Genomic DNA, 50084 nt, shown 5'->3' with positions numbered 1-50084 from the left:
GCGCTCGACTTGCATGTATTAGGCACGCCGCCAGCGTTCGTCCTGAGCCAGGATCAAACTCTCCAAAGAATTTGATATAGCTCTTAAATTGACGAAGCTTGCGCTTCATTCAAAAATTGTAAAACTTTTTTTGCCTCATCGTTCAGTTTTCAAAGTTCGTCTGCCGCTCTTGGCGACTAAATGATAATAACATTTAATTCTTTTTGATGTCAACAACTTTTTTGTTTGTTCAACGTTTGTCGCTGGCAACAGAGATAACTATATCATCTGCTTTTTAATCTTGCAAGCATTATTCTAAAAAAACTTTTGATTATTTTTCGTATCTTCATAAAGTTTGAATCTCAACTTCTAAAAGGAAGAACAGATCACTTTAAAGAATACACTTATATCTAATAACGACTATCAACCGATAAGGAGACACATTCATGATCCAAACCGATTTACAAAAACCAAAAAAGCGTTCACCGCTTAGAATCTGGTCCGGTACACAAGTATACACAATGAAACGACGATTGGAATGGATGACAGACAAACGACAATACGTCTCGAAACAAAACATTGAACCAATGCCTTATCTTATTTTTACACACCGAACTCCCCTTTATCGACAACTACGAGATGTAGACATGGAAGTTCAACATAATAAAGTCACAAATCTAAAGATCGCAATCACAAACCTAAACGGAGCCATCCTAACACCTAACGACGTCTTTTCTTATTGGAAGATGATTGGCAAGCCCACTAAACGAAAAGGGTATGTCGATGGCATGATTCTGCATTACGGAAAGGTCTCCTCAGGAATCGGCGGTGGCTTATGCCAACTATCTAACCTCATTTATTGGATTACACTTCATAGTCCATTAACTGTAACTGAGCGTTATCGTCATAGCTACGACGTGTTTCCTGACTATCGAAGAGACCAACCATTCGGAAGTGGCGCTACATGCTCTTACAATTATCTCGATCTACAAATTACAAATCAAACCGCACAAACATATCAACTCCTTCTATATATAGAGGGAGATCATCTCGTCGGCGAATGGCGCTCTACCATCCCGAATAAAGAGCAGTACCGTATATATGAAGAAAACCACCATTTCACACGTGAGTGGTGGGGAGGGACAATACGACATAATCAGATTTTTAGAGAAGTAACCTCAATGAATGGCACTCATCTCCGAAATGAATTCATTACAGAAAATCATGCCATCACGATGTATGACCCTTTCCTACCCGAAAATACTGCATACAAAAAAGCCGACTCTTAATAGAAGAGCCGGCTTTTCAAATGAACTTATGCGTGTGGTAAGAACATGAAGTATGCCAAGAAGATGATTAACATCCCATACATGATTGGATGAATTTCTTTTGTCTTTCCTTTCGCAATCATCATGAGTGGGTAAAGGATGAACCCAAGCCCAATTCCTGTTGCGATTGAAGATGTCAAAGGCATCATAATGATCGTCAAGAAAGCTGGTACGGCGATTTCGATTTTCTTCCAATCAATATCAAGAAGAGCCGAAGCCATGAGCACACCGACAATGATTAATGCAGGAGCCGTAACCGGCGCTGTTACAACCGCCAAGAGAGGTGAGAAGAACAATGCCAAACCGAAGAACAATCCTGCGAACACCGCCGTCAAACCTGTACGTCCACCTGCAGCAACACCAGCTGACGATTCAACATATGAAGTCGCTGTAGATGTTCCAAAAATCGCACCCGCTACCGTTGCTGTCGAATCAGCCATTAACGCCTTACTTGCGCGCGGTACTTTGTTTTCTTTCATGATTCCCGCTTGACGTGCTACGGCAACGAGCGTTCCAGCCGTATCAAAGAAATCGATGAAGAAGAACGTTAAGATGACAATCAGCATTTGGAGAGTGAACACGTCACTGAAGTTGATGAACGCTTGACCGAACGTTGATGACATGCTCGGTGGCATTGACACAACATCAGAGATTGCTGTAGGAGTCGGAACGAGACCGAAGATCATACCAACGATTGCCGTCAACAACATCCCGATGAAGATTCCACCTTTTACATCACGCGCCATGAGCAAGGCACTGACAACAAGTCCGAATACAGCAAGAAGTGTCGTTCCCGTTCCAAGTGAACCGAGACTTACGAGTGTCGCTTCGTTCGCTACGACAATTCCTGCGTTTTTCAATCCGATGAAAGCGATAAAGAAACCAATCCCTGCTGCCACTGCCATTTTAAGCGGAGCTGGAATCGCGTTAACAATTGTTTCGCGAATACCTGAAAGCGTCAATACGATGAAGAAGAGACCCGATACGAGTACACCCGACAAAGCCGTTTGCCATGGTACACCCATTCCGATGACAACGCTATATGCGAAGAACGCGTTGAGGCCCATGCCCGGCGCAATCGCAATCGGATAATTCGCTAAAAGTCCCATTGTCAATGAACCGACTACTGCAACAAGTCCTGTTGCGACAAAGACAGCCCCTGTATCCATACCCGCTGCCCCAAGAACGTTTGGGTTAACGAAAAGGATGTACGCCATTGCGAGGAACGTTGTGAATCCTGCAATCAATTCAGTGCGGACACTCGTTCCAAGTGCCGTGAGTTGGAAGTAACGATCAATCCGACTCGTTGTAGGTTGTTGCTGTTCTTGCTTGAGCTGTGTGCTCATTTGTTTTCCTCCTTGTACTCGCCGTAAAACGAGAAAAGGTCCCCGGCAAATGACCGAGGACCCTACGCGAAACATACGAGGGTATACACCCTCATCTATGTCTCGCCGTAGTGAAATCATTTAAGGTGATTTCGTAGAGACTCTCGGGCCATATCCCCGACATTATACGGCAAAATATTTTATGATTGTTCGGTTATAATAAGAACGTTCTTATCGTATCAGCGTGAAAATAGAATGTCAACTAAATTCACGGATTTTACATCTTAAAAAAACGTTAATGTTCGGTTTTAAGACAAAACAGAGGGTGTGACCCCTCTGTTCGGCTTATTCCCATTCGATTGTTGCAGGCGGCTTAGACGTAATGTCATACAGCACACGGTTAACGTGGCTGACTTCATTGACGATACGGACAGAGATTTTCTCAAGTACATCCCATGGAATGCGCGCCCAATCAGACGTCATCCCATCAATTGATGTAACGGCACGGACGCCGACTGCATAGTCGTACGTACGCTCGTCACCCATAACTCCAACTGAGCGAATCGGTGTGAGTACCGTGAAGTATTGCCAGATATCTCGTTCAAGACCTGCTTTCTTCACTTCTTCACGCAAAATTGCATCGGATTCACGGACAATTTCAAGTTTCTCTTCCGTGATTTCACCAAGTACACGAATTCCTAGACCCGGGCCTGGGAATGGCTGGCGCCAAACGATATAGTCAGGAAGACCGAGCTCAGTACCGAGCGCACGGACTTCATCTTTAAAGAGCGTGTTGAGTGGCTCGATCAACGTGAAGTTCATGTCTTCTGGCAATCCACCGACATTATGGTGTGATTTGATCGTTTGTGCTGTATCTGTCCCACTCTCGATAATGTCTGTGTAGAGCGTTCCTTGTGCGAGGAAGTCCATATCGACAAGTTTCGATGCTTCTTCATCAAATACATAAATGAACTCGTTTCCGATAATCTTTCGCTTCTGTTCAGGGTCGGACACACCAGCCAACTTCGTCAAGAAACGTTCTTGCGCATCGATTTTAATGACCTTCATGTTAAATCCGTCAGCGAACGTCTTCATGACGCTATCCGCTTCTCCTTTACGAAGGAGACCGTGGTCGACGAACATACATGTCAATTGATCACCGATTGCGCGATGCACGAGTGCCGCAACGACAGATGAATCGACTCCACCTGAAAGGGCACAGAGCACTTGCTTGTCACCGACGATTTCACGAATCTTTTCGACTTCAAGGTCAATAAAGTTCTCCATCGACCATTCACCTTTAGCACCACACACTTCATAGATGAAGTTTTTCAAGATGTCGTTCCCATACTCCGAGTGACGAACCTCTGGGTGATATTGAACGCCATACATTTTCAACTCATCGTTTTTAATCGAAGCGACCGGACAAGATGGGTTCGTTCCGTCGACGATGAATCCTTCCGGTGCTTCAATGACGAGGTCGCCGTGGCTCATCCACACTGTATGCTCGACTGGAAGACCATTGTAGATAGCTGATGCTTCCGGTGTTGAGAACAATGTCGCTTTCCCATACTCACGGTGTGCGGCACGTTCGACACGACCACCGAAATGATGCGTCATGAGCTGCATGCCGTAGCAGATCCCGAAGATCGGAATACCTAATTCGAAAATTTCTGGGTCACAACGATATGCGCCTTCCGCGTATACGCTGTTCGGTCCACCAGAGAAGATGATGCCGACTGGGTTCAATTCGCGAATCTCCGCTGCAGTCATTTTATGTGAATGCAACTCACTGTATACGCCAAGGTCACGGACACGACGCGTGATCAACTGGTTATACTGTCCACCAAAATCGAGCACCAAAATCATTTCTTGTTCTACTTTCACGAAATCTCCACCTTTCTGCCTTCTCCTCAAAAAAAGGACGAGCCTCTCCCCAGATTATCCAAACCGAAGAAGAAGCACGCCCTTTTCTTTGTATGCGAAACGTGCTCCTTCATAGTCGGTCCATTTACGGTGGTCCGGTAGAGACTCTCGCGCCAATTCACGAGTATATACGAAGGAATGCCATGTTCAATTATCTAACTAATGCGTCTATCTTACTTGATGCATCCCGTCACTTCAACTCATAATTCTGCGAATCATGATTTTCCAATATTCTTTATATTTTGAATTCGGCCCTTGTTCGGCATAAACCGCTTGCTCGAACAAAGCCGTCAAACGCGTCATGTCGTTCGTTTCGTAATAGGCATCGACTTCTTTGGCAAGCTCCGACGGCGTACGCCCCTCAACTTTAAATCCGTTCGCGCGAAGTCGCTTCACCAAATAGCGATGCATCGATACGATACTACCGTCTGTGAGCGGACGACTCATCCACCAGACGTACATAATTTGTCGCTCAATGATTTTCCGGTTCCAAATGACGACGGTCACGAGAAAAAGAAGGACAATCCATCCCCATACCGGGATACTACGAGACTCTTCTTGTGCATCACCTGTTGTGACATCATCGATCAACAAATCTTCTTGTGGACGATTTTGCGCATTATTGTCTTGCGTTGCCTGCGGATCATTCGTTGCCGGTGTCGTATCATCTGTATTCGTTTCCCGTTCCATCTGTAGTAAGTTCGCATCTGAGAAGCTGATCGTCGCCTCTAACGGGACCCAACCTGCTCCTTCGATAAAATACTCGACCCATGAATGGGCGTGACGGTTACGAATCGTATGCTCTTCCTCACCTTGAACAACTCCTCGCGTGTCACCCATCGTAAACCCTTTTACCCAACGTGTCGGGATTCCATTCGCTCGTAATAAGACGGCTGCTGACGTAGAGAAGTTATCACAATACCCAATCTGTGTGTCGAACAAGAATTGGTCTACATAATCGGTTTCCCCTTCTGGTTGCGCGACATCTTCGGTATCATACTGAAATTCCCCGTTTCGGAAATACGCTTCTACCGCTTCTGCTTTCTCATTTGGAGTCTCACTTTCAGCGGTAATCTCCGTAGCCAAGTCACGTACACGATCCGGTAAAGAATCAGGTAGTTGCAAATAGACTTGTTCTTCCTCCTCTGTCAGCGAGCTCACTTCTTCATTTAAGGCAAGCTGTTCTTCCGAGAAAGCTGGTACACTGTAGCGAAGTTGAATCGTTCGCGGTGTGGCTTGGTTTTCGTTTTCAAACACAATTTTTCCGGACGGTTGGATTGTGATTGTCTCGTTCGGAAAAGCTTGTTCGATATCTCCGACCCGAAATTCAGTGCCTGACTCTGTTTCCGTCGCTTGAGGATACTCTCCCCCATACGGAACGAATGTTTGACGACGATCAAAACGCAAAAGCGCCTGTTCCGGGGTTGTATCTACTTCAGAGTCGACCAATTGCCCGCGATTATAGTTAGAATCTAAAACAGGTGCCTCAATCCAACCTTTTCCTGTGTAGATGGCTTTTGATTCGATTCGCCAGTAACGAGCCGGTACGCCTCGCGCGATAAAGACAATGCTATCATCCTGTTCAAACGGACCACCTAGCGCCTCATCGTTCACACCATATCCGACCCGACCAGGTCCGTTCCCATCACCTTCTGTTGTCGCATTTCGGAAACTCGTTGTGATTCGGTCGGACCAATCTCCTTCTAATGTCGGAGAGGCACTCGCAAGCGCAACGACGACACTGAGAAGCAAACCGATACTGACGAATCGTACGAGCGATTGACTTGGACGCTTCGCTAAATCCGTGACAAATAGTAAGAGAAGTGAGGTGACGATCGCATAAAGGATATTCCCTTCTCCGTCATACAGTGTCCACGTATCGAAATAAGCCATGACACCCAGTGTCGAAACGATCATCCCAAGTGCGAATCCGTAACTCGGGTATGTTCGTCCGACAAGGATGGCAAATAGTAGACCGATGAGCGCCATCGCAGAGAAGAAAATCGCCTCGTTTGGTAATTCCCCGCTTATGACACCCATAAAATCTTCCATCCATATCCCGAACCAGTCGAAAATACTTCCGTGATAGACGTATAACACAACTAGGAAATTGAGAAGGGAGATTCCAAGAAATGCACCCCACGGGAGAAGACTGACGAACATCGGGACGATCAAAAGGAAATAAAACGGCCAACTTACATCGAACGTTGTACTTCCAACAATCGGCTCAATCCAAAAAGACAATAAATAGGCGGCGAGCGCCGTATATATAATCCGTGTAATCCATGTCTTCATCCCGTCACCTCATTTACCGCTGTGTATAGGTGATAATTGCCTTGCGTCTCATGCATAAGCTCACGAATCGAAGTCGTTTCAAACGGACTGATCAAAATCAAATCCCCCGTTTGTTGAGGCAGGTTCTGTTTCACCCGCTCGACAAGACGCCCCTCCGCTTCTGGAGTCGCAGTCAACAGATAGTGTCCGACTTCTGCACTTTGATCCGGAAGATGGAACAGCCGTACCTGTTCTTCAATGATATATAGTTCAAACGGCAAATTCTTTCTTTCCAACTGTCGAATCGCACCAACGAGCAAGGACAACGAACGTTCAAACGCCTCCTCATACCCGGCAGAAACAGCCGGGACGAATACGAGCGAAAGTTTCTTTTCTTGCTCTTGGTCAAATGTTTTTGTCATCAAGTTCCCTCGTCGAGCGGATGCTTTCCAATCAATCCGTCCAATTCGGTCCCCTGCCGCGTATTCACGGACACCGCTCGTCGTATTGGCTACTTCCGTGTAAGTACGCATTTGACGATATTGTTCGCCGCGCCCTCCGACATGCTCATCCCGTGGAAGATCGAATGGGAGTTCAGCAGGTGACACTTCTACAACCGTTTCGATTCGCAACGTCCGCTTCCGGTCGAATAAACCAAACACATCACGCACGTGAAGAACCGTTCGGTCAAAGACATGAATCCCCCGCTTAATTGCATCGACCTCATAATGGACCACTTCGGCGCGTCGGAAGAAACGATCTACCGGCACGATGATTGTCTGATCATCATCAATCAATCGTTGCGGCAATCGTTCTTCTAACGTCACCATCCCAATCAAAAAAGGATATTTTCGTTCGATTCGTAATTCAACGTCCATCGATTGACCGGAAACGAGACGTTTCGTGGTGACTCGGCGAGACACATTCGCCGCTGTGACCGGATAAATCATAAAGAGCGTCCAATAAACCGTCAACACCACGAACGACCACCATAATGTCGAAGCAACGATACTCCCCTCGATTCGGGCGAATGCATACAATCCGAATGCCGCCGCCCATACAACGAACAGCTTCATCCAGTTTTTCATACTTCGTTGACCTCACGATTCATCGGGACAGGCAACGTATCAAGCCAACCTTGGATCAATTGATTCGGTGTTTTTCCTTTATATCGCGCTTCCGCCGTTAACAAGACGCGATGTCCGAGCACACTCGTCGCCATCGCCTTGACGTCATCCGGTAACACGAAGTCACGATTATGAATATACGCCCACGCCTGCGCCGCTTTCATCAACGCAAGCGTAGCTCGCGGACTGCCTCCTAAATACGTATGGGGATCCTTTCGTGATTCATGCACCAATCGTACAATGTATTGTTTGACGGCACTCGATACATGGATCTCTCTCACTTCACGTTGCATGAGCTCTACTTCTTGTTTTGTAATGACACTATGAAGCGCCTCAAGCGGCTCTTCCTTTTCGAAACGACTTAAGAGTGCGATTTCTTCATTGAATGTCGGGTATCCCATCTCGATTTTGAGTAAAAAGCGGTCCAACTGTGCTTCTGGTAATGGATATGTCCCTTCATGTTCAATCGGGTTTTGTGTCGCCATGACAAAAAATGGCGAAGGTAGCACTTTTAACTCGCCATCTACGGTCACACTCCGCTCAGCCATCGCTTCGAGAAGAGCTGACTGTGTTTTTGGTGAGGTTCGGTTAATTTCATCCGCCAAGATAATATTTCCCATGAGCGGTCCGGGACGATATTCGAACTCTCTCGTTTTTTGGTTATACATCGAGATACCCGTCAAGTCTGACGGCAACATGTCTGGCGTGAATTGAATCCGTTTAAAATCTAAGTCGATTGCTCGGCTAAACGTACGAACAAGCATCGTTTTCCCGACGCCCGGTACATCTTCTAAAAGAACATGCCCGCCTGCCAACAAGGCAGTCAGGCTCTTGGCGATGACTTCTTCTTTTCCGACAATCACAGTTTCAATGGCAGTTATAATCGATTGGACAGTTGGACGGTACATGACGGATTCCCCTTTTTCTCTGAATCTAGGATGACTTGAAGTTAGAATGTTCTGACTTTATTGTGACATAAGAGCGTGTCGGAATGAAAGAAATACTACATGCAAATACGCTCCTTATTCCTTTACCCAAAAAACGGGCACGTTCTTTAGAAAAACGGGCACGTTTATCGATTATTCAGGACGCTCCACATCAAAAAGTTCACCGAGTGTTGCATAGCTATTCCCGGCCATACGGCTGACCGGTGCCAACTGTCTCGCATCGATTCGTCCATGTTTATACAATTCCCGATCAATGTGAAAACGGACAATCCGTGCAATCAACAAGTCTGCTGTCGTTTTTCCTTCATGTTCAATTGGTACATGTTGATGTAAGACGCATTCAAATCGAATTTTTGCTTCTTTGATTCCTGGAGTAGAAATCACTTCGCTCGGTTGTATGGTAAATGTTGTACGTGTCAATTCACTTTCATCCGCGGCGAGGTTGGCGGCTGTCTCGTTCACATCGACAACATTTGTTTCGTCAACAACATGGATGACGAGTTCTTTCGTAGCGAGTGCATTCCTTGCCGTATCTTTCATCACCTCATCTTTTCGTTGAATAGAAACGGAGACGAGCGGAGGATTGGAAGTGACTACATTGAAATAACTGAAGGGAGCAGCATTAATTATGTCTCCATTACGTGTCGTTACAAAAGCAATTGGTCGCGGTACAATACTGCCAATCAAAAACTTATACGTGTCTCGCTCAGTTAAGGCGGACGGTTCAATGGATAACATTTAGTTACACTCCTCATTTTTTATCTTAAATTCAAGGTAATAATTTTTGGTGATCTTGTCAACGAACAGAAGATTGGGACGTGTATGTTTCAATCATTTCGGGTAAATCGATTTATGTGCTAGATATGCACATCACGTAAGCAAATTAATTCAATTTCCTTTCCCTTTTTCATAAAATGCAGGGCAAGGAAAAAATGACCCATCGTTTTTTATGTTCAAGGAAGGAAGTAGAATGAATGATCAGCAAGTGGATTGAACAACTAAACAGTCGTCAAATACTCAGTATTTTATATAGCGTATGCGGATTCAGTCTCATTTTGACTGCCATTGGAGCTTGGTTTGTTCGAGATGGAGATGTGTCTACTCTCGAACTTACTGCACTTCGATGGATTTGGATGATTGGTCTCGTCATGTTTATCAGCGCCATTCTATTGATTGGTCGTCCGCTCATCAAACGAATGGCCGATCAAAATAGTAGACTCAAAATGAAAAAAGAAAAGCTCGAAAACGTGATTAAAGAATCAAAGTTGAACGAAATGAACCTCCAATACCGTAATGAATTGATTGAAGTATTGGCGTCGAAAGAATCTTTATTTGATTACTCTTCCGTCATCGAAAAAATTGCCTTACTCACGAAGTCTGAATTTGGCGCCTTGCTACTCACAAAAGATGGAGAAATCACGTCTGTGGTACCAAAAGAAATGACGGAAGATCAGCAAGAGAGTCTTAAAAAGGAATCACTGCTCCTTAAACGTGTCATGATTTCTAAATCTCCTGCGGCTACGTCAAAGCGGGTTGTCGATGCTTTACACACGTATCCGTATTATATTTATGAGACAGTCATTCCGATTATGGATCCATCTGATAACAGTTTGATTGGTTGCCTATATTTGGCTCGTTACGATGAGCAATATGACGCAAGTGAAAAGTCTGAACTGAATGCGTTTGCTAGTCAGCTCGCCATTTCACTGCTTCGGATGCAGCTTTATCGTCAGATGCAACAAGATCGAAAAGAAACAGCTCAATTGATCAATTCCGTGCGCGAAGCCATTTTATACGTGAACTATGAAGATGACACTGTCGTTGGAAATCGCGCGTTTATTCGTATGTTTGATGATCTTCACTTTGACTACAAAGGGTATGAAGAATTGTCAGCGATTGATATCGATATTGAGCAACTCGCCGAACGTGTGGATCAGCACGAACAATTCGTCAAATACTTCGAGCGTGTCTTCACGCAAGACCCACCGGAGGACGGACTTACGATTTCAATCGATCAAGGCGATTGTTTCATTCAGCTTTATGCTGAAAGCGTCTATCGCGACCGTCGACTTCGTGGAACGATGCTTGTGCTACGTGACGTTACTGCTGAGACTGAAGTAGATCGAATGAAGTCAGAGCTCGTTTCGACCGTATCACATGAATTGCGCACTCCCCTTTCTTCAATCTATGGCTTTACGGAACTTATGTTGTCACGTGATTTGAAAGAAAATCGACGAGAACTTTATTTAAAAACGATTCATGATGAGGCGAAGCGCTTATCTTATCTCGTTAATGATTTCTTGGACCTTCAAAAGATGGAGTCTGGGAAACAAACGTTTGAATGGGAGCCAGTCGATTTGTATAAACTCGCCAAAGACAGTGTAACGTTTTATCAAGAAACGACTGATCAACATGAATTGTTTATCGACGCCGATCCTGATCAGAATTTCATGATCGACGCAGACTTAGAAGGAATGCGTCAGTTGCTCGGCAACTTATTAAGTAATGCCATCAAGTACTCACCAGACGGCGGGAACATTCTCGTGTCACTCGAACGAGTAGATGAACAAGTCGTGATGAAAGTACGAGATCGCGGAATGGGCATTCCAAGTGCCTCTCTCCCTCATCTCTTTGGAAAGTTTTATCGTGTCGACAACTCAGATCGTCGTAAAATCGGCGGAACTGGGCTCGGACTCGCGATTTGTAAAGAAATCGCTAAAGCTCATGACGGTCAACTTCACGTCGAATCGGTTTACGGAGAAGGAAGTACCTTTATCTGTGAATTGCCGACAATAAAAGAACACATTATGCAATAACACGGTCAAAAAGACCGTGTTATTTTTAATTCTTTTTCAGAAAAATCGGAAGGAGTTCTTTTACAAAATATAGAAAACCTCAAATAATGAATTAAGAGTATGAAATGAGCCATACCCTATGTATTTATTTTTGCACGTTTTAAAGCGAAAACAAGATATACTGAATATAAAGAGATTGCTAGGATTGGAGGGCTTGCCATTGGATCATCGTGACCCACCTTTTTCAGAAATTGGAGACTTTAAACAATGGGGGCGTTTTGAAATCGATGTGCCTCACATAGGGGAGCAGGCGAAGTTCCAAACGGCTGCCGCATTAGTTCGAAAACATATTCCATTGCGACTTGGTGGATTTTATATTATTGCGAGCGAAGAGCAAATTTTGCACAGTGGCTCATATGAAGGAAATCTCCAAAAACACTTAATTCATTTATTGCAGCAAGTCCATAACGGTCATTTAACAGATGAACGTCTTGTCCAAGAACAAGTTTGGACAGTGCATTATTTTACAACGCCATAGGATGTGCGAAAGAACATCTAGTTTCATAAAAAATGACGCTCATTTCTGAGCGTCATTCTGTTTGTGACATGATTGAAATTACTTTTTCGTAGTAATCTGTCGATAATTTGTATTTTCCTGAACCTTTTAATTCCCTTGCAAGCCAAAGGGAATATTTTTGAATGTATATATAATCATTAATTGTTTCAAAATAAATGACAGCAGCTTTTAGAGCTTGAATTAATGCCTCTTTGTCATGTGTGCGATAGCAATATTCATAAATTTTAAAGTGATGATTAAATTCTTCGAGCCCACTGCGATCACTTTTAATTTCATAGCCTTTGTCTAACCAACTTAATATTTCTTCGGTATTTTGATAGTTTACATAACCTTCAATAAGAGAGAGAACACTATATAATTTACTTTTCACCTCTAACTTGTAATCGAAGCTTTGCATAAAGTACTCAAGTGCCTTCTCTTGATCTCCTAACGAAGAATAGATTTCACCCATGTTGTTATAGAGCATCCCAAAATAATCTGTTCGGTCTGTTGCACTAATCACTTTCACTGCCCGATGATAATGTGCCAATGCTTCAGAAAAACGTCTTCTTCTTTTTAAGGATAGTCCAATTATTAAATGGCATTCTACAATTCTTTCAAGGTAGAAGTGTTCTTGAAAATACTCAAGAGCACTTTTTACATTCTCAATAGCTGGTAGATATTCAGTAAAACGATAGTAAGATGCACCGATGATGTATCTCATATCCGCTAACTCCCAGTCGGGAATGTTTGCATGTGAAATTTCTTTATTCAAGCATTCCAGTAATTTGAAAGACTCTTCTTTTGCGTTCTCATCAAATAGAATCAGACTTTTCATTACCATAAAACGCAGTTTATTTTCTTTTGATAGCTGGTCTTCCACCCATCCGATTTGTTTAATATAGTCCCCTTCTCCACCTGGCATAATTTGAAACCTTGCTAAAGTCATTAACAAGGTAATATATAAATCTTTTGATTGGTTTACAACTGGATGATATAAATATTTTTGGATTTGTTTCTGCTTACCAGAATCTTTTCTACTCAATAAAGCATCTCTAAGGATATCTCTAATTTCAATTTCAATCTTTTTAGCCTGTTCTGCAAAATCATAATACAATGGAACATCTAACCCTAATCTTTCGAACAACAACTCTAGTACTTCTTCACTAGGGGAAGTTTGGTTATTTTCAATTTTGCTTAAATATGAAACCGAACATATTCCTCGTGCTAAAACCGCTTGTTTCATCTCCTTACGCATTCGTTCAATCTTAATTAAATTTCCATAATTATATTCCATTTAAGCGATAGCCCCTTCGACCTAAGTGATTTCTTTCCTTACATTTTCTACGTTTTATCGCATCTTTAGGAAAATTCATTTCAAACTTATATAAATTTCGCATGTTATTCGCGTTAGTTTCCCAACCTATAACAGTTCGAAAGACCTGACACCCATGATAAAATTTAACTACAGAACATCCCACCTTAGTCAAAATGTATCAATTGTTCTAGGCATAAGTAAGCTTTTGGAGGTGAACATAACAAATGGGTAAGTTGAATTTTCTTTTAGCAGAAGATTATATTAAACCAAAAATCTATTTTCGTTCTAAAACTTCTGAAAATAGTATTCATTTCTCTAAAGACAATAAAAATAATTTCTCTGGACTTGATCATCTATCCCAAATGTTACAATCATCAAGTGGGTTCGTTATAAATGCTTTCCAAGTTGACTATTATCAATTGTTACCAAAGTTAATTATCGAAACACTTAGTACGAATCAGATACACAAAAAACTGTATATCGTAGGTCCTGAGTTATCACTCTCAATTATAAAGCGTGGTCTCAAAACCAACTACGATAAGCACTTTTATAATTTTCAATATTTAGGAATTGAAGAAGATCAAGATGATTTATTTAATCATTGTATTAGCCTTTTAAAAGAAGGTCACATAGTGTATGTTCTCCCAGAGGCTTCATTTCACTGGAAACCGAGTCATTTGAGAGAAAATCAATATACAGTAATTCCGTTGTGTAGCAGCTTTTTGAGTCAAACTGCGAATGTACCGGTTTTGACAACGTCTCTAAATGACGACTCCAAAATTGTAGTATTTGAGCCAAATCATCCAAATGATTATAAAGGCTGTATAAACAAGTGTATTGAACAGCAATGTAATTCTATCTATCAATTGCTCAAATCTTAATATTAAAAGTTATTATAGCTTTTTGCGGCTATGTAATTATATCAAATAATAATGGAGGCATTATAATGAAAAAAGTAGCAGGAATTTTATGTATCGCTGGTGCAGTTTTATTACTAGGAAGTTCAATCAAACCACTTGGAGAAGATCTACCACGTATTGCAGAATTCAATAATACGATTCGCCCGATGGGAGAGGACCTTCCTCGCATCGCAAAAATTAAAGAACCAATTAAGTTGTTTGGTGAGGATTTACCACGTATTGCAGAACTTAATAACACGATTCGTCCGATGGGTGAAGATCTTCCTCGTATTGCGAAAATCGAAGAACCAATTAAGTTATTTGGTGAAGATTTACCACGAATCGCTTTTTTAGAGGAGAAATCAAACTCATCGTTTGAAGAACTTCCAAGATTAATTTAAATACTCAAAGACGCCTCGTGCGTCTTTTTTGTTTGCAAAAGTTCTTTATATTTCAAAAAAAGATAAATAAATTAAATATTAATGCCCATTTTTTTCTTTATTATCTATATAATTAATAGTGATTTGTTGATCGAATAATGAAAAGTTCAACTATTTTTCTGCAAAGGAGTCACTATTTTGAAAATGTTAAAGTCTAAATTACATACAAAATTGTTCATCAGCTCGACACTCATCGTCTCGGCTGTGACGTTTACACCATTTGATTTCCAATCTCCATCTTCTTTCAATCATCGTGTTGAAGCAGCAACGAAATATTACACAACGACCGTCAATTTAAATCTTCGTAAGATGGCCTCTACTTCGGGAACGATTTTGACGACGATTCCTTCTGGAAAAACCGTCACGTATATCAGTACATACGGATCATGGTATCGTGTTTCCTATAACGGAACTGTCGGATATGTGTCTTCTCAATATCTTAAAACATATCAGCCGACCACTGTGAAAACCTACACGACAACAGCAAATTTGAATCTTCGTAAAATGGCATCGACTTCAGGCACGATTTTAACGACGATTCCGAGTGGAAAAGAAGTGATTTATCTCAGTACATATGGCTCGTGGTATCGCGTGTCTTACAACGGAACAATCGGGTATGTTTCTTCCCAGTATGTCAAAGTCACGTCTTCCTCTACGATTACGCCAGATTCAACAGCAACCTACTATACTACCGCAAACTTGAACCTTCGCAAGATGGCATCGACTTCAGGTACGATTTTACTAACCATTCCATCAGGCAGTGCTGTGACATATCTGAGCACGTATGGATCTTGGTATCGCGTTACTTATAAAGGTGTCACGGGCTATGTTTCTTCTCAATATGTAACAACATCTAGTGGAGGAGATTCGGATACGTCTCAAAAAACGGTCGTCATCGATGCAGGACATGGTGGGAATGACCCTGGTGCTGTTTATGGGTCGGTATATGAAAAAGTCATTGCCCTTGATATGGCGAAGCGATTGATGAGCACGTTGACGAACACATATGACTACAACGTCAAATTGACACGCTCGACCGATACGTATCTTTCCTTATCAGAGCGCGTCTCATTGAGTAAATCGTATAAAGCGGATGTTTTCGTTAGTCTCCATGCAAACTCATCTGTGTACAGCTCTGCACATGGACATGAGGTGCTCGTACCGACAACGGAAAGCTACACGACAAACCCATACGTTTCTGCGAGTCGAGCGCTTGGTTCTTCGATTAATCAAGAGATCGGTTCACGTATTTCGGCCGTTCAAAACCGTGGTGTGAAATACCAAAATGTATATGTTGTCGGAAAAAATGTCGTTCCCTCAACACTTGTTGAATATGGCTTTATCAGTAACTCAAATGATCGTGCCTATTTGACGAATGCGACGAACCGCCAACAAATGGCGAATGCGACAGCGACCGGGATTCATCAGTTCATGCGTTCTTCTTACTAACAAATAAGGAACTTAGCACTCACCGCTAAGTTCCTTATTTTATGTCCACTTTCCATATCATGTGAGGTGCACCAGGACCCCAGTAATGTTCGAGAATCAATGAGGGCTCACCCAATTGTTTTCGCCAATAGGCCTGAGCACTGGGAAAGCCCGCATCCAAATAGAAAACGTGTTGCTTTCTCGCGAGGATTTCTCGCTTCATTTCTTCTAATAGAAAATGCCCGACTCCTTGGCGTTGCATACGAGGGAGGACGTAGACACTCCCGAGTTCAATGGCACCACGCTTTATTTCCAGATTGCCCGATATAATTTCGTTTGGAGGCAACAATGCTCCCGCTCCAATAATACTTCCTTCTTTCTCAACTACATACAATTGAACATGATCGTCGTCAAAATGATCCTGAATGGTCGTATTCAGGCGCGCCACTTCTTCATCGAGCAAATCAGCGTCTTCAAAACGCTCTCGTCGAATCAAGTCACTCAAACTCTCCATAAATAAGCGTTGTAAGGATTTTACGTCTGATTGCTCGAGTGCGCGAAAGTTCAAGACGTCCACTTCCTTTTCTCTTTTTTTGTTTTTACTCTTTACCCTCGCGAATCCGATGCGTAACACTCGGGTACGAAGGAATGAATTCTTCAAGCGGCTCGTAATTCAACTTCCCGTATGTTTTCCATAATACTAAGATCACTGCGGTCCATAACGTGATCATCAAATGAATTAAGCCGATGGGATACCCTTCTTCTGCATCGAAGCCTACCATCACGAACATGACGTTGAACATTGTATGCATGAGAAATGCGGACCACAAATTGCGCGATGATCCATTGTATACCCAGCTAATCAGAATTGAATAGGCCATGACAGACAACCCATATGCCCAAAATGGCAAATTTGCCTGCCCGGTACCGGCCATGAGAAAGAGCGGTGTATGCCAAATCGCCCAAATTCCCCCTACCACCAGACTTGCCCATAGCGGGGACAATCTCGACTGCAACGCATCAAGCAAATAACCTCGCCAGCCGTATTCTTCTTGTAGCGTCCCACCGAGGAAGAGCATATATAAAAAGTAAGGAGCAATCCACCAAGGTTCGCTAGCGATTAACGCACCACTTCGGTCTGTCCACCAATAGGCGACAAGAAATAAGAATGGAATCAATACGAACGGAATCGCATACGTTTTCCAACTCATTTTCACTTGAATGCTTTTTTGAAGAATATGCTTGACCCCTGCTACACCCCGAAGTCGATACATCGTCAACACACCGGAAAGACTCGGTCCAAACGCTCCGATGATAACGATTTCCATAATCGGTAAATCGGTCCACCAATAGAGACTCGCCCAGACAATCCATGAATAACCGAACGTGATTGCAATAAATCGAATGATTTCTGAAGTTTTATACATAACGAGTCTCCTTCCTGTTGATAAGTACCCGTTATTGCAGGAGGAAATACCATCCTCAGTCACTCTTCTCAATTTGTTCAGATTTTCTTTCAACAGTAAAAGAGCACACCTGCTTTCACAGACGTGCTCTCTCTATCCATGCTCTTATGACACGCGTTCTTTCTCTTCTTCCCGAATCAAATGATATTGGTCGAGAATCAATTGCGTCAATGTGTCTCCCTCATGGAGCTGCAAATATTTTTCAATCGTTGATGAGATGCCGTGCTCTTCAATCGACAAATTGAGTTCTGACGATTCCGAATCCTCCGGGTTGTGATAATGGAGGGCCGCTGCAATCCCGTAAGCGAGTTCGTTCGGCTCGATCCCATTATCCATCAACTCACGGGCTGGTTTGACGAGACGGTCGCTCGGTCCGAGTTTACGAATCGGCGAACGTGCCACTCGTGACACTTCATCCTTCAATTTTGGATTCTCAAAACGCTTGATGATTTTTTGGATGTATTGGCTATGCTCTTTCGCCTCGAAGCCATATTTCTCAAGCAATAACCAACCCGTTTCATACAAGGCGCCTTGAACGACTTGACGCACGCGGCGATCTTGTAGCGCCTCGTCAATCGTCGCCTTCCCGAACAACGAACCGATGTAAGAAGCGATGGCGTGCCCTGTATTGACCGTGAACAATTTACGTTCAATGTACGGTCCGATTTCCTCGACCCATGTCACACCTTGAATCGGTGGTTGCTCGTTCAGTCCTTGCGTCTCAATGACCCACTCATGGAACGTTTCGACTTCCACGTAAAGTGGGTCTTCATGCTGTTGAAGGGGAACGATACGGTCGACCGCCGCATTCGGGAAGAAGACGTTTGCCTCCCCGACACCGCCACATGCCTCTACTTCTTGACGAAGAATGGCACTACCACCAATCATGTTCTCACATGCGATGACATAGACCGGCGCGTCCTCAACTTCACGCGCACGAAGCCCTTCACTGATCAATGGCGCTACTTTTGAAAGAAGTGATGGTCCGACAGCTGTCGTCACGAGATCCGCTTCTGCAATCAAAGCCGCGACGCGGGCTGGTTCTTTCAAACTGTTGACCCCGCGTACTCGATCGACGATGATTCGATCGACACCGTCTTCCGCGAATCCGACCTCATAATGACGTTTTGCTTCGAGTGCTTCGATGACTGTGTCGTTAATGTCGACGAACGTCACCTCATAACCACTTTGATTCAGTAGCAACCCGATAAATCCGCGTCCGATGTTTCCTGCTCCAAAATGAACAGCTTTCATTTATGCCACCTCTTCCATGAAGAGCGCCAAGATTTCCTCTTTCGTCTTCGCCTGAACAAGACGCTCCACGTTTTCTTCGTCCGAGCAGAGAATCGCAATTTGCGAAAGGAGCTCTAAATGTTCATCATTCACGCCTGCAATCCCGATGACGAGTTTAGCCGTCTGTCCACCAAAGTCGACACCGTCCGGTACTTGCAGAAATGAGATTCCCGTCTTCTGAACCGCTGACTTCGCCGCTTCTGTACCGTGTGGAATGGCTACGTGATTTCCGATATAGACGTTTGCGATCGCTTGACGTTCATGCATCGCTTCTACATACTCCGGCGTCACACAGCCGGCGTCTTGTAGGACTGCCCCGGCTGCTGTGATCGCTTCCTCTGTCGTTGCGAATGTTTGATTAAGTCGAATCATCTCTGTTTGAATGAATGGCATTTTGATTTCCTCCTAATAGCTAAACCGTATCTCTATCTGTGCTGTGTTCAAGAAATTTTGCTGCGTTCCGCTTTAATCTCTTCTACCAATTGATCATAGTAATCGGCGTTCAAGAAGTTTGTGACCGAGCGATGAATCGCATTCGGTGCTTGCGCTTCTGCGCGCTCTGTTAAGTCTTCATGCGTGATGACAAACTGCGCATCTTTCGGCAAGTTGCTGATCGACGTGTTCGTCACTTTGATTGGTAAGTTGGCTTTATTGACCTTGTTCCGGAGAACCGAGGCCCCCATCGCACTTGATCCCATTCCTGCATCACATGCGAAAATGATGTGATCGACTTTATCAAGGCGATCTGTCACGAGAGCAGATGCGTAAGACTGTTTGCCTTTCATCGCGCTCACGTTTTGTGTCGCTTCTTCGAGTGATACTTCCTCTGCTGCGCTCGATTTCAAGATGACACTCGCCACAGCAAATGTGACCGCTGCCGATAAGAGAATCCCTGCCACGAGTCCGAGGTATGAACCGCGTGATGCCATCGCGAGAATGGCGAAGATACTACCTGGTGAAGCCGGTGCGACGAGACCGACATCAAAGAGAACGAATGTGAAAATCCCTGTTGCGCCCCCTGCGATCATCGCAAGGATCAAAATTGGCTTCATCAACACGTATGGGAAGTAAATCTCATGAATCCCACCGAGGAAGTGAATGATCGCCGCACCAGGTGCTGTACGTTTCGCTGCACCTTTGGCGAAGAACATGTATGCGAGAAGTAATCCAAGACCTGGCCCTGGGTTCGCTTCAAGTAAGAAGAGAACGGACTTACCAGCCTCTGCCACTTGATCGACACCGAGTGGACTTAAGATCCCGTGGTTAATGGCATTGTTCAAGAAGAGAACTTTTGCTGGTTCAATGAACAAGCTCGCCACTGGAAGTAATTTCGCACCGACAATCCAGTCAACACCTGCCGCCATCACTTTATCGAGGGCACTCATGATTGGACCGAAGATTTCGAATCCTCCAAGCATGAGAAGTCCACCAATGATCCCGACCGAGAAGTTGTTGACGAGCATTTCGAATCCTGCTTTGACTTTGCCTTCAAGGGCACGGTCGACTTGGCGGATGATATACCCACCGAGTGGACCCATGATCATCGCTCCGAGGAACATCGGAATGTCTGTCCCGACGATGACCCCCATCGTGGCGAGTGCCCCGACGACACCGCCTCGTACGTCGTGAAGTAATTTACCACCTGTGAAACCGATGAGTAATGGTAAGAGATAGGTGATTGTTGGTCCAACGAGTTCTGCTAAGTTTTCGTTTGGCCACCATCCTGTCGGAATGAAGAGTGCTGTGATAATCCCCCAGGCAATGAAGGCACCAATGTTCGGCATGACCATCCCACTGAGGAAACTACCGAATCGTTGAACTTTGACTCGGACCCCGCCCGAGCTCGCTTGCGTATTCGCCATGTATAAAACCTCCAGTCGTTTAAATGTGAAAGGTTGAATGTGTAGTGTAGCTAACCGGTTTGTGCTCTACACCTGTATTGTATGCCTGGAGTAAGCGCTTTCTCAATTCAATCCAGTTCACACTTTGGCAACATTTTGTGCCAAACAAAAAAATGACCATGGTTCGGTCATTTTTCGTACAACGTCTCATGAATCATTTTCTTCATACATTCGTGCAACAATAAACGAAGGTCCTCTTTCGCCCCCGTGCTGTATAAACGCATATGTTCCTCACTCTCAATGAGCGAACCGCTGATCGCACTTAAAAATTGAAGTTCGACATCGCGCGCCTCTTCTGGTGCCAAGAGCACGAGAAGTCGCGTCACGGGTTCAGTCGATTGATCCATCATGAGGAGCGGGATCGATGTTGTTAAATCGAATGCAAATACACTCGCTTTCTCAATCGAAGTATGTCGTCCATGGAAGAGTGCCAGTTTTGTACCTGGGACACCAAGACCCGCAACTTCGTGACGCCGGAGCAATTGCGCAGATAACTGAATTCCGCTTTGCACGAGGTCTCGTTCCTCAAGATGTGTTCCGATGTCGACCAAGATATCTTCTAAACGGTCCGTATTGTTGAGTGTGACCAAATCAAACTGATCATCCATCCGCTCGAACGTCTCTACGAGTTCACCAAGTTCGGCAAAATCAAGCATCGTCGATCTCGGCTTTGAAGTAACCGTTTGGAATGATTGCGGTAACGACAACAAGAGATGACGAACCCGTTGCACTTCCTCACTCGTCAACAACGGATTGACGATCAATGTCGGTACCGAGAGTGGTGGTAATGGCACCGTCGACAAGATGACATCATATTCCTCAAGTCGGTGCTGCTCTAATCCGAATAAAGACGAGTTGACGACGTCTTGCATCTCCGGGAACTCTTGACGTACCCGATTGACGAGCATTTTCGACGAACCGAGTCCGGCCGAACAGACGACGAGTGCACGATACTCACGACGCCGCACCGGTTTGACGAGTGCTGCCGCGAAGTGCATCGCCCAAAATACCGTCTCTTCCTCGGAGAAGGTATTTGTCCCAAAGACGATGTCGGCAGCCTGTTGAATGGCCGAACGAAGTCCCGGATAGTCGCGGTCGATATGAGGTTTCACCGTACTCGTTTCAGGCAAAGCCTGCGTGTTCATACTCGACAAGATGTGCGCGAGCAGTCCACGTTCGAGTGCCGCGTCATCCGTAAAGGTAAACCCGTAAATAAGCGAGACGTGATGAATCAGTTTATGCACCCGAATCTGCATGATCCACCGCTCTTCTTCATCTTCTTTCATTTGATCTTTAATCGAGCGAAGTCGATTCGCTTCCTCGGCAAACCAGACGCGTTCCGCCATCGAGTAGGTGATGCCAAGTGCTTCCTCCATGTCGGTCGCGACTTTCAAATAGTCCTCAGACCGGCCTTTCGTATACATCTCTAAAAAGAATCCGGACGCTAGCCGTGCTTGTTGCACTCCGTAGGCGAACGTGACCCGCATGATGGTGCGGTCATCCATCCGTTCAAACGAACGTGACTTCAAATAATCGTAACCGTCCCGAAGACCTTCCAGCATCTCTTCGCATGGTACGGTCTTCAAAAAGGCCGGAATGTAGTCATCTTCCCCACGGACGAAGCGGTAAAAGGCAAGTGTATCCCAGTGGGCAAGTAGCGCGTTGATCAGTAATTTTCGTTTATCCGACTCATAGCCGAGCACTCTGGCACCGACACCTTTTTTCCGTTCGACTTTTAAATGATACTCTTCGAACCATCGATCCAACTTCTCCAAATCTTGCGTCAACGTACTCGGAGAGACGTGCATCTGTTTGGCTACGGCTTGCAATTTGAGTGTATCGCTCTCGAACAAAAGGCGCCACGCCAGCTCAAATAAGCGGTCCTCGCTCGTCGGGATCGCTTCTGCAGATAAGATGAGGTCTTCCCGTAACTGTTGCTTCGCAGACGGTTTGCCGACAAGACTTAGTCCATGCCCCCGTTGCCAGGCGAGCTCGAGCTCGAACTCTTTTAAGATGCCCTCAAGCAATTGTCGTTCCCGTTGAATCGTACGCTCAGACAAATTCACCGCCTGCGCGATTTCGGCGAGCGGTGTCGATGTCTCAGTTGCCAATAAGTGTAGTAAAATCGACCGTTCTCTCGCGGTCCACTCATGTCTCATGCTCATCCATCCATTCTTCGACAAGTAGTCGGTATTCCTCGAGCGACAGGAGTTGTCGGACTGACCGGACACGTGCGGTCGGATGGGTAACGGGAGTCGCCCCTTCCTGATAGAGAATCAAATCCACCTCATTCGGGATGTTTTGAATCGTTCCGTGCGTAATCGTACAAGACAAGCGCCCCTCACTTGCCTGTGCGAACAACTTCGCCGCCATCGCACTCGTCACAAATCCGCTATGGCAAGCAATATATACGTTCATGTCAGCCCTTCTTTCGTCGCTTATCTTTATCTAATCATAATTTGGAACCGCTTACTTCTCCTACTATTTTGCTTGTTGGCAAATATATCGGCAAGTAGTAAAAAGCACCTCTCCCGAAGAAAGGTGCCCTATTTTATGTTCAGTTTATTCGACCGTCACCGATTTCGCCAAGTTACGTGGTTTGTCTACGTCACATCCACGAGCGAGTGCCGCATAATATGCCATGAGTTGCACCGGTAAGACGTTGATGAGCGGTGCCAAGAGTGGCTCGACGTGCGGCAAGATGAAGTCATCATTCTCATGTTCGACGCCTTGCATGGAAATGATACAAGCGTTCGCGCCACGGGCGACGACCTCTTTGACGTTCCCGCGGATGTTCAAGTTCGTCTTCGGTTGCGAGATGAGCGCGATGACCGGTGTGCCATCTTCAATCAACGCGATTGATCCGTGCTTCAGTTCCCCACCTGGGTACCCTTCCGCTTGGATATACGAAATCTCTTTTACCTTGAGCGCCCCTTCGAGACAGACCGACGCGTCGAGCCCACGGCCGATGAAGAACGTATTTGGTGTCGTCTTCAAATAACGTTCCGCGAGATCCTCGAACAACTCTTTCTGCGCCATAATCGAGTCCATCGTTGTCGCAACACGAGCGAGTTCCGGCATGAGATTGAACGGCAACTCTTTTTCCGTCGCACGGGCGATGTCGTATGCGAGAATCGCGAGGACGGCGATCTGTGCCGTGTACGCTTTCGTCGACGCGACGGCGATCTCCGGTCCTGCGTGGAGGAGCATCGTCTCGTTCGCTTCACGTGACAGTGTCGATCCCGGAACGTTCGTCATCGTAAGTGCCTTATATCCGCGTTTCTTCACTTCGACGAGGACGGCACGGCTGTCCGCTGTCTCACCAGATTGGGATAAGAAGACGAACAACGGACGTTCACTTAAGAGCGGCATGTTATAGCCAAATTCAGATGAAACGTGCACTTCTGTCGGAATGCCGGCGATGCGTTCTAAAATGTCTTTCCCGACGAGTCCGGCGTTATAGCTCGTCCCACACGCGACGATATAGACACGGTCCGCTTCCGAGACGAGCTCACGCACGCCGTCCGTGAGTTCGATGTCGCCGTTCTCGTTCTGGTAGTGCTGGATGATGTTGCGGATGACGGCCGGCTGTTCGTCCATCTCCTTCAACATGTAGTGCGCGTACGTGCCCTTCTCGATGTCTGACGCATCGATCTCGGCCGTGTACGGTGCACGCTCGAGCACTTCGCCGTCGAGCGTCTTGATTGTCGCCGACTCACGCGTGAGGATGACGATCTCGCCGTCGTGGAGCTCGAGGTACTGGTCCGTCACCTGGAGCATCGCCATCGCGTCCGATGCGACGACGTTGAACGTGCCGTCACCGAGTCCGACGAGGAGCGGTGACTTGTTCTTGCCGATATAGAGGCGCTCTTTGTCCTCTGAGTCGATCATCGCGATCGCGTATGAACCGTGGAGGTCCGAGAGCGTCTTGCGGAACGCCGCTTCGACATCGCCGAGCTCGACGAAGTGCTTCTCCATGAGCAAGACGATGACTTCCGTGTCCGTCTCTGAAAGGAACGGAGCGTCGAGTGTCACTTTCAATTGTTCGTCGTTCTCGATTACGCCGTTATGCACGAGCGTGAAGCGTCCTGTCGTACTTTGGTGCGGGTGGGCGTTCGGTACGCTCGGTACCCCGTGTGTCGCCCAACGCGTGTGACCGATTCCGATGGTTCCTTCAGCGTCAGCCGGTACGATGTCACGGAGTGCTTGGATTCGTCCCACTTCTTTGAATGTAAGAACGTCCTCACCGACCAAGGCAATCCCTGCCGAGTCGTAGCCGCGATACTCGAGCTTTTCAAGCCCTTTTAATAAAATCTCTTTCGTTCCAACTTGTCCGATCATTCCTACGATTCCACACATAAACAAATCTCCTCTATGCTTCGATTTCTCGAAAAAGGAAACGGGCTTTTTAGAGTAATGTCATCAAGTCTCGCTTTGTCCGTCCGGTCACCCGAACGCTTTAGCAAGACCCTCTCAGTCGTGACACGCGACTGGAAGGCATCCGCCGAATTCCTCGATCACCTTCGTCCTCGTCAACTCCATAGAGTTCTGGCGCTTCTATTTCATATCCAGCCGTTTCTCCAGATACGCCTTCATGCTATCGAGTACAAAAAGAATTGGATAGAGCAATCTGAAAAGTTGTCGCCGAATACTTTTTTACCGTTCATGTAAAAGTCACCACTTTCACTAAAAAGCCATCACTCCTTCAGGTTTTCGACTAGGGAGAGAACGGGCATGATACAAGTAACGAATAAAGAAATGAGGGGAAACACATGGGCGGCATCTTCCTGTTGATCGGCATACTGTTATCTGTCTTATCCAGGTGGCTAGAATTTGAAGGGAATAGCACGTTAGGGGATGTCATGTTGTTTCCTGCGATTTTCTTTATGGCCATGGCATTCTTCTGCAGTTTTCCTTACTTTAAAGAATGGTGGGACGACCGCTCCACCCGTAAGAAAGCATTCTTATTCGTGATCTTTGCCGCAGTTGGCATCCTTTGTCTGCAAGCCGCTTTTTGGTTTGTCGTCTGGCGAGATCAATGGCTCGGACTTCTTCTCCTTCTTCCCTTTGCGGCATGTGTGGGGTTCATCGCTCGGTTGTTCAAGTAAAAGGAGGATGCGCAATCGCACATCCTCCTTTTTAATTCAGGGTGAAGTCAACTATCACACCGTAGTGATCACTCGGTACAACATCCCTACTCGTCCGCATGTCGCCGAATACATCGATATGCTGAACCTCGAGTCCACTATATTCCGAACGTACCAGAATCCAATCATATCGTTCAGGCTGCTCGAGATGGGAAGAACGCAAATATGGATTGTGCTTTACGTCTAACGTCGGGCGTGCCTCTTCGCCAACAAACGTTGTCACGTCCGACCACCCCGCATCCGATATGTCATGATAGATAGTGGATTGAGGATGATCATTGAAATCTCCACACAACACTTCGACCGACTTCTGGCATCCTTGACTTAACCATTCTTGAACCGCCGCCATCTGATGTTCTCGAATCGAAACGGACCGCCAATTCAGATGCACGTTCGTGATGCCCCATTCGTGACCGCCCCACTCAAGCGTACCTCGTATCGCACAAAAGTTAGACTCTTCCACGTCACTTTCCCAAATCGCTTCAACTGAACCAAAAGGAACCTTGCTCAAAAAAGCGAGTCCTTCGTCCGGTGAGTCAGGATAAGGATGAAATACGCAGAACGGATAGCCTGTCGCTTCCGCAATGTCATGCGCCACACTGCCCTGCTCATAAGAACGGACTTCTTGCAGAGCAACCATGTCCGCGTCGATGCGTTTTATTTCTTGGGAAATCGCTTCGATCCGCTCTTGCCAAAGCGTCTCATGGTTCCAGATATTATAACTAGCAATCCTCACTTTATACTCCTACTTCCTTTTCGACAGAGTCGTCACGCGCTCCCCCATTTTTGTTCTTCTCTTAATTCACGTTCTGTAACATAGTTCTCATCAAGTCGGACCATATGTTGTTCATACAATCGATGCATCATTATAGAACTCGGTATGAGCACTGCAATCGTTATAAAGAAAGCAAGTGTCGAAATCTGCCCTGTAACTGTGAAATATAGAAAGACGATGACAAATGGGTACGTAACTAAACCGGTGATCGAGTTCCAATGCGCGAGTCGTTTCGCTTCTCTCGATAGCAAATAACGTTTTTTAATCGACTCCCGATCCCACGTCTTCTTCCATGCAGGTAAGGCAGCAATTTCTGAAATCAACAACACGCCTACTAACGATATCCACCCTTTTTCCACAGCAAAGAAAAGCATAAGTGCGAGTGCCCCGCTCATCATACTAACAGTCCATTTCCCCGTTTCATCAAATGCCGTCAACTCTCTCATCTGATCACGTTTGTTCACGACGTTGCTCCTTTTCGTATTCGCGAACTTCACGAATTTCTTTTAAATCTTGATCCGTCAAATAGTTCTCATCATAAGACTGAATGACGCGATCGAACCGTTTCGCCAAATATTCAATCCCGAAAAACGTCAGCTGGGAAAGGAGGAACATGCGGAACGATTGTGTGCCCGTCGTTTCACTCGTAAAGTAAAAGAGGCCGTAAATCCCGATACCGGTCAAAGCGAGCGTGTGTGCCATTATTTTGATTGATAAGAGGTTACGTGCCGTTTGATTTGTCACAAAGCGCAGCCACATCCGATATTGAATAAAAATACCCGTCAGGATTGCGGCGAGCACGGCATATAATGTTCCTGTAACAACGCCGTCAGAGAGTGTCCAATACGAGGCGTAAATCAAAAAACTGACGACAAGCCCGATTCCGATGATGCCTACACCCCATTTAGTCAAACGGTCTACTTTTAAAATCGTATCGATTTGCGACTTTACTTTTGGTGATAGTTCCATACGTCCTCTCTCCTTTCCAACACTTCTTCATACGTCGGTAGCCTAGACTGATGTCCAAGAATTCGCTCTTTCCACTTCTTCTCTCGATACGATTTCGTCAACCCCCAAAGGGCGACGATCCCGCCAATCAGGATGAAGGCATCTTCGTTTACATACATCGGGATGAAGAGCGCAAATAAAGAAACGGCATCAATCCAACAATCAATGAGTCGATAGCGTAACACGCGAGCGACCGCTTGATGTTCGGCAAAATGGCGAATGACTCGATATTCCATATATCCTTTATAAGCCAAACCCATGGATACGACCAACATGACCGGGATGACCCACATCGCCTGTGTCCGCAACATCACGATGAACGAAATCAAGAAAATGACGAGTACGGGCCAACCAAAGAACCGCTCGAACTGTTTGGCATGCGTTACTGTGAGTTCAAATGGACGATTCATGCGAGACCCTCCCTTCAATCACTTCTTCATACGTCGGAAGCCCTGGTTCAATATGTCGGAGTTTATTTGTGAACCACTTCTGTCGAAGCGGACTAAGTACTCCCCATATCCCGAAAAAGAGACCAATCATGAGACCAAAATCTTCTGCGGTCAGCAGGGTCACCATGAGTGTCGTCAATAAAATCGCATCCACCCATTCGAATACGTATTGAATAATGAGAATTCGATGTGCCTTTGGATGCTTGGTCATTCGCCACATGATGCGCATTTCTTGATAGCCCATCACGACGATAATCACGGAGACCGACCCCATAATGGGAATCAACCACATTTTCTCTAACAAGAGGGCGACAATGACGGCTGTGACATATAGAATCATGACGGGTACGGCATAACCTCGCATCCGTTGCATCCACTTTACGTCTTGCTCCACTTATATCGCCTCCTTGTTAAAGTTGATACACTCTACATCTTGTCGTTTTGTCTGCGTCTCCACGTTCCATGTCCATAACATCGCGCCTGCGATGAACACCGTGACGCATACATACGCCACGTTTGATGTGAACAATAATTGATGATTCAATGCGAGAAAGAAGGCAACACTGTTGATCCCGTCCCGAGCAAGTTGACGACGATATAACCCTTTCAATTCTGGTTGAAATGACAGGCGCATCCGATAACGCTTCACATATAAGATGTTCAACGGAATGAGTGTACAGGCGATATAGAGCACGCCCCACGTAAGGTCATCCGTCCATAAACTGATGGGAAACATGAGTACCACCAATGTTCCAAATATGCCGAAGATCCATTGGTCGAATAAACGTTTCCATGCCTTCTCTTGCGTTATGCGTTCATTCATCTCTTCAACCGTTGTTTCTCGGATTGATCCACCAAAGGCATGCGTTCTCCGAATTGTTTTTGGAAAGTCTGACCGAACACCATCCACAAGGTGAGAACAACAAAAATTGTCAATGTGTCAACTTGCATAAAGAGAAGCGCCACCGTGATCACAATGAGGATTGCTGAATCCACTAAATCGTATATGAGTTCCCATTTTAGAGACTTCACTTTAATTTTTTCGCTTTCATGCGTACGATGTTTCTGATACTTGCTAACATCTATCCCAATCATCGCGATTCCGACAACAATGAGTGGAACTGTCAGCCATACATTACCTTCGAAGTATGACACTGCAAGCGCCATGAATATGAAAGCAAACGAGGTATATTTTATTCGAAGTGGTGACTTCCACCATGTATCTCCTTGTACAAATCGATTTTGATTGTTCACTTAACAAACACCCTTTCTTTACAGGATCTATCTTTCTTATACGCAATCTCCTTTTATATTGTTTCACATTTTCCGAATATTCCCGCAATGAATCGTTCGACTTTTTTCAACAATTGAGGAATGAAACGTATCCGCTTACAAAGGTTATCTGCTATACTGTTAGCAAATTCATTCCCACAAATTTTTTTGAAAGGTGTAGAACTGTATGTCTCCGAAGTACAAGCAAGTTGCAAGCCAGATTGAATCAGACATTGTCAATCACGTCTACCAACATACGAATAAATTATTGACCGAAGATGAGTACGCCAATAAATATGGTGTCAGTCGCAATACGGTCCGAAAAGCAATCGAGATCCTCGTCAACAAAGGATACGTTTATCAAGTCCAAGGGAGCGGCGTTTTCGTCCGCGACCATTACAATAGCGATTACATCAACCTTGAAAAACTTCAAGGTCTCACAAGTGACTTCAGTGGTCGGAAAGTCGAGACACGCGTCTTACATTTCGAACAGACTGTCGCAAACGATGAAGTCGCAGAACGTATGAAGTGCCCGATTGGGACACCCGTCTACTTCGTGAAGCGTCTACGTCTCGTCGATGACCATCCGTTCTCGGTGGAAGATTCATACTTCCGAAAAGAGCTCGTCATCTACTTAGACGAGAACATCGTCCAAAAGTCGATTTATACGTATTTACGAAGTGACCAAAAGCTCGCCATCGGATTCGCCGACCGAGTCATTTACGCAGACTTTTTAGATTCTGAGTCCGCCGATCTGCTCGACTTGAACGAGAATGACCCAGCCTTGATTGTCGACAACACCGTCTATTTAACAAATGGTCAAATCTTCGACGTCTCTCGTTCCATCCATCATTTTAAACATGTCAAAATGCTCAAAGTCTCGAACATCAAGTCCTAAACGCGCCCGAGAGATGCTTTTCTCGTGCGCATTTTTTATGCAATTTTTCGAAAAGAAAGGGTTTACACGAAAACGCTTTCGTGCTACTATCAACGTGTAGAAAATATTTGTACCTATGAATTTTAGTTATCCATACAAAAAGGAGAGATACTATGGTTTCTGAAACAATCGAAATTTCACCGGAAGATATTTTCGGTCTCATCGCCCTCTCGGGTGACGCCAAAGCGAGCTACCATCAAGCGATGCTCCTCATGCAAGAAGGAAAAAAAGAAGAAGCCGAGGCAGCAGTCGTTGCTGGTGACGCAACATTAAAAGAAGCACATGCGATTCAAACGAAATTCGTCACGCTCGAAGCACAAGGTAAATCGGCAACAGTCGGTGTCCTCATGGTGCACGCGCAAGATCACTTGATGAACACAATTCTCGTTAAAGAAATGCTTGGATATATGATGAACATGCAAAACGAAATCAACGAATTGAAAGGAATGGATCAAAAATGATTAAAATCGGACTCTTCTGTGCGGCAGGTATGTCAACAAGTATGTTAGTAGAAAAAATGAAAGCGGTTGCCTCTGAGCGCGGCATCGAAGCTGAGATCGCAGCATACCCAGAATCAGAAATGGAGACATACGTTAACAACATCGACGTTGCACTTCTCGGACCACAAGTGAAGTACCTTCTTTCAAAAGGGAAGCAAATCTGCGAACCAAAAGGTGTTCCAATCGATGTCATCAACACAGTCGACTACGGCATGATGAACGGTGCGAAAGTATTAGACCACTCATTAAAACTTGTAAATAAATAAACTGAGGTGATGACTTTGAAAATGCCTAAAGATTTCTTGTTCGGCGCTGCTTCGGCCTCTTATCAGGTCGAAGGCGCATGGAACGAGGACGGGAAAGGTCTCTCGAACTGGGACGTCTTCTCGAAAATTCCTGGTAAGACATTTGAAAACACAAACGGCGACGTCGCAGTCGACCATTACCACCGTTATAAAGAAGACATCGCGCTCATGGCGGAGATGGGACTCGAATCGTATCGCTTCTCGATTTCATGGCCACGCATCTTCCCAAACGGTACGGGTGAAGTGAACGAAAAAGGACTTGAGTTCTACAACAATTTGATCGACGAATGTTTGAAACACGACATCGTCCCATTCGTCACACTCTACCATTGGGACCTTCCACAAGTACTTGAAGAAAAAGGCGGCTGGAAGAACAAAGAGACGGTTGACGCATTCGTCCGTTTCGCAGATACTTGCTTCCAATCGTTCGGTGACCGTGTCAACCACTGGATCACATTCAACGAAGCGGTCATCTTCTGCTCACTTGGATACTTAACAGGCGCACACCCGCCAGGCATCGAAGGCGATGTCAAAGGTTATTTCCAAACGACGCACAACGTCTTCGTCGCTCACGCCCGTGCCGTCGAGCTCTTCAAACAAAACGGTCACACTGGCGAAATCGGGATCACGCACGTGTTCAACCCGGCGTTCAGTATCGATGACGCAGAAGAGAACAAGTTTGCCGAAATGCATGCGAACGCTTATGCGACACATTGGTTCTACGACCCGATCTTAAAAGGTGAATATCCAGAGTACGTCGTGAACGGTCTGAACGAACAAGGTCTTCTCCCTGAAATGACAGAGGAAGAACTCGACGTCTTGAAACGTACCGCTCCGATGAACGACTTTATCGGTCTCAACTACTACAGCCCGCAGCGCGTCATGAAAAATGACTCAGCGCTCGTCATGGCTGGTGGACGTGAGAACTCGACAGGTCGCCCTGGTAACCCATCGTTCGATGGCGTCTATAAGACAGTCAAGATGGACGACAAAGTGTACACGAAATGGGATTGGGAAATCTCACCGGAAGCGTTCCTCGATGGGATGCACATGTTAAAAGATCGTTACGGCGACGTCAAAATCTATATCACAGAGAACGGTCTCGGTGATGTCGACCCGATCGTCGACGGTGAAATCATGGACACGCCACGAATCGAGTACATCGAAGGTCACCTTCGTGCAGTCAAACATGCTGTTCAACAAGGCATCAACGTTGCCGGTTACTACGCTTGGTCTGCAATTGACCTTCTCAGCTGGTTGAACGGTTATAAGAAACAATACGGCTTCATCTACGTCGACCATAACAATGGGCTCGCACGGAAGAAGAAACAGTCGTTCCACTGGTATAAAGAGATCATCGCCACGCGCGCTGAAGACCTATAAGGAGGTTCCCCTATGAGCCGCTTAGAAAGAGTATTTGAAAAGTTCACCCCTGCTTTTGTTCGCTTCGCGAACGCCAAGCCCGTCCTTGCGATTAAGGACGGGTTCATCCTCACGATGCCGATGACCATCATCGGGTCGCTGTTCCTTCTCATCCTGGCGTTACCGATTCCAGGTTGGGCTGACTTCATGTCAGGTCTATTCGGGGCAGATTGGTCACTCCCGCTCACGCAAGTCGTCGGTGCGACGTTTGACATCCTTGCTTTAATCGGTGTTTTTGGAATCGCTTACTCGTACGTCAAGAACGAAAAGATCGAAGGGGTACCTGCTGGTATTCTCGGAATCATCTCGTTCCTCATCATCACACAAGCTTCTGTCTTGTCTGAATCTGGGGAATTCGTCGGTGGCGTCATTCCAAAAGTATGGACAGGTGGACAAGGTGTCCTCGCTGCCATCATCGTCGGATTGACAGTTGGATTCATCTACTCGCAGTTCATCAAACGTGGGATCAGCATTAAAATGCCAGACGGTGTACCGCCAGGCGTATCGAACTCATTCTCTGCACTTGTTCCTGGTTTGGCAATCATCTCGCTCGCCGTTGCAACGTTTGCGATTTTCCAAGCGGTGGCAGAGCGTACGTTCACAGAAGTCATTTATGATGTCCTTCAAGCACCACTTCAAAACTTGACAGACACACTCGCTGGAGCCGTTATCATCATGGTGCTCATGTCGGTCATGTGGTGGTGTGGAATTCACGGTGCCGCAATCCTTATGGGAATCATGGGACCACTTCTCACAGCGAACGCGCTTCAAAACCAAGCGATTATCGATGCTGGTGGTACGCTTGTCGCTGGTGAGAACGCAAAAATCGTTACAATCCAGTTCCTCGATGTGTTCACGAAACTCGGTGGATCAGGGATCACAATCGGTTTCATCATCGCGACACTGATTGTCGCACGTTCGGCACACTTGAAGCAGCTTGGTAAGTTATCACTTGCGCCAAGTATCTTCAACATCAATGAGCCGGTCATCTTCGGGATGCCAATCGTCTTCAACCCGATCATGTTCGTTCCATTCGTTGTCGTGCCAGCCATCGCTTCATTCATGGTTTACTTCGCCATCCTGTGGGGTTGGGTCGAGCCGTTCAACGCGCTTCAAGTACCATGGACGACACCTCCAGTCATCTCTGGATTCTTGATTGGTGGATGGCGTGCTGCGCTCTTACAGATTGCAACGATTGCTATGGCCGTTGCGGTTTACCTTCCATTCGTTCGCATTCAAGACCGCGTTTCGTATGGTGAAGAATTGAAAGCACAAGAAGAAGCAGATAAAGCGTCAGCCTGAAACAAAAACGACAGCCCTTCTCAGCAATGAGGAGGGCTGTTATATTTAGGTAAAAGAGTTAAGGAGTTGGAAATTTGAAAGCCCACTACCCTTCTATATTCGCTGTCCTTGCGGGTCTGACCGGATTACTCGGACTGGTGTTTCAATCGGTCTACTCAATCATGTTGTTTCCCGTCTTTCTACTCATTGCCGGATACTCCGTGGCACATGCGAATAAGCAGAAAAGAACCGTACGAAATTATACAGCGAGCTTCATCATCTTATCGAGTGCCGCCCTCGCATTCGGTCTTGGCTTCCAGTCCATCATCCCGTACGCCATGCTCATCGGGGTCGTGCTACATATGGTCTGTCTGATTGCTGCATTCATCGCGCTCGGACGGTATCGGGCTCACATCTCATGAAGGTTGTGACAGGCCTCGGTTGGGGCTCGCTGATTCTAGCGCTCGCCCTCACCCCGCTACTTGCCGTCGATTTGATTCTCATCTATTTACTTGAAGACACACCGTTCCGAATCTTATCGACTCTCGCGATGCTCGGTTGTTTCTATCTGTTGTCGACGATCCTCAGTTTTTTCGTTGATGCGTTAACGAGAGCATTACGTTCGTTTGCTCATACGAACATACCGCGTCTACTCGACAGCATTCTTCATGGAATCGTGAGCGGAATCAGTCTATACGTCGTACTGACTCTCTTTCCGTCTATCGATTTATCGACGCTCACTGTCATAGCGATTATATTCGTGCACTTATTCGGTGCATCATTTTGGCTAAATCGAGAGGATTTGAAAGAAAAGACGCCACTCGAACTCGATTCCATCGATCAACAGATTGTTCATCTGTTATGCACGGAGACAATCGTGTCCTGTGTCGAACGCATCCAGAGTGATTACCCGGATTTACCGAAGCGGGATGTATTGAAGCGAGTCAAACAGATCAGTCAATCTACCGAAGTCACCGAACCTACTTAATGGCCGGTGACTTTTGTGCGTCATCACGAGTGAATCTCGAGCCGTATGCTATAGTTTTAGTGAGTCTAACGAAGGAAGTGATCAGCATGAAGGCACTCGTCTTCCATCAGTTCGGTGGTCCTGATGTTTTAACATATGAAGAAGTCCCGACACCGATGCCACAAGTTGATGAAGTATTGGTACGCACAAAAGCCATCGGATTGAACTATGCCGATGTGTATCGCCGGAAAGGCAACTATCATCTCGTCGGAGAACCTCCATACATTCTCGGATATGAAGGAACCGGTGTGATCGAAGCGGTCGGGGCGAACGTCACCTCGCTTCAAGTCGGGGACCGCATCGCCTTTGCCGATGTCCCGCACGCCAACGCAGAATTTGTTGCCGTCCCGCTCGACAAGGCGATTCCTCTTCCAGATGCCATTTCATTCGAAGCAGCCGCATCGACCATGCTTCAAGGATTGACGGCCCATTACCTCGTCCACGACAGCTATCGGATTCAGGCCGATGATGTCGCGGTCGTACATGCAGCCGCTGGCGGTGTCGGTCAATTGTTGACACAAATGATTCAGCGTCTCGGCGGGCAGGTCATCGGTCTCACTTCGACAGATGAAAAAGTGGCGACCATCCAAACACATGGTGCCCGTGCCTATCGCTATGACGAAGCATGGGTCGAAGAGATTCGTAATGCCACGGACGGTCGCGGTGCCGATGTCGTTTATGATTCGGTCGGTGCGACATTAGAAAACAGCTTCGAAGCGACTCGCATCGGTGGGACGGTCGTCTTCTACGGTATGGCCGGTGGCGACCCAAAGCCGGTCGATCCGCGTATGCTCATGGACACATCGAAGACATTGACGGGTGGCGACTTATGGAACGTCCTCACCTCAAAAGAGGAACGCATTCGTCGGTCACACGAATTGTTCAGTTGGATTGAGGACGGCTCACTCATCATTCCATCACCGACAACGTTCGCTTTGTCAGACGGGGCATCGGCCCATGCCTTTTTAGAAAGTCGGAAGAGCCAAGGGAAAATCCTCTTAATTCCATAAGCAAACGCCAGCCCGTTTTCGGTGCTGGCGTTTTACGTATCCTCTTTTCGAAGTGAATATCCGTCTACCTCAAGCAGTCGCATCCGTTTCTGGTCGACCGCCGCATGAATAATCACAGTCACCCCAGGATTCAGTTCCATCATCTTCTTGATTTTTAGTAAGTCGTCTCCTTTAATCTCAACCGGTAACACGAACTCCCCTTCTCTCAAATGGACGAACTTGATCTTCCCTTGGTCGTCATAGCCTGTTACTTCGTATGTCGAAAATTCTCGTTTCATGAATATCCCTCCCCTCTTACAGTTCCCTCAACAGATAAATTGCACACAAAAAAATCCATCCCCGTAGCGGCAGGGATGGATGCATGTTACGCCTCGACGCTATCCGCGTGTTTGGCTTTATGGTCGGCGATGACACCAGCATACCACTTCGCGCTATCTTTCCAGATACGCTCTTGTGTCTCAAAGTCGATATAGAGGATTCCGAAGCGCTTCTCGTATCCGAAGCTCCATTCGAAGTTATCCATGAGCGACCAGAGGTAGTAGCCTTGAATGTTCATGCCTTCATCGTTCAAGTCAGAAACGGCTTCGAGGTGCTGGCGGACGTAGTCGATCCGGTTATCGTCATGGACTTCGCCATTTTCCAGCACGTCGTCAAATGCGGCGCCGTTCTCTGTGATATAGATGGGAAGGTCAGTATACTCGGCGCGTAAACGACGGATCAGGTCTTTGAATTCGTTCGGGGCGATATCCCAGCCCATGCCCGTCTTCTCATAGTCCGAATAAGCGTCTGCCTTCAAGAAATCATTTGCTGCGTTGAACTCGACAATGCCACGGCTGTAGAAGTTAATGCCGAAGAAATCGCAAGCTGTCGAGATCGTCTCCAGATCACCCGATTGGATGAAATCGAAGTTATGCACATATTTAGAGAACAAGTTCATCATGTCGACCGGATACTGGCCTTTGAAGACCGGATCGAGGAACCAGCGATTCGAATACCCGTCGGCATTGTTCATCGCAAGGCGGTCATTCGCCGAATCCGTCTTCGCGTACATCGGTGACAAGTTGAGCGTGATGCCGATCGGGGTCGTGGATGTCATCTCTCGCTTCAACAATTCGACCGCTTTTCCGTGCGACAACAAGATGTGGTGCACGGCGCGTACCGCTTCGTTCATGTCACGATGACCCGGTGCGTGAACACCGACATGGTAGCCGAGGAAGCCGGCACACCAAGGCTCATTGTGGGTGATCCAAGAGTCGACGATGTCATCAAGCTCTTCAAAACAGACTTTCGCATAATCGAGGAACCAGTCAACCGACTCACGGTTGACCCAGCCACCTTCTTCATGAGCCCACATCGGAAGGTCCCAGTGGTAAATCGTGACGGCTGGTTTGATTCCTTCTTCACGGAGACGCAGCGCCAAGTTTTTGTAGAACGCCATACCTTCTGGGTTATACTCTCCCTTGGCAGGGAAGATTCGTGGCCACGCGATGGAGAATCGATACGTGTCGACACCTAGCTTTTTGATGTGTTGGATGTCTTCTTCGTAACGATGGTAGTGGTCACATGCGACATCGCCGTTATGCTTTTCAAACACGCGCCCGTCGATGTCACAGAACATATCCCAGATGGAAGGGGTACGTCCCCCTTCATTGTGTGCGCCTTCAATTTGGTATGAGGACGTGGCTGTCCCGAATACGAAGTCTTTCTTAAAATGCATAGTGTTTTCCTCTTTTCTCTATATTTATTCTTTGACAGCACCTGCCGAAATACTGCTGACGATGTACTTCGAGAGGAACAAGAAGGCAATCATGATCGGTACGACCGAGATCGCGATTCCTAGGTAAAGCGCGCCAAGGTTTTCTGCGACTTGTGATCCTTTCAAGAAGCCCATCAAGACAGGCAACGTGTATTTCTCAGGAGAGAATAAGAGGACAAGTGGCATCAAGTAGTTGTTCCACGAGCCGATGAACGTGAAGATCGACATCGTCGCAATCGCTGGCATCATCATTGGGAGCGCGATTGTATGGAAAATACGTAACTCGCTCGCACCGTCAATCCGTGCCGCTTCAATCAAACTGATGTGAAGTGTCGCTTGCGTGTACTGGCGGATGAAGAAGACCGTGAATGGTGTTGCAATCGCAGGGACGATCAACGGGATGAACGTATCGAGAATGCCGAGCGTTTTTGAAATCTCGTAGAATCCGATGAGTCCAAGTTGTGCCGGAACCATCATCATGACGAGCATGAAGATGAACATCGCATTCTTCCCTTTGAAGTTGTAGAACGTGAATCCATAAGCTGTAAGGGCTGAGAAGTAGCCCGAAAGTACCGTCACCGATACCGAGATAATCAAGCTGTTTTTAAAGCCGGTCCAGATGTTGATGTACTCGCTTAGGGTAGCGTAGTTATCGAGCAACGCATTACCAGGGATCAAGGTGAAGCCAGATATGACTTCTCCATTCGTCCGAGTCGCGTTGATGATCATCATCAAGAACGGGATGAAGCAGATAATCGCAAGAATAACCAAACTTGCATAGATCAAGCCTCGCACAACACGATGCTTCGACTTTTGTTTTTTAGGTGGCACCACTTTGAGTGGACGGTCTTCTTTACGTTTTGGCTGCGCTTCGCTATCCGGAAGCATTCGCCGTGTTTCTGCATTTTGTTCCATCGCTTACGCCCCCTTCTTCTGTGTTGCGCGTTCGTTGCGGAACATACCTTTGAAGACGATCGCCGAGAAGATGAGCGTGATCAAGAATAAGCCGTAAGCGACCGCAGATGCGTAGCCGTAGTTATTGTACTTGAAGGCTTGGTTATACAAGTAAAGCACCATCGTGTTCAACGAGCCGTCCGGTGAACCGATTCCATCTGTAATCAACATCGGAAGGTCGAACAATTGAAGTCCACCAATGAGCGATGTGATCATGATGTAGAGAAGAATTGGTTTTAAGAGCGGCAACGTCACTTTCGTAAACATCTGCCAACGGTTCGCACCGTCGATGTGAGCGGCTTCAAAGTAATCTGTTGAGATTCCTGAGACACCGGCCATCACGATGATAAAGGAGTGACCGAACCACATCCATGTCAAGATGAGTGAGACGGATAGTTGAGCCGTCACGGGTTCTGCCAACCAGTCGATCGGATTTGAGATCAAACCGATTTTCATCAACACCATGTTGAGTGAACCATGCTGCCAGTCGAGCAAGATACCGAACAAAAGCGCGACCGAGCTGATTGTGATCAAGTTTGGAAGATAGAAGAATGAACGGAAGAAGTTTAATCCTTTTAGCTTCAAACGAAGATCTGAGAATAAGAGCGCCAATAAAAGTGCCATTCCCATCTGCAAGGCGAAGTTGACTCCCCAAATCTTGATGGTGTTGAAAAACGCTTCGATGAAGTATGTGTCCGTCAACAACCGTGTATAGTTCGCAAATCCGACAATCTCTTCTCCTGGGCTACCGGTATAGTTCGTGAAGCTATAGTAAAGCGTCAAGAAAACCGGATAAATGCTAAACGTCAAGAAAACAACCCAGAACGGGGCGATGAACAGATAGCCGTAACGATCTAATTTTTTCACGTGTATTTCTCCTTCCATAAGAACCGAGGGAGGAAATCCCTCCCTCGTGTTGGTCATCGTCAGTCTACTACGATGTCTGGGTAAGCGTTTTTAACTTGTTTCTTGAACTCTTTGATTGCATCTTCTTTCGACTTCTTACCTTCTACGTAAGATGTAACTGCCGCTCCGTAAAGCGTGTCGAGCTGTTGGTCGTATTTCGTAACGATCCCTGGTTTGATCGATTCTGCTTCGCCGAGGAAGAACTCGTAGTTGTTCTGTCCGCCGAGGAACTCGTCGCTGAAGTCCGTTTTGATTTTTTCTGTAACTGGGTTGAAGGCAAGTACGTCGCCTGTCTCTTTCGCCCATTCAGTCAAGAACTCTTCATCTTGTGTCATGAGTTTGATAAATTCGTAAGCCTCTTCTTTATGTTTAGAGTCTTTGTAGATCCCGACCCATGTACCGCCCCAGAAGTATGGGCTCGGTCCGCTTGTTACAGCCCAGTCACCAGCAGTGTCTTTTGCGTTCTCTTTCAAGACAGCGTGGAGACCCCAAGTTGGGAGGACGTAAGAGAAGACTTCTGTTTCCGTTTCTTTACCGCCTTCTTTCACTTTGATTGGCTTGTCCATTCCTTCGAACCAAGATGGTGACCATTCTGGTGCGAGAGCAGTCAAGTTATTTTCACGAAGCTCTTTCGCGTAGTCGAAGTAGTTTTCTTTTCCTTCAGTCAACACAAGTTCATTGTCTTCGTTTACCCATGCTTGTGGGTCATCGCCTTGTGCGAACCAACGGATTGAACCTTCGTCTGGGAAGAGTTTGTAGCCTTTATCTTTAAGCTTTTCACCGACTTCGAAGAGTCCGTCCATCGAGCTCATCATTTCGCCGACTTCAGCCGGGTCATCAGTACCGAGTGCTTCTTTAGCGATGCTACGTTTGTAGTAGATCCCACCTGGAGTTGTTTGCCATGAAAGGGCACGAACGTTTCCGTCCTTGTCTTTCCCGAGGTCGAAGACGTAAGGAACGATGTCTCCAGAAACTTCTTCTGCGTTGTATGGTTCTTCCGAAAGGTTTTCCCAATATCCAGCGTCAATCCATTGTTTAAGGAACGCGATTTCACCCGTGAAGACGTCCGGTGCGCCGACGCCACTTTCAAGAGCTGGCTTCAACTTCGTTGCGTAGTCAGCCGTCGGTACGATTGTCAATTCGACTTTTACGCCGTTACGCTCTTCAAACGTTTTGATTGGCTCTTTCAGCTCATCTGTGAATGACCAAATTTTTAGGACATCATCTTTTGAACCTTCTGAAGATGATCCTTCGCCGCCGTCAGAGCAAGCGCTCAAGACACCAACTGAAAGTGCTCCAATGGTAAGTAAGCTAACAAGTTTACGCATGTGTTGTTCCCATCCTTTTTATAAGTAGTATTAGAAAGCGCTTGCAAAAAGAGGTAAATAATTGTCGAAAGCGCTTTCGGTTTATCCGAAATAAAATATCGAAAGCGGTTTCGATTTTCTCTAAAAATGACTTTCGAAATCGCGCTCCCCTCTCCATCCGCTGAAGAAAAGAGAGCGACTTCGAAATATCATTGGCTATAAATCACTGTTTGACCGGCGCACAAGATGCCCGTTCTACTAAGCGTACCGGAATGATGCGACGTTCGGTGAGTCGCTCTTTCGCGGTCATTTGTTCAAGTAAAAGTTCTGCTGCCGCTTCCCCGATTTCATCCGTATCTTGGCGAATCGTGGTCAGTTTCGGCGTAATGTATTGGATCATTTCAATGTCGTCATATCCGATGACAGAAATGTCATTCGGGACGTGAAGACCGTGTTCGTGAATTGCTTCGATGACGCCGATTGCCATCTGATCCCCGGCCACAAAGACAGCGGTCGGTTGATTGTCTAGTTCAAGCAATCGTTCCATCGCTTGCTTGCCTTCCTCAACCGAGAAGAAGCCGGCGTTGACGAGGTAGCCCGGTCGAATCGGAAGGTTCAGCTCTTGCATCGCAAGTTCATATCCTTTGATCCGTGCCGCTCCAGCGTCAATCGTCTCATCCCCAGCGATGTGGGCAATTTTCCGATGACCGAGTTCATAGAGGTAATTCACAGCGAGACGTGCCCCTTCGATGTTGTCGGAATAGACGACGCTACAATTGGCGCTGTCCATATCGACGACGACGATTGGGATGTCGCTTCGCATGAGCTCCTGAACTTGCTCATCCATTCGGTCCGAGCAGATGACGACGATGCCGTCGACCGCACGGTGTTTGAAGTGTTCGAGATAACTCATGTCACGATTGCGCAGGTTACGCGAGGCGAAGATCAAATCATAGCCTTGCTCCTCTGTCGCGTGACGAAAACTTTCGATGATCCCGTTGAAGAACGGGTGCTTCATCCCAACTTCATTCGCCTCTGAGAACATGACCCCGATCGCCCATGATTTTTTCGTCGATAACGACTGGGCATGTGCGTTCGGCAAGTAGTCCATCTCAGCAGCGGCTTGAAGAATCTTTGCTCTCGTCTTGTCGCTCACGTCTTTGTAGTTGTTCAACGCTTTGGACACTGTCGTGATTGAGAATCCTGTTTTTTTGGCTAAATCATAAATCGTACCCATGTTATTCTCCTCTTCCCGAAAGCGCTTTCGGTAATTTGATTGTAGCGCATGAATTTGTAGGAATCAATTCTTTTTCGAGGAAACTTTTTGATTCTTTTTTCCATTCCTTGTTTCTTCTATATTACTGCATCGGGAAGATTTTTGTCATACCTGTGTCCAAGTTAAACTATTTCGTTATCAGTTTTAATTTAACTATTCTTTAACGTTGATACTCCAGTCTCCATCTGCTTTCACAACAAATACATAGAGATCTGTATCAGAAAACGTATGACGTTGAGAACCTTCATACTTTCCTACTTCATTTGCCAGCAAGTCTTGTTGGTTAATAAAAATCGAGAAATATCCTTCTCCATTATGACTCATTTCAATCTGATATGACCCTTTTTCTACTTCGAAGAAAATCACATCATCACCAGTTCCAGAGATTTTCCCGGGTAGTGTCTCTAAATCTGAAGGATAATATTGCATCACTTTAATGTTCCAGCTACCATTGCTCCCTTTTATATTCATGAAATAATCTTCCGTATTCTGAATCCAAACAAATGATTTTCCTTTATAACTACCGATGTCATTCGCTAATAAATCCACCATATTGCCATCACTATCTTCTAAAGTAACCGAAAAATAGTCTGTACCGTCATACTGCATTTCAAAAACTGCAAATCCTTCTACCAATTCAATGTTATCTGTACCCGTATCTCCAGATCCATTAATGGTTGTCGTCAAATCCTCTTGAATCCTTTTGACATGATCATTTTTTACTTGATCTAAATCTTTATTCACCCCTACCTCGATAATTGAGTCTGCGTTATATACCACGATGATGTTTCGACTCTCGATTGTGACTTCATCAAACTCCCGACCATAAACAGTGTATCCCCGATTAATTTGTAATTCATATAATTCCATATAGTCTTGATAGTTCGATATCGGGTCTTCAGGCTGAACTTCCTGTAAAAACTCTTCCACAGAAGGTTCTTGAACTTCTTCGACCTCTTGAGGTTCCTCCGCTTCAATTATCGGTTCTGGTTCACTTTCGTCCTCTGTAACTGCTACCGTGCTCTCTTCTTCAAAATTAGTAACAGCTTCTTGATTATTTGTTTCAATAATTCCGAGTATGAAAATCAACCAAATACCCGCGAGAAAAATCGAACCTCCTAATATAATCGGGAATGGCGTGATATCCTTTTTGATAAAATAACGAAATACAGAATAGAGACCATATGCCGCTCCACCTATTAGTAGAGCGATCGCAGTAAATGCAATCACATTTTCTAGCACATTCAGCTCCTCCTATCTTCAATCATCCTCCGTTCAACATGACCCATCATTAATCATTACCCATATTTCCCACATGAACCTGCACTTGTTCTATATTTTCCGACCAAAAATAAAAATCATCCAAAATGTTGGATGATTTTTAATGTGTCCGTGTATACAGCCAAACAAGATTCGTGAACTTTTGTACTTCCGTCTCGCCTGTCACGCCTTTAAATAGACGTTGAAACGGCTTCAACAATTGCTCTAAGACAATTTTCCGAAGGCGTTCTTGTTTCAGTTCATGTGAGATTGCATCGAACAAATCTCGTTGTTCTTCCGTCATCTCGACATGCTCTTCGATGCGAGCAGCCATCTCAATCAATTCTTCAATCGTAATGAGATGTTTATCTGTCGTGCCACGCATTTGATCGACCGTGACCGGGTTCAAGACGTGCTCCCCTGTCTCTATCATTCGTGCAGCAATCAGTTCTACGTACGCATATAAACTCCTCACGACTTTTTGAGGAGAGTAAGCGGCATTCGTGATCCGGTTCGTGAACAAGATATGTTGCAACATTCCGTTGAAGAGCACCGTCAATTCCATCGAATACGGTCTGACAGCCTCTCCGATGATTTCCGTCAAACGCATCGCAATCCATTCAATTTCATAAATGCGATGTTGAAGTACGAGTTTCTTCAGTTCATTCTCGTTTGACGACATGATCGATTCAAATAGCGCGTGCAAGTTCCGTTCTTCGTTCAATTGAATCAATATCGAGATTTGCTCGATGAAGACGTCACGATCTCGTTTGTCCCGTCCCATCTGCATCTCAATCCGGCGCTGTCCTGCATCATATCGTAAGTTCTCGAGGATACTAGCCACGCAATCCGTCTTCGATGAGAAGTAGTTATAAAACGTCCCTTTTGAGATATTGGCACGGTCGATAATCTCTTGCACCGATGTGTGTTGCACTCCATTTTCGATGAAGAGAGACATGGCAATATCTGCGACTTTTCTCTTTTTCTCTTTCATTCTCTTATGACTCCGTTCTATCTAATTTGTATCTTTACTATAGCACCGAAAACCATTTTAGACTAATAGTACAAAATGGTTGCTTTATTTATACAACGGGTATAAAATCATTTCATCGACACTTACCAACACATAACTATTTAGAAAATAAAGGAGCCATCCATATGAAACCAGAATTCCAAAAGAAACCGCCTTACGTCATGTTGGCGGTCCTCTTTGCGGGTGCGTTTATCGCATTTTTAAACAACTCATTACTCAACGTCGCGCTCCCCTCAATCATGGTCGATCTCGAGATTGCAGACTACTCGACCGTACAATGGCTTGCGACAGGCTTTATGCTCGTGACAGGTGTACTCGTCCCGGCATCCGCCTATTTAATCACTCGTTTTTCTAACCGAAGCTTGTTCATCACTTCGATGAGTATCTTCGCCATCGGTACGGCGATTGCGGCCTTCTCGCCAAACTTTGGCTGGTTGTTGAGCGGTCGGATGATTCAGGCCGTCGGAGCCTCGACAATGGGGCCACTCTTAATGAACGTCATGCTCGTCAGCTTCCCGCGTGAAAAACGGGGGATGGCGATGGGAATCTTCGGGCTCGTCATGATCTCGGCACCTGCGATCGGACCGACACTCTCGGGTTATATCGTAGAGTACTATGATTGGCGCGTCTTATTCGAAATGATTTTACCGCTCGCCATCATCGGTCTCGCGCTCGCTATTTGGAAAGCGGAGAACGTCATGGTCCAAAATAAAGATCAGTCACTCGATTACTTGTCACTCGTCTTATCGACGCTCGGATTTGGTGGGATTTTGTATGGTGTCAGTTCAGCAAGCTCGGACGGATGGGACAACCCAATTGTCTTAGCGACGATGATTGTCGGTGCCATCTCGTTGATCGCATTCATCTATCGCCAGCTCCATATGGAAAAACCATTACTCGACTTGCGTGCTTACAAACATCCGATGTTCGCACTCGCGTCAGTCATTGCGATGGTCAACGCGGTCGCCATGTTCTCCGGTATGATTTTGACACCGGCTTATGTCCAAAGCGTTCGTGGCATCTCCCCACTCGATTCAGGACTCATGCTTCTCCCTGGTGCGATCATCATGGGAATCATGTCGCCGATCACGGGTAAACTGTTTGACCGATTCGGGCCAAAATTATTGGCACTTACCGGATTGACAATCACCGCGGTATCGACGTACATGCTTGCAAACGTCCAGCTCGATTCAACGTATACGTACATCGTATTAACGTACACGTTGCGTATGTTTGGGATGTCAATGGTCATGATGCCAATCATGACTAATGGACTGAACCAATTGCCGACTCGCCTCAATCCACACGGAACGGCCATCAACAACACGGCCCAACAAGTATCTGGTGCAATCGGTACGGCAGTACTCGTGACCATCATGAACTCGGTGACACGTACGGAAGCTGAATCATTGATGACGGGAGTCGATCCTGCGACGCTCACAGAGAGCTCGATGGGTGCCATCACTCAGCAAGCCCTCTTATCTGGGATTCAATATTCATTTTACGTTGCACTCGGGATGAACCTCTTGGCACTCGTCCTTGCGTTCTTCGTAAAACGAGTGGATGTTCGTAAGTTTGATGATCAAGTAGAGACCGTCGAAGAATTGAAACAAGCGAATTAATATTAGGAGAAAGCCGTTCTGAATCATCGATTCAAAACGGCTTTTTAATTTCTCATTTCCTTCATGCGTAAATACGAAATTAAACTTTAATACATATATGGTATTATTTCTCAATGGATAGGATTCATTTAGGAGGGTACATATTATGAAAAAAGTGTTTGGATTCATCGTCGCTTTTCTTCTGATCACTTCATCTTTCGTCTCTACAGGATCCATCGTTGAAGCGGCCCCAAAGAAGCAGAATCGTGCTATTATGGGAGTATCGGCTTTGACTCCGCAACAAATGGCGGATTACGTAAAACAAAAGAATCCTCGTGATGTCCGGCTCGCCAAAACGTCAGTCGAAGATTTGGCGAAACTTTTCATCATCATCGGTGCAAAAGAAGGCGTCCGTGGTGATGTTGCGTTCGCGCAGGCACTAAAAGAGACGGGTTATTTCCGTTATGGCGGCGATGTCCTTCCAAAGCAGCATAACTACTCAGGGATTGGGACGACTGGGAACGGCGTAAGGGGACACTTTTTCCGTTCACCACATCAAGGGGTAACCGCTCAAATTCAGCATCTAAAGGCATACGCCTCAAAAGATGCATTGAACATGACAAAAGTCGATCCACGCTTCCACCTCGTCAAACGGGGCTCTGCGACGACTTGGCCATCACTGCATCGAAAGTGGGCCATGCAGCCAAAAGGAAATTACGGAAACGAGATTCTTTCGATTTATCAAGAAATGTCGAAAACACCGAAACGTGTCGCTAAAGCAAAACGATGAAGAAATGTAGGGGTGAAAGAACGTGACGTGCAAACAAGTTAGACTCGCGAGCGGAATCGCACTATTCGTGACCGGCGTGATGTTGTTACTCAAGCGCTAATGAGCATTTCGGACAATTGTCCGAGTGCTTTTTTTATGACCGATATGACAAAGGAGGACATTATGAACCCTATTTCATACATACAAAACGAACAACACTGTCTCATCCGTATCGCTACTAAAGATGATGCGAAGTCCCTTGTTTCCGTTCGCTTACAAATTGATCAAGAGACGGACTATTTGGACCGCGAACCTGGGGAAGGCACTCTCGATGAGAATGCATTCAAGCAGTTAATTGAATACGACTTCAGTAAAACGAATCGTATTTTTCTTGTAGCCGAGGTCAACGGGAAACTTGTCGGGTTCGCTCGTTGTGAAGGAAGTACACTCGCACGGAAATCTCATACTGTCGAATTTGGAGTGGGAATTCTCCAAGCGTATTGGGGACTCGGTTTAGGTTCAGCGATCTTACGTTATGTCCTCGATTGGGCACGAACGGTACGCATTCATAAAGTCAATTTAAGCGTCATTGAAACAAACGAAAAAGCCATAGCACTTTATGAGCGCTACGGCTTTGAAGTCGAAGGTCGATTACGTGACGATAAGCTCATCGATGGACAGTACTTCGATACGATCTTGATGGGCCATCTGTTTCAATCGGAAACGACACTCGAAAACAAATGACCTGATCTTCGATTGGCTCGGCCGTCAACGTCCCGCCATGCAACAAAATGATTTGGCGCGCAATCGATAAACCCAATCCATCACCTGGAGTGACCCCTCTCGACGAATCGACGCGATACGTGCGATCAAAGAGATGGGGGATGGCTTCAATCGTTTCTGCCGTTGTCGCATTTGAGATGGACCATTCAATCTGTTGTCTTTTCGTTTGAAGTCTAATCTCGATTGGACTCGTTTGCTTGGCATATTTCCAAGCATTCGAGAAAAGATTTTCAAAGACACGAATAAGCTGTTCTTGATCGGCTTCCATCCATTGATCAGGTTGTATCGACACGTGCAATCGGTGACCTCTTTCCTTAAATAACGGCTCCATCTCGTGGATGAGCTGAGTCGTCAACAAGCTCAGATTGAGTTTCTGTTTTTTTAGTTGCATATTCGGGGCGTAGAGTCGGTTCACGTCCATCAACTGATCTAGTAGATGTTCAAGCTGATTCGTCTTTTCATTTAAGATACGAAAATGATTGTTTTCTTCAGCTGTCAGTTCACGATTCATTTGAAGGAGTTGAGTATAGCCTTTGATGCTCGTGAGCGGGGTACGCAAATCGTGTGACAGGTTGGAAAACAGTTGGTTCCGCTCTTCCTCGTGCGCCCGCTCCTTCTCAAATAATTCGCTTAACTGCCGTGACATTCGATTTACACTCTCTCCTAGTGAGGCGATTTCGTCTCGCCCTTCGACATTAATTGTTCGACCGAGATCACCGTTTGCAATCTGTTCAATCTCGCTCGATAGGTACGTGATCTTTCGAAGTGTTTTCCGCATCATCAGTGAAAACCCAATGATAAAAATCAAAATGACAACGAATGTCACGCCTAAAAACATCAAATTGGATGTCAGCGGGTCCGGTGTGGTCTCATTCTTGATGTAATACAAACTAATCGAATATCCCATGATTAAAAAAGCAATCGTCGCAATCAACGCGTTGATTAAGATAATGCTAATTAACTTTACAAGCAATCGATCCCATTGCCTCTGTTTCATAATCGATACCCCACGCCCCACACCGTCTTGATTATCGTTGGTTTTCGTGGTGTGTCTTCTAACTTCTCACGAATTTTTGTAATGTGGACCATCACGGTATTGTCGACCTCAAATGCAGCTTCACCCCACACCGCCTCGTATATCTGTTCGACAGTTAGGACTTGATTCGGATGTCGCATAAAATAGGCAAGAATATCGAACTCTTTCGGTGTGAGCCGAACCAAAGCCTCGCCTTTTCGACATTGTCGCGTTTGAAGGTCGAGTGTGACTTCTTCATGGGTGAGCATGGTCTGTGCCTCGGTCCGATCTGCCCCATAATCACGATACCGTCTGAGTAACGATTTAACACGAAGCGTCACTTCAAGTGGATTGAACGGCTTTTTGATATAGTCGTCCGCTCCGACAGAAATCCCTTGCATCAAATCTAGATCGCTCGTTTTTGCTGTCAGCATCAAAATCGGCATAAACTGTGTCTTTCGAATTTCAATACAAGCCTCAATTCCACCCATGATGGGCATCATCAAATCGAGAATGAGTAAATCAATCGTTTCGGTCGATGCGAGGTCGAGCACTTCTTGCCCATTTTTCGCAAACCGAAGTGCATATCCTTCATTTTGTAAATAGATGGCAAGTAATTCTCGAATCGCCTCATCGTCGTCGGCGATACAGATGACGGGTTGTGATCGCATATCTTTCCTCCTCGTCTTACATAATGAAATTGATCCATCTTATTATTGAGTGTAACAAACCACTCAATAACACATCCTGACGAACTTCTTAAGATTTCTTAAGAGAATACTAAAAACTCCTTACGCTTGCGAGTGAATACTAGACAAGGTAAGGAGTGAAACGTTATGGAAATGATCATACATTATGGCATGCTCGCCATCGGTATCATGTTTACCCCATTATCTGACGATGTCTTAATGATCACGCATCTGACGGTCGCGGATGCCTTCGTCCCAGGTTGGCTTTTATTTGTTTCCACTTGGAGCCTTTTCACGCTCACGTTCGGCTGGTTTTATTTAATCGGGAAAGGACTTCATCATATTTTACCCATGCGACAACGAGAATCTCGTTATCTCAAGAGAGCTGAGGCATTTTATCAAAAATATGGAGCACGCACGATCATGATTTCTTATTTTATTCCTGGTCTTCGCCATCCGCTCCATTACATCGCCGGGTTCACGTCACTCAAACTTCGAACGTATACGCTCTACACAACGATTTCAGCTTTCCTCTATACGAGTGCTTGGTTTCTCGTCATCGGACTGGCCAATCAAATCCCGGCGTTTCAACAGTTTCAA

General features: G+C 45.8%; 51 protein-coding genes, 1 rRNA gene and 2 riboswitches (1 of these 54 only partly in view). Of the genes, 19 read left to right on the top strand and 33 right to left on the bottom strand.

The window, feature by feature from the left end:
• A 16S ribosomal RNA gene (locus KNP04_RS13900) occupies positions 1 to 69 on the bottom strand; the annotation flags it as partial.
• Positions 70 to 425: 356 nt separating this feature from the next.
• On the opposite strand from KNP04_RS13900, the gene KNP04_RS13895 reads away from it, so the two are divergent.
• Positions 426 to 1268 carry a VanW family protein gene (locus KNP04_RS13895; RefSeq protein WP_214876885.1) on the top strand — a complete coding sequence of 281 codons (843 nt, stop codon included), beginning with the start codon at positions 426 to 428 and terminating at the stop codon, positions 1266 to 1268.
• Positions 1269 to 1294: 26 nt separating this feature from the next.
• Here KNP04_RS13895 and KNP04_RS13890 read toward each other — a convergent pair whose 3' ends face one another.
• The 6 genes from KNP04_RS13890 to KNP04_RS13865 all read right to left on the bottom strand — a co-directional run bounded on the left by KNP04_RS13890 (position 1295) and on the right by KNP04_RS13865 (position 9644).
• Entirely contained in the window at positions 1295 to 2653 is a 1359-nt protein-coding gene (locus tag KNP04_RS13890; protein WP_251125744.1) for an NCS2 family permease, read from the bottom strand.
• Between the two features lie 88 nt (positions 2654 to 2741).
• A riboswitch (purine riboswitch) is annotated at positions 2742 to 2843 on the bottom strand.
• Between the two features lie 134 nt (positions 2844 to 2977).
• Positions 2978 to 4501, bottom strand: a complete 1524-nt coding sequence (gene guaA, locus KNP04_RS13885) for a glutamine-hydrolyzing GMP synthase (protein ID WP_251129985.1) — start codon at positions 4499 to 4501, stop codon at positions 2978 to 2980.
• Between the two features lie 110 nt (positions 4502 to 4611).
• Positions 4612 to 4712, bottom strand: a riboswitch (purine riboswitch).
• 41 nt (positions 4713 to 4753) lie between these two features.
• Positions 4754 to 6853, bottom strand: coding sequence for a transglutaminase domain-containing protein (locus tag KNP04_RS13880; protein WP_214876881.1), 2100 nt, complete (start codon positions 6851 to 6853; stop codon positions 4754 to 4756).
• The gene (locus KNP04_RS13875) at positions 6850 to 7920 is read right to left on the bottom strand and encodes a DUF58 domain-containing protein (RefSeq protein WP_214876879.1); all 1071 of its coding nucleotides are present in this window, start codon (positions 7918 to 7920) and stop codon (positions 6850 to 6852) included. The genes KNP04_RS13880 and KNP04_RS13875 overlap by 4 nt, the downstream gene beginning before the upstream one ends.
• Complete coding sequence (locus tag KNP04_RS13870) at positions 7917 to 8867, bottom strand: AAA family ATPase (protein ID WP_214876877.1); 951 nt, start codon at positions 8865 to 8867, stop codon at positions 7917 to 7919. Before KNP04_RS13870 ends, KNP04_RS13875 begins: the two co-directional genes overlap by 4 nt.
• Positions 8868 to 9038: 171 nt before the next feature.
• Positions 9039 to 9644 (bottom strand): flavin reductase family protein, encoded by a 606-nt coding sequence (locus tag KNP04_RS13865; protein ID WP_214876875.1) that lies wholly within the window; start codon positions 9642 to 9644, stop codon positions 9039 to 9041.
• Positions 9645 to 9880: 236 nt separating this feature from the next.
• Here KNP04_RS13865 and KNP04_RS13860 point away from each other — a divergent pair, with 236 nt between their 5' ends.
• Positions 9881 to 11722, top strand: a complete 1842-nt coding sequence (locus KNP04_RS13860) for an ATP-binding protein (RefSeq protein ID WP_214876873.1) — start codon at positions 9881 to 9883, stop codon at positions 11720 to 11722.
• 199 nt (positions 11723 to 11921) lie between these two features.
• Positions 11922 to 12239 carry a hypothetical protein gene (locus tag KNP04_RS13855; RefSeq protein WP_214697262.1) on the top strand — a complete coding sequence of 106 codons (318 nt, stop codon included), beginning with the start codon at positions 11922 to 11924 and terminating at the stop codon, positions 12237 to 12239.
• Between the two features lie 52 nt (positions 12240 to 12291).
• Here the strand turns inward: KNP04_RS13855 and KNP04_RS13850 are convergent, their stop codons facing one another.
• Entirely contained in the window at positions 12292 to 13554 is a 1263-nt protein-coding gene (locus KNP04_RS13850; RefSeq protein WP_214876871.1) for a helix-turn-helix domain-containing protein, read from the bottom strand.
• Positions 13555 to 13799: 245 nt separating this feature from the next.
• On the opposite strand from KNP04_RS13850, the gene KNP04_RS13845 reads away from it, so the two are divergent.
• The 3 genes from KNP04_RS13845 (at position 13800) to KNP04_RS13835 (ending at position 16363) form a co-directional block, all read left to right on the top strand.
• Positions 13800 to 14456 (top strand): hypothetical protein, encoded by a 657-nt coding sequence (locus KNP04_RS13845; protein ID WP_214876869.1) that lies wholly within the window; start codon positions 13800 to 13802, stop codon positions 14454 to 14456.
• A gap of 65 nt (positions 14457 to 14521) precedes the next feature.
• Positions 14522 to 14875 carry a hypothetical protein gene (locus tag KNP04_RS13840; protein WP_214876867.1) on the top strand — a complete coding sequence of 118 codons (354 nt, stop codon included), beginning with the start codon at positions 14522 to 14524 and terminating at the stop codon, positions 14873 to 14875.
• Between the two features lie 183 nt (positions 14876 to 15058).
• On the top strand, positions 15059 to 16363 hold the full coding sequence (locus KNP04_RS13835) for an N-acetylmuramoyl-L-alanine amidase family protein (protein WP_214876865.1): 1305 nt from the start codon (positions 15059 to 15061) through the stop codon (positions 16361 to 16363).
• Positions 16364 to 16397: 34 nt separating this feature from the next.
• Here the strand turns inward: KNP04_RS13835 and KNP04_RS13830 are convergent, their stop codons facing one another.
• The 8 genes from KNP04_RS13830 to glmS form a co-directional block, all read right to left on the bottom strand.
• Positions 16398 to 16910, bottom strand: coding sequence for a GNAT family N-acetyltransferase (locus KNP04_RS13830; protein ID WP_214876863.1), 513 nt, complete (start codon positions 16908 to 16910; stop codon positions 16398 to 16400).
• A gap of 31 nt (positions 16911 to 16941) precedes the next feature.
• On the bottom strand, positions 16942 to 17769 hold the full coding sequence (locus tag KNP04_RS13825) for a CPBP family intramembrane glutamic endopeptidase (RefSeq protein WP_214876861.1): 828 nt from the start codon (positions 17767 to 17769) through the stop codon (positions 16942 to 16944).
• Positions 17770 to 17913: 144 nt separating this feature from the next.
• A complete protein-coding gene (locus KNP04_RS13820) occupies positions 17914 to 19062 on the bottom strand; it encodes a mannitol-1-phosphate 5-dehydrogenase (RefSeq protein WP_214876859.1) in 1149 nt (382 codons plus the stop codon).
• The gene (locus tag KNP04_RS13815; protein WP_214748595.1) at positions 19063 to 19494 is read right to left on the bottom strand and encodes a PTS mannitol transporter subunit IIA; all 432 of its coding nucleotides are present in this window, start codon (positions 19492 to 19494) and stop codon (positions 19063 to 19065) included. It lies immediately after the preceding gene.
• Between the two features lie 47 nt (positions 19495 to 19541).
• The gene (locus tag KNP04_RS13810) at positions 19542 to 20963 is read right to left on the bottom strand and encodes a PTS mannitol transporter subunit IIBC (RefSeq protein WP_214814666.1); all 1422 of its coding nucleotides are present in this window, start codon (positions 20961 to 20963) and stop codon (positions 19542 to 19544) included.
• Between the two features lie 167 nt (positions 20964 to 21130).
• Complete coding sequence (locus KNP04_RS13805) at positions 21131 to 23161, bottom strand: BglG family transcription antiterminator (protein ID WP_214876857.1); 2031 nt, start codon at positions 23159 to 23161, stop codon at positions 21131 to 21133.
• Positions 23151 to 23420, bottom strand: a complete 270-nt coding sequence (locus KNP04_RS13800) for a PTS sugar transporter subunit IIB (RefSeq protein ID WP_074034712.1) — start codon at positions 23418 to 23420, stop codon at positions 23151 to 23153. The genes KNP04_RS13805 and KNP04_RS13800 overlap by 11 nt, the downstream gene beginning before the upstream one ends.
• A gap of 144 nt (positions 23421 to 23564) precedes the next feature.
• Positions 23565 to 25361, bottom strand: a complete 1797-nt coding sequence (glmS, locus tag KNP04_RS13795) for a glutamine--fructose-6-phosphate transaminase (isomerizing) (protein WP_214876855.1) — start codon at positions 25359 to 25361, stop codon at positions 23565 to 23567.
• A 413-nt stretch (positions 25362 to 25774) separates the two neighbouring features.
• Here glmS and KNP04_RS13790 point away from each other — a divergent pair, with 413 nt between their 5' ends.
• On the top strand, positions 25775 to 26110 hold the full coding sequence (locus tag KNP04_RS13790) for a hypothetical protein (RefSeq protein WP_214696877.1): 336 nt from the start codon (positions 25775 to 25777) through the stop codon (positions 26108 to 26110).
• A gap of 31 nt (positions 26111 to 26141) precedes the next feature.
• Here KNP04_RS13790 and KNP04_RS13785 read toward each other — a convergent pair whose 3' ends face one another.
• From KNP04_RS13785 to KNP04_RS13755, 7 genes are read right to left on the bottom strand one after another with little or no spacing between them, the layout of a single operon-like run.
• Positions 26142 to 26885 (bottom strand): endonuclease/exonuclease/phosphatase family protein, encoded by a 744-nt coding sequence (locus KNP04_RS13785; RefSeq protein WP_214876852.1) that lies wholly within the window; start codon positions 26883 to 26885, stop codon positions 26142 to 26144.
• 32 nt (positions 26886 to 26917) lie between these two features.
• A complete protein-coding gene (locus tag KNP04_RS13780; RefSeq protein WP_214876850.1) occupies positions 26918 to 27388 on the bottom strand; it encodes a hypothetical protein in 471 nt (156 codons plus the stop codon).
• On the bottom strand, positions 27375 to 27893 hold the full coding sequence (locus KNP04_RS13775) for a hypothetical protein (RefSeq protein ID WP_214876848.1): 519 nt from the start codon (positions 27891 to 27893) through the stop codon (positions 27375 to 27377). The genes KNP04_RS13780 and KNP04_RS13775 overlap by 14 nt, the downstream gene beginning before the upstream one ends.
• Positions 27872 to 28342, bottom strand: coding sequence for a hypothetical protein (locus KNP04_RS13770; protein WP_214748612.1), 471 nt, complete (start codon positions 28340 to 28342; stop codon positions 27872 to 27874). Before KNP04_RS13770 ends, KNP04_RS13775 begins: the two co-directional genes overlap by 22 nt.
• Positions 28326 to 28775, bottom strand: coding sequence for a hypothetical protein (locus KNP04_RS13765; RefSeq protein WP_214876847.1), 450 nt, complete (start codon positions 28773 to 28775; stop codon positions 28326 to 28328). The genes KNP04_RS13770 and KNP04_RS13765 overlap by 17 nt, the downstream gene beginning before the upstream one ends.
• Positions 28776 to 29204 carry a hypothetical protein gene (locus tag KNP04_RS13760; RefSeq protein WP_214876844.1) on the bottom strand — a complete coding sequence of 143 codons (429 nt, stop codon included), beginning with the start codon at positions 29202 to 29204 and terminating at the stop codon, positions 28776 to 28778.
• On the bottom strand, positions 29201 to 29635 hold the full coding sequence (locus KNP04_RS13755; RefSeq protein ID WP_214876842.1) for a hypothetical protein: 435 nt from the start codon (positions 29633 to 29635) through the stop codon (positions 29201 to 29203). Before KNP04_RS13755 ends, KNP04_RS13760 begins: the two co-directional genes overlap by 4 nt.
• A 205-nt stretch (positions 29636 to 29840) precedes the next feature.
• Here KNP04_RS13755 and KNP04_RS13750 point away from each other — a divergent pair, with 205 nt between their 5' ends.
• The 8 genes from KNP04_RS13750 to KNP04_RS13715 all read left to right on the top strand — a co-directional run bounded on the left by KNP04_RS13750 (position 29841) and on the right by KNP04_RS13715 (position 36135).
• Positions 29841 to 30551 carry a GntR family transcriptional regulator gene (locus tag KNP04_RS13750; RefSeq protein ID WP_214696897.1) on the top strand — a complete coding sequence of 237 codons (711 nt, stop codon included), beginning with the start codon at positions 29841 to 29843 and terminating at the stop codon, positions 30549 to 30551.
• A 152-nt stretch (positions 30552 to 30703) separates the two neighbouring features.
• Positions 30704 to 31051 (top strand): PTS lactose/cellobiose transporter subunit IIA, encoded by a 348-nt coding sequence (locus KNP04_RS13745; RefSeq protein ID WP_214696899.1) that lies wholly within the window; start codon positions 30704 to 30706, stop codon positions 31049 to 31051.
• Positions 31048 to 31356 carry a PTS sugar transporter subunit IIB gene (locus tag KNP04_RS13740; protein ID WP_224863627.1) on the top strand — a complete coding sequence of 103 codons (309 nt, stop codon included), beginning with the start codon at positions 31048 to 31050 and terminating at the stop codon, positions 31354 to 31356. The genes KNP04_RS13745 and KNP04_RS13740 overlap by 4 nt, the downstream gene beginning before the upstream one ends.
• A gap of 15 nt (positions 31357 to 31371) precedes the next feature.
• Positions 31372 to 32778, top strand: a complete 1407-nt coding sequence (locus tag KNP04_RS13735) for a GH1 family beta-glucosidase (RefSeq protein ID WP_214876889.1) — start codon at positions 31372 to 31374, stop codon at positions 32776 to 32778.
• A 12-nt stretch (positions 32779 to 32790) separates the two neighbouring features.
• Positions 32791 to 34119 (top strand): PTS sugar transporter subunit IIC, encoded by a 1329-nt coding sequence (locus KNP04_RS13730; protein WP_214696903.1) that lies wholly within the window; start codon positions 32791 to 32793, stop codon positions 34117 to 34119.
• 74 nt (positions 34120 to 34193) lie between these two features.
• Positions 34194 to 34520, top strand: a complete 327-nt coding sequence (locus KNP04_RS13725) for a hypothetical protein (protein WP_214876840.1) — start codon at positions 34194 to 34196, stop codon at positions 34518 to 34520.
• Positions 34517 to 35086 carry a hypothetical protein gene (locus tag KNP04_RS13720; RefSeq protein WP_214876838.1) on the top strand — a complete coding sequence of 190 codons (570 nt, stop codon included), beginning with the start codon at positions 34517 to 34519 and terminating at the stop codon, positions 35084 to 35086. The genes KNP04_RS13725 and KNP04_RS13720 overlap by 4 nt, the downstream gene beginning before the upstream one ends.
• Positions 35087 to 35172: 86 nt before the next feature.
• Positions 35173 to 36135: a quinone oxidoreductase family protein gene (locus KNP04_RS13715; protein WP_214876836.1), complete on the top strand. Its 963-nt coding sequence runs from the start codon at positions 35173 to 35175 to the stop codon at positions 36133 to 36135.
• 32 nt (positions 36136 to 36167) lie between these two features.
• Here KNP04_RS13715 and KNP04_RS13710 read toward each other — a convergent pair whose 3' ends face one another.
• The 8 genes from KNP04_RS13710 to KNP04_RS13675 form a co-directional block, all read right to left on the bottom strand.
• Positions 36168 to 36413, bottom strand: a complete 246-nt coding sequence (locus KNP04_RS13710; protein WP_214876834.1) for a hypothetical protein — start codon at positions 36411 to 36413, stop codon at positions 36168 to 36170.
• 86 nt (positions 36414 to 36499) lie between these two features.
• Positions 36500 to 37852 carry a GH1 family beta-glucosidase gene (locus KNP04_RS13705; protein ID WP_214876824.1) on the bottom strand — a complete coding sequence of 451 codons (1353 nt, stop codon included), beginning with the start codon at positions 37850 to 37852 and terminating at the stop codon, positions 36500 to 36502.
• Positions 37853 to 37876: 24 nt separating this feature from the next.
• Positions 37877 to 38806: a carbohydrate ABC transporter permease gene (locus KNP04_RS13700; RefSeq protein WP_214876822.1), complete on the bottom strand. Its 930-nt coding sequence runs from the start codon at positions 38804 to 38806 to the stop codon at positions 37877 to 37879.
• Between the two features lie 3 nt (positions 38807 to 38809).
• Positions 38810 to 39712, bottom strand: coding sequence for a carbohydrate ABC transporter permease (locus tag KNP04_RS13695; RefSeq protein WP_214696921.1), 903 nt, complete (start codon positions 39710 to 39712; stop codon positions 38810 to 38812).
• 59 nt (positions 39713 to 39771) lie between these two features.
• A complete protein-coding gene (locus KNP04_RS13690) occupies positions 39772 to 41079 on the bottom strand; it encodes an ABC transporter substrate-binding protein (protein WP_214876820.1) in 1308 nt (435 codons plus the stop codon).
• A gap of 202 nt (positions 41080 to 41281) precedes the next feature.
• Positions 41282 to 42295 carry a LacI family DNA-binding transcriptional regulator gene (locus tag KNP04_RS13685; RefSeq protein ID WP_214876818.1) on the bottom strand — a complete coding sequence of 338 codons (1014 nt, stop codon included), beginning with the start codon at positions 42293 to 42295 and terminating at the stop codon, positions 41282 to 41284.
• 192 nt (positions 42296 to 42487) lie between these two features.
• Entirely contained in the window at positions 42488 to 43576 is a 1089-nt protein-coding gene (locus tag KNP04_RS13680; RefSeq protein ID WP_214876816.1) for a hypothetical protein, read from the bottom strand.
• A 139-nt stretch (positions 43577 to 43715) separates the two neighbouring features.
• A complete protein-coding gene (locus KNP04_RS13675; protein WP_214876814.1) occupies positions 43716 to 44588 on the bottom strand; it encodes a TetR/AcrR family transcriptional regulator in 873 nt (290 codons plus the stop codon).
• Between the two features lie 164 nt (positions 44589 to 44752).
• On the opposite strand from KNP04_RS13675, the gene KNP04_RS13670 reads away from it, so the two are divergent.
• From KNP04_RS13670 to KNP04_RS13660, 3 genes are all read left to right on the top strand, one after another.
• Positions 44753 to 46249: an MDR family MFS transporter gene (locus KNP04_RS13670; RefSeq protein ID WP_214876812.1), complete on the top strand. Its 1497-nt coding sequence runs from the start codon at positions 44753 to 44755 to the stop codon at positions 46247 to 46249.
• Positions 46250 to 46394: 145 nt separating this feature from the next.
• Positions 46395 to 47018, top strand: coding sequence for a glucosaminidase domain-containing protein (locus tag KNP04_RS13665; RefSeq protein ID WP_214876810.1), 624 nt, complete (start codon positions 46395 to 46397; stop codon positions 47016 to 47018).
• Positions 47019 to 47180: 162 nt separating this feature from the next.
• Entirely contained in the window at positions 47181 to 47741 is a 561-nt protein-coding gene (locus tag KNP04_RS13660; RefSeq protein ID WP_251129983.1) for a GNAT family N-acetyltransferase, read from the top strand.
• Here KNP04_RS13660 and KNP04_RS13655 read toward each other — a convergent pair.
• Both KNP04_RS13655 and KNP04_RS13650 read right to left on the bottom strand, forming a co-directional pair.
• Positions 47665 to 48777, bottom strand: coding sequence for a HAMP domain-containing sensor histidine kinase (locus KNP04_RS13655; protein WP_214876806.1), 1113 nt, complete (start codon positions 48775 to 48777; stop codon positions 47665 to 47667). The two genes, KNP04_RS13660 and KNP04_RS13655, sit on opposite strands and share 77 nt — an antisense overlap.
• A complete protein-coding gene (locus tag KNP04_RS13650; RefSeq protein ID WP_214876804.1) occupies positions 48774 to 49466 on the bottom strand; it encodes a response regulator transcription factor in 693 nt (230 codons plus the stop codon). Before KNP04_RS13650 ends, KNP04_RS13655 begins: the two co-directional genes overlap by 4 nt.
• Before the next feature lie 165 nt (positions 49467 to 49631).
• Between KNP04_RS13650 and KNP04_RS13645 the strand changes: the two genes are divergently transcribed.
• Positions 49632 to 50084, top strand: the 5' portion of a protein-coding gene (locus tag KNP04_RS13645) for a DedA family protein (protein WP_214876802.1). It continues 21 nt past the right edge of the window; the window shows 453 of its 474 coding nt (coding positions 1–453); it begins with the start codon at positions 49632 to 49634; its stop codon lies off the right edge, out of view.

It is taken from the genome of Exiguobacterium sp. CH10, assembly GCF_018617635.1.
In the GTDB taxonomy this organism is placed as follows: domain Bacteria; phylum Bacillota; class Bacilli; order Exiguobacteriales; family Exiguobacteriaceae; genus Exiguobacterium; species Exiguobacterium aestuarii_A.
The sequence above is the reverse complement of the archived record's forward strand: the minus strand, read 5'-3'. Positions and strand labels throughout refer to the sequence as shown.

Bases quoted from the DNA above. Each gene is read 5' to 3' on its own strand.
- KNP04_RS13895 (WP_214876885.1), top strand. From the start codon at position 426: ATGATCCAAACCGATTTACAAAAACCAAAAAAGCGTTCACCGCTTAGA.
- KNP04_RS13890 (WP_251125744.1), bottom strand. From the start codon at position 2,653: ATGAGCACACAGCTCAAGCAAGAACAGCAACAACCTACAACGAGTCGG.
- guaA (WP_251129985.1), bottom strand. From the start codon at position 4,501: ATGATTTTGGTGCTCGATTTTGGTGGACAGTATAACCAGTTGATCACG.
- KNP04_RS13880 (WP_214876881.1), bottom strand. From the start codon at position 6,853: ATGAAGACATGGATTACACGGATTATATATACGGCGCTCGCCGCCTAT.
- KNP04_RS13875 (WP_214876879.1), bottom strand. From the start codon at position 7,920: ATGAAAAACTGGATGAAGCTGTTCGTTGTATGGGCGGCGGCATTCGGA.
- KNP04_RS13870 (WP_214876877.1), bottom strand. From the start codon at position 8,867: ATGTACCGTCCAACTGTCCAATCGATTATAACTGCCATTGAAACTGTG.
- KNP04_RS13865 (WP_214876875.1), bottom strand. From the start codon at position 9,644: ATGTTATCCATTGAACCGTCCGCCTTAACTGAGCGAGACACGTATAAG.
- KNP04_RS13860 (WP_214876873.1), top strand. From the start codon at position 9,881: ATGATCAGCAAGTGGATTGAACAACTAAACAGTCGTCAAATACTCAGT.
- KNP04_RS13850 (WP_214876871.1), bottom strand. From the start codon at position 13,554: ATGGAATATAATTATGGAAATTTAATTAAGATTGAACGAATGCGTAAG.
- KNP04_RS13845 (WP_214876869.1), top strand. From the start codon at position 13,800: ATGGGTAAGTTGAATTTTCTTTTAGCAGAAGATTATATTAAACCAAAA.
- KNP04_RS13840 (WP_214876867.1), top strand. From the start codon at position 14,522: ATGAAAAAAGTAGCAGGAATTTTATGTATCGCTGGTGCAGTTTTATTA.
- KNP04_RS13835 (WP_214876865.1), top strand. From the start codon at position 15,059: ATGTTAAAGTCTAAATTACATACAAAATTGTTCATCAGCTCGACACTC.
- KNP04_RS13825 (WP_214876861.1), bottom strand. From the start codon at position 17,769: ATGTATAAAACTTCAGAAATCATTCGATTTATTGCAATCACGTTCGGT.
- KNP04_RS13820 (WP_214876859.1), bottom strand. From the start codon at position 19,062: ATGAAAGCTGTTCATTTTGGAGCAGGAAACATCGGACGCGGATTTATC.
- KNP04_RS13815 (WP_214748595.1), bottom strand. From the start codon at position 19,494: ATGCCATTCATTCAAACAGAGATGATTCGACTTAATCAAACATTCGCA.
- KNP04_RS13810 (WP_214814666.1), bottom strand. From the start codon at position 20,963: ATGGCGAATACGCAAGCGAGCTCGGGCGGGGTCCGAGTCAAAGTTCAA.
- KNP04_RS13805 (WP_214876857.1), bottom strand. From the start codon at position 23,161: ATGAGACATGAGTGGACCGCGAGAGAACGGTCGATTTTACTACACTTA.
- KNP04_RS13800 (WP_074034712.1), bottom strand. From the start codon at position 23,420: ATGAACGTATATATTGCTTGCCATAGCGGATTTGTGACGAGTGCGATG.
- glmS (WP_214876855.1), bottom strand. From the start codon at position 25,361: ATGTGTGGAATCGTAGGAATGATCGGACAAGTTGGAACGAAAGAGATT.
- KNP04_RS13790 (WP_214696877.1), top strand. From the start codon at position 25,775: ATGGGCGGCATCTTCCTGTTGATCGGCATACTGTTATCTGTCTTATCC.
- KNP04_RS13775 (WP_214876848.1), bottom strand. From the start codon at position 27,893: ATGGAACTATCACCAAAAGTAAAGTCGCAAATCGATACGATTTTAAAA.
- KNP04_RS13770 (WP_214748612.1), bottom strand. From the start codon at position 28,342: ATGAATCGTCCATTTGAACTCACAGTAACGCATGCCAAACAGTTCGAG.
- KNP04_RS13760 (WP_214876844.1), bottom strand. From the start codon at position 29,204: ATGAATGAACGCATAACGCAAGAGAAGGCATGGAAACGTTTATTCGAC.
- KNP04_RS13750 (WP_214696897.1), top strand. From the start codon at position 29,841: ATGTCTCCGAAGTACAAGCAAGTTGCAAGCCAGATTGAATCAGACATT.
- KNP04_RS13745 (WP_214696899.1), top strand. From the start codon at position 30,704: ATGGTTTCTGAAACAATCGAAATTTCACCGGAAGATATTTTCGGTCTC.
- KNP04_RS13740 (WP_224863627.1), top strand. From the start codon at position 31,048: ATGATTAAAATCGGACTCTTCTGTGCGGCAGGTATGTCAACAAGTATG.
- KNP04_RS13730 (WP_214696903.1), top strand. From the start codon at position 32,791: ATGAGCCGCTTAGAAAGAGTATTTGAAAAGTTCACCCCTGCTTTTGTT.
- KNP04_RS13720 (WP_214876838.1), top strand. From the start codon at position 34,517: ATGAAGGTTGTGACAGGCCTCGGTTGGGGCTCGCTGATTCTAGCGCTC.
- KNP04_RS13715 (WP_214876836.1), top strand. From the start codon at position 35,173: ATGAAGGCACTCGTCTTCCATCAGTTCGGTGGTCCTGATGTTTTAACA.
- KNP04_RS13710 (WP_214876834.1), bottom strand. From the start codon at position 36,413: ATGAAACGAGAATTTTCGACATACGAAGTAACAGGCTATGACGACCAA.
- KNP04_RS13705 (WP_214876824.1), bottom strand. From the start codon at position 37,852: ATGCATTTTAAGAAAGACTTCGTATTCGGGACAGCCACGTCCTCATAC.
- KNP04_RS13700 (WP_214876822.1), bottom strand. From the start codon at position 38,806: ATGGAACAAAATGCAGAAACACGGCGAATGCTTCCGGATAGCGAAGCG.
- KNP04_RS13690 (WP_214876820.1), bottom strand. From the start codon at position 41,079: ATGCGTAAACTTGTTAGCTTACTTACCATTGGAGCACTTTCAGTTGGT.
- KNP04_RS13685 (WP_214876818.1), bottom strand. From the start codon at position 42,295: ATGGGTACGATTTATGATTTAGCCAAAAAAACAGGATTCTCAATCACG.
- KNP04_RS13675 (WP_214876814.1), bottom strand. From the start codon at position 44,588: ATGAAAGAGAAAAAGAGAAAAGTCGCAGATATTGCCATGTCTCTCTTC.
- KNP04_RS13670 (WP_214876812.1), top strand. From the start codon at position 44,753: ATGAAACCAGAATTCCAAAAGAAACCGCCTTACGTCATGTTGGCGGTC.
- KNP04_RS13665 (WP_214876810.1), top strand. From the start codon at position 46,395: ATGAAAAAAGTGTTTGGATTCATCGTCGCTTTTCTTCTGATCACTTCA.
- KNP04_RS13660 (WP_251129983.1), top strand. From the start codon at position 47,181: ATGAACCCTATTTCATACATACAAAACGAACAACACTGTCTCATCCGT.
- KNP04_RS13655 (WP_214876806.1), bottom strand. From the start codon at position 48,777: ATGAAACAGAGGCAATGGGATCGATTGCTTGTAAAGTTAATTAGCATT.
- KNP04_RS13650 (WP_214876804.1), bottom strand. From the start codon at position 49,466: ATGCGATCACAACCCGTCATCTGTATCGCCGACGACGATGAGGCGATT.